49 protein-coding genes (2 of these 49 cut by a window edge) are annotated in these 56,356 nt (G+C 75.6%); 21 read left to right on the top strand and 28 right to left on the bottom strand.

Features of this window, described 5'->3' with window-relative positions; genetic code table 11:
- The 6 genes from ACHZ99_RS14040 to ACHZ99_RS14015 all read right to left on the bottom strand — a co-directional run.
- Positions 1-78, bottom strand: the 5' end (the start) of a protein-coding gene (locus ACHZ99_RS14040) for a response regulator (protein ID WP_420304868.1). Its footprint begins 606 nt before the window's first position; only the first 78 of its 684 coding nucleotides appear in the window; its start codon is at positions 76-78; its stop codon lies off the left edge, out of view.
- Between the two features lie 86 nt (positions 79-164).
- Positions 165-2,726: a DUF4118 domain-containing protein gene (locus ACHZ99_RS14035; protein ID WP_420304867.1), complete on the bottom strand. Its 2,562-nt coding sequence runs from the start codon at positions 2,724-2,726 to the stop codon at positions 165-167.
- A 186-nt stretch (positions 2,727-2,912) separates the two neighbouring features.
- On the bottom strand, positions 2,913-3,701 hold the full coding sequence (locus ACHZ99_RS14030; RefSeq protein WP_420304866.1) for an ABC transporter ATP-binding protein: 789 nt from the start codon (positions 3,699-3,701) through the stop codon (positions 2,913-2,915).
- Positions 3,698-4,675 (bottom strand): ABC transporter ATP-binding protein, encoded by a 978-nt coding sequence (locus tag ACHZ99_RS14025; protein WP_420304865.1) that lies wholly within the window; start codon positions 4,673-4,675, stop codon positions 3,698-3,700. Before ACHZ99_RS14025 ends, ACHZ99_RS14030 begins: the two co-directional genes overlap by 4 nt.
- Positions 4,676-5,013: 338 nt before the next feature.
- Complete coding sequence (locus tag ACHZ99_RS14020; RefSeq protein ID WP_420304864.1) at positions 5,014-7,992, bottom strand: hypothetical protein; 2,979 nt, start codon at positions 7,990-7,992, stop codon at positions 5,014-5,016.
- Between the two features lie 185 nt (positions 7,993-8,177).
- Positions 8,178-11,645 (bottom strand): FtsX-like permease family protein, encoded by a 3,468-nt coding sequence (locus ACHZ99_RS14015; RefSeq protein ID WP_420304863.1) that lies wholly within the window; start codon positions 11,643-11,645, stop codon positions 8,178-8,180.
- A gap of 268 nt (positions 11,646-11,913) precedes the next feature.
- Between ACHZ99_RS14015 and ACHZ99_RS14010 the strand changes: the two genes are divergently transcribed.
- Complete coding sequence (locus ACHZ99_RS14010; RefSeq protein ID WP_420304862.1) at positions 11,914-12,765, top strand: alpha/beta fold hydrolase; 852 nt, start codon at positions 11,914-11,916, stop codon at positions 12,763-12,765.
- A 148-nt stretch (positions 12,766-12,913) separates the two neighbouring features.
- The gene (locus tag ACHZ99_RS14005; protein ID WP_420304861.1) at positions 12,914-13,591 is read left to right on the top strand and encodes a hypothetical protein; all 678 of its coding nucleotides are present in this window, start codon (positions 12,914-12,916) and stop codon (positions 13,589-13,591) included.
- On the opposite strand, the gene ACHZ99_RS14000 is transcribed toward ACHZ99_RS14005, so the two are convergent.
- Positions 13,548-13,817: a hypothetical protein gene (locus ACHZ99_RS14000; RefSeq protein WP_420304860.1), complete on the bottom strand. Its 270-nt coding sequence runs from the start codon at positions 13,815-13,817 to the stop codon at positions 13,548-13,550. The two genes, ACHZ99_RS14005 and ACHZ99_RS14000, sit on opposite strands and share 44 nt — an antisense overlap.
- A gap of 145 nt (positions 13,818-13,962) precedes the next feature.
- Between ACHZ99_RS14000 and ACHZ99_RS13995 the strand changes: the two genes are divergently transcribed.
- Both ACHZ99_RS13995 and ACHZ99_RS13990 read left to right on the top strand, forming a co-directional pair.
- Positions 13,963-14,793 carry a helix-turn-helix domain-containing protein gene (locus ACHZ99_RS13995; protein WP_420304859.1) on the top strand — a complete coding sequence of 277 codons (831 nt, stop codon included), beginning with the start codon at positions 13,963-13,965 and terminating at the stop codon, positions 14,791-14,793.
- Positions 14,790-15,005 carry a DUF397 domain-containing protein gene (locus ACHZ99_RS13990; RefSeq protein ID WP_420304858.1) on the top strand — a complete coding sequence of 72 codons (216 nt, stop codon included), beginning with the start codon at positions 14,790-14,792 and terminating at the stop codon, positions 15,003-15,005. The genes ACHZ99_RS13995 and ACHZ99_RS13990 overlap by 4 nt, the downstream gene beginning before the upstream one ends.
- A 332-nt stretch (positions 15,006-15,337) precedes the next feature.
- Here ACHZ99_RS13990 and ACHZ99_RS13985 read toward each other — a convergent pair whose 3' ends face one another.
- Positions 15,338-16,087 carry an SDR family NAD(P)-dependent oxidoreductase gene (locus ACHZ99_RS13985; protein ID WP_420304857.1) on the bottom strand — a complete coding sequence of 250 codons (750 nt, stop codon included), beginning with the start codon at positions 16,085-16,087 and terminating at the stop codon, positions 15,338-15,340.
- Positions 16,088-16,215: 128 nt separating this feature from the next.
- On the opposite strand from ACHZ99_RS13985, the gene ACHZ99_RS13980 reads away from it, so the two are divergent.
- Both ACHZ99_RS13980 and ACHZ99_RS13975 read left to right on the top strand, forming a co-directional pair.
- Entirely contained in the window at positions 16,216-16,677 is a 462-nt protein-coding gene (locus tag ACHZ99_RS13980) for an Rrf2 family transcriptional regulator (RefSeq protein WP_420305206.1), read from the top strand.
- A gap of 121 nt (positions 16,678-16,798) precedes the next feature.
- Positions 16,799-17,326 carry a hypothetical protein gene (locus ACHZ99_RS13975; RefSeq protein ID WP_420304856.1) on the top strand — a complete coding sequence of 176 codons (528 nt, stop codon included), beginning with the start codon at positions 16,799-16,801 and terminating at the stop codon, positions 17,324-17,326.
- Positions 17,327-17,724: 398 nt separating this feature from the next.
- Here ACHZ99_RS13975 and ACHZ99_RS13970 read toward each other — a convergent pair whose 3' ends face one another.
- Genes ACHZ99_RS13970 through ACHZ99_RS13960 form a run of 3 tightly spaced genes read right to left on the bottom strand, consistent with a single transcriptional unit; the run spans position 17,725 to position 19,596 of the window.
- Positions 17,725-18,495: a DUF3710 domain-containing protein gene (locus ACHZ99_RS13970; protein WP_420304855.1), complete on the bottom strand. Its 771-nt coding sequence runs from the start codon at positions 18,493-18,495 to the stop codon at positions 17,725-17,727.
- Position 18,496: 1 nt separating this feature from the next.
- Complete coding sequence (dut, locus tag ACHZ99_RS13965; protein WP_420304854.1) at positions 18,497-19,018, bottom strand: dUTP diphosphatase; 522 nt, start codon at positions 19,016-19,018, stop codon at positions 18,497-18,499.
- Positions 19,015-19,596 (bottom strand): PaaI family thioesterase, encoded by a 582-nt coding sequence (locus ACHZ99_RS13960; protein ID WP_420304853.1) that lies wholly within the window; start codon positions 19,594-19,596, stop codon positions 19,015-19,017. Before ACHZ99_RS13960 ends, dut begins: the two co-directional genes overlap by 4 nt.
- Positions 19,597-19,683: 87 nt before the next feature.
- Between ACHZ99_RS13960 and ACHZ99_RS13955 the strand changes: the two genes are divergently transcribed.
- On the top strand, positions 19,684-20,136 hold the full coding sequence (locus tag ACHZ99_RS13955) for a DUF3093 domain-containing protein (protein WP_420304852.1): 453 nt from the start codon (positions 19,684-19,686) through the stop codon (positions 20,134-20,136).
- A 35-nt stretch (positions 20,137-20,171) separates the two neighbouring features.
- On the opposite strand, the gene ACHZ99_RS13950 is transcribed toward ACHZ99_RS13955, so the two are convergent.
- The 4 genes from ACHZ99_RS13950 to ACHZ99_RS13935 form a co-directional block, all read right to left on the bottom strand.
- Positions 20,172-21,014: a hypothetical protein gene (locus tag ACHZ99_RS13950; protein WP_420304850.1), complete on the bottom strand. Its 843-nt coding sequence runs from the start codon at positions 21,012-21,014 to the stop codon at positions 20,172-20,174.
- Positions 21,015-21,022: 8 nt separating this feature from the next.
- Positions 21,023-21,322 carry a DUF4193 domain-containing protein gene (locus ACHZ99_RS13945; protein WP_018838171.1) on the bottom strand — a complete coding sequence of 100 codons (300 nt, stop codon included), beginning with the start codon at positions 21,320-21,322 and terminating at the stop codon, positions 21,023-21,025.
- 316 nt (positions 21,323-21,638) lie between these two features.
- The gene (locus ACHZ99_RS13940; RefSeq protein WP_420304849.1) at positions 21,639-22,907 is read right to left on the bottom strand and encodes a sensor histidine kinase; all 1,269 of its coding nucleotides are present in this window, start codon (positions 22,905-22,907) and stop codon (positions 21,639-21,641) included.
- A 39-nt stretch (positions 22,908-22,946) separates the two neighbouring features.
- A complete protein-coding gene (locus ACHZ99_RS13935; RefSeq protein ID WP_420304848.1) occupies positions 22,947-23,600 on the bottom strand; it encodes a response regulator transcription factor in 654 nt (217 codons plus the stop codon).
- Between the two features lie 291 nt (positions 23,601-23,891).
- Between ACHZ99_RS13935 and ACHZ99_RS13930 the strand changes: the two genes are divergently transcribed.
- Positions 23,892-24,068 carry a hypothetical protein gene (locus ACHZ99_RS13930; protein WP_420304847.1) on the top strand — a complete coding sequence of 59 codons (177 nt, stop codon included), beginning with the start codon at positions 23,892-23,894 and terminating at the stop codon, positions 24,066-24,068.
- A gap of 93 nt (positions 24,069-24,161) precedes the next feature.
- Here ACHZ99_RS13930 and ACHZ99_RS13925 read toward each other — a convergent pair whose 3' ends face one another.
- Together ACHZ99_RS13925 and ACHZ99_RS13920 are read right to left on the bottom strand one after the other, a co-directional pair.
- Entirely contained in the window at positions 24,162-24,995 is an 834-nt protein-coding gene (locus tag ACHZ99_RS13925; RefSeq protein WP_420304846.1) for an inositol monophosphatase family protein, read from the bottom strand.
- A 124-nt stretch (positions 24,996-25,119) separates the two neighbouring features.
- On the bottom strand, positions 25,120-26,235 hold the full coding sequence (locus ACHZ99_RS13920) for a ferrochelatase (protein WP_420304845.1): 1,116 nt from the start codon (positions 26,233-26,235) through the stop codon (positions 25,120-25,122).
- Between the two features lie 163 nt (positions 26,236-26,398).
- Here ACHZ99_RS13920 and ACHZ99_RS13915 point away from each other — a divergent pair, with 163 nt between their 5' ends.
- Entirely contained in the window at positions 26,399-27,730 is a 1,332-nt protein-coding gene (locus tag ACHZ99_RS13915; protein ID WP_420304844.1) for a D-arabinono-1,4-lactone oxidase, read from the top strand.
- Between the two features lie 17 nt (positions 27,731-27,747).
- Here ACHZ99_RS13915 and ACHZ99_RS13910 read toward each other — a convergent pair whose 3' ends face one another.
- On the bottom strand, positions 27,748-28,713 hold the full coding sequence (locus ACHZ99_RS13910) for a hypothetical protein (protein WP_420304843.1): 966 nt from the start codon (positions 28,711-28,713) through the stop codon (positions 27,748-27,750).
- A 412-nt stretch (positions 28,714-29,125) separates the two neighbouring features.
- On the opposite strand from ACHZ99_RS13910, the gene sepH reads away from it, so the two are divergent.
- On the top strand, positions 29,126-30,217 hold the full coding sequence (gene sepH / locus ACHZ99_RS13905; protein ID WP_420304842.1) for a septation protein SepH: 1,092 nt from the start codon (positions 29,126-29,128) through the stop codon (positions 30,215-30,217).
- A 74-nt stretch (positions 30,218-30,291) separates the two neighbouring features.
- Here the strand turns inward: sepH and ACHZ99_RS13900 are convergent, their stop codons facing one another.
- Complete coding sequence (locus ACHZ99_RS13900; RefSeq protein WP_420304841.1) at positions 30,292-31,119, bottom strand: sulfurtransferase; 828 nt, start codon at positions 31,117-31,119, stop codon at positions 30,292-30,294.
- Positions 31,120-31,359: 240 nt separating this feature from the next.
- On the opposite strand from ACHZ99_RS13900, the gene ACHZ99_RS13895 reads away from it, so the two are divergent.
- Positions 31,360-32,076, top strand: coding sequence for a VOC family protein (locus ACHZ99_RS13895; RefSeq protein ID WP_420304840.1), 717 nt, complete (start codon positions 31,360-31,362; stop codon positions 32,074-32,076).
- A 133-nt stretch (positions 32,077-32,209) separates the two neighbouring features.
- On the opposite strand, the gene ACHZ99_RS13890 is transcribed toward ACHZ99_RS13895, so the two are convergent.
- From ACHZ99_RS13890 to ACHZ99_RS13880, 3 genes are all read right to left on the bottom strand, one after another.
- Positions 32,210-33,427 carry an alkaline phosphatase family protein gene (locus ACHZ99_RS13890; protein WP_420304839.1) on the bottom strand — a complete coding sequence of 406 codons (1,218 nt, stop codon included), beginning with the start codon at positions 33,425-33,427 and terminating at the stop codon, positions 32,210-32,212.
- Positions 33,427-34,017 carry a DUF5998 family protein gene (locus ACHZ99_RS13885; protein WP_420304838.1) on the bottom strand — a complete coding sequence of 197 codons (591 nt, stop codon included), beginning with the start codon at positions 34,015-34,017 and terminating at the stop codon, positions 33,427-33,429. Before ACHZ99_RS13885 ends, ACHZ99_RS13890 begins: the two co-directional genes overlap by 1 nt.
- Positions 34,018-34,111: 94 nt before the next feature.
- Entirely contained in the window at positions 34,112-37,024 is a 2,913-nt protein-coding gene (locus ACHZ99_RS13880; RefSeq protein ID WP_420304837.1) for a GNAT family N-acetyltransferase, read from the bottom strand.
- A 133-nt stretch (positions 37,025-37,157) separates the two neighbouring features.
- Here ACHZ99_RS13880 and ACHZ99_RS13875 point away from each other — a divergent pair, with 133 nt between their 5' ends.
- Positions 37,158-37,442, top strand: coding sequence for an HPr family phosphocarrier protein (locus ACHZ99_RS13875; protein WP_420304836.1), 285 nt, complete (start codon positions 37,158-37,160; stop codon positions 37,440-37,442).
- Positions 37,443-37,565: 123 nt separating this feature from the next.
- On the opposite strand, the gene ACHZ99_RS13870 is transcribed toward ACHZ99_RS13875, so the two are convergent.
- The 3 genes from ACHZ99_RS13870 to ACHZ99_RS13860 all read right to left on the bottom strand — a co-directional run bounded on the left by ACHZ99_RS13870 (position 37,566) and on the right by ACHZ99_RS13860 (position 41,182).
- Positions 37,566-38,258, bottom strand: coding sequence for a GntR family transcriptional regulator (locus tag ACHZ99_RS13870; protein WP_420305205.1), 693 nt, complete (start codon positions 38,256-38,258; stop codon positions 37,566-37,568).
- 162 nt (positions 38,259-38,420) lie between these two features.
- Positions 38,421-39,785 carry a M16 family metallopeptidase gene (locus ACHZ99_RS13865; RefSeq protein WP_420305204.1) on the bottom strand — a complete coding sequence of 455 codons (1,365 nt, stop codon included), beginning with the start codon at positions 39,783-39,785 and terminating at the stop codon, positions 38,421-38,423.
- A gap of 20 nt (positions 39,786-39,805) precedes the next feature.
- Complete coding sequence (locus ACHZ99_RS13860) at positions 39,806-41,182, bottom strand: M16 family metallopeptidase (protein WP_420304835.1); 1,377 nt, start codon at positions 41,180-41,182, stop codon at positions 39,806-39,808.
- Positions 41,183-41,362: 180 nt separating this feature from the next.
- On the opposite strand from ACHZ99_RS13860, the gene ACHZ99_RS13855 reads away from it, so the two are divergent.
- From ACHZ99_RS13855 to ACHZ99_RS13840, 4 genes are all read left to right on the top strand, one after another.
- Complete coding sequence (locus ACHZ99_RS13855) at positions 41,363-43,816, top strand: DNA gyrase/topoisomerase IV subunit A (RefSeq protein WP_420304834.1); 2,454 nt, start codon at positions 41,363-41,365, stop codon at positions 43,814-43,816.
- A 133-nt stretch (positions 43,817-43,949) separates the two neighbouring features.
- Positions 43,950-44,912 carry a threonine ammonia-lyase gene (locus ACHZ99_RS13850; RefSeq protein ID WP_420304833.1) on the top strand — a complete coding sequence of 321 codons (963 nt, stop codon included), beginning with the start codon at positions 43,950-43,952 and terminating at the stop codon, positions 44,910-44,912.
- Between the two features lie 84 nt (positions 44,913-44,996).
- Positions 44,997-45,455 carry a DUF485 domain-containing protein gene (locus ACHZ99_RS13845; protein ID WP_420304832.1) on the top strand — a complete coding sequence of 153 codons (459 nt, stop codon included), beginning with the start codon at positions 44,997-44,999 and terminating at the stop codon, positions 45,453-45,455.
- Positions 45,452-47,071 carry a cation acetate symporter gene (locus ACHZ99_RS13840; protein ID WP_420304831.1) on the top strand — a complete coding sequence of 540 codons (1,620 nt, stop codon included), beginning with the start codon at positions 45,452-45,454 and terminating at the stop codon, positions 47,069-47,071. The genes ACHZ99_RS13845 and ACHZ99_RS13840 overlap by 4 nt, the downstream gene beginning before the upstream one ends.
- A 22-nt stretch (positions 47,072-47,093) precedes the next feature.
- Here ACHZ99_RS13840 and ACHZ99_RS13835 read toward each other — a convergent pair whose 3' ends face one another.
- Both ACHZ99_RS13835 and ACHZ99_RS13830 read right to left on the bottom strand, forming a co-directional pair.
- Positions 47,094-48,761: an ATP-binding protein gene (locus tag ACHZ99_RS13835; RefSeq protein ID WP_420304830.1), complete on the bottom strand. Its 1,668-nt coding sequence runs from the start codon at positions 48,759-48,761 to the stop codon at positions 47,094-47,096.
- 131 nt (positions 48,762-48,892) lie between these two features.
- Complete coding sequence (locus ACHZ99_RS13830; protein WP_420304829.1) at positions 48,893-49,936, bottom strand: sucrase ferredoxin; 1,044 nt, start codon at positions 49,934-49,936, stop codon at positions 48,893-48,895.
- 197 nt (positions 49,937-50,133) lie between these two features.
- On the opposite strand from ACHZ99_RS13830, the gene ACHZ99_RS13825 reads away from it, so the two are divergent.
- The 5 genes from ACHZ99_RS13825 (at position 50,134) to ACHZ99_RS13805 (ending at position 56,207) form a co-directional block, all read left to right on the top strand.
- Positions 50,134-51,138, top strand: coding sequence for a LacI family DNA-binding transcriptional regulator (locus ACHZ99_RS13825; RefSeq protein ID WP_420304828.1), 1,005 nt, complete (start codon positions 50,134-50,136; stop codon positions 51,136-51,138).
- Between the two features lie 137 nt (positions 51,139-51,275).
- Positions 51,276-52,670: an ABC transporter substrate-binding protein gene (locus ACHZ99_RS13820; RefSeq protein ID WP_420304827.1), complete on the top strand. Its 1,395-nt coding sequence runs from the start codon at positions 51,276-51,278 to the stop codon at positions 52,668-52,670.
- 2 nt (positions 52,671-52,672) lie between these two features.
- Positions 52,673-53,623, top strand: coding sequence for a carbohydrate ABC transporter permease (locus tag ACHZ99_RS13815; RefSeq protein ID WP_420304826.1), 951 nt, complete (start codon positions 52,673-52,675; stop codon positions 53,621-53,623).
- A 16-nt stretch (positions 53,624-53,639) separates the two neighbouring features.
- Complete coding sequence (locus tag ACHZ99_RS13810) at positions 53,640-54,521, top strand: carbohydrate ABC transporter permease (protein ID WP_420304825.1); 882 nt, start codon at positions 53,640-53,642, stop codon at positions 54,519-54,521.
- A gap of 51 nt (positions 54,522-54,572) precedes the next feature.
- Positions 54,573-56,207 (top strand): glycoside hydrolase family 13 protein, encoded by a 1,635-nt coding sequence (locus tag ACHZ99_RS13805; protein WP_420304824.1) that lies wholly within the window; start codon positions 54,573-54,575, stop codon positions 56,205-56,207.
- Between the two features lie 88 nt (positions 56,208-56,295).
- Here ACHZ99_RS13805 and ACHZ99_RS13800 read toward each other — a convergent pair whose 3' ends face one another.
- A protein-coding gene (locus ACHZ99_RS13800; RefSeq protein WP_420304823.1) for a DNA gyrase/topoisomerase IV subunit B crosses the window boundary here: on the bottom strand, positions 56,296-56,356 show its end. The gene runs 2,054 nt beyond the window's last position; the window shows 61 of its 2,115 coding nt (coding positions 2,055-2,115); its start codon lies beyond the right edge, outside the window; its stop codon occupies positions 56,296-56,298.

Here is a 56,356-nt window from a genome sequence, read left to right as displayed (position 1 = left end):
GTACTGGCGCGCCTTGAGGTTGATGACGAGCGCGCGCACGATCTGCGGCTCGTCGTCGACCACGAGCACCCGGTGCATGGCTGCTGCCTTTCGTTCGGGCGGAGGCGGTGGATACGGCTGCGCGGGCGGGGACGCGGGCGGGGAGGGGGCGGGCGCCGGCGGTGTCACGTCGTCGCCCGGGCGGGCAGTTCGGCCGGCGCGGGCGCGCCGCGGCCGGGTGCCGCCCGCAGCGTCAGCACCATGGTCAGTCCGCCGCCGGGGGTGTCCTCGGCGACCAGGGTGCCGCCCAGCGCCTCGGCGAAGCCGCGGGCGACCGCGAGGCCGAGGCCCACGCCGGCGCCGCGGGGGGCGTCCCCGTAGCGCTGGAACGGCTCGAAGATGCGGTCCTTGCCGCTGTCGGGGACCCCGGGGCCGCGGTCGGCGACGCGCAGCTCGACCCGGTCCCCGAGGGCGCTGGCCTGCACCAGGACGGGGGTGCCGGGCGGGCTGTAGGTGACCGCGTTCTCGACGACGTTCGCCACCGAGCGCTCCAGCAGCCCGGCGTCCACCGCGACCATCGGCAGGCTCTCGGGGATCCGCAGCGTGACGCTGCCCTCGGGGACCCCGGCCAGCGCCCTGGGCACCACCTCGTCGAGGTCGATCTCGCGCAGCAGCGGGGTGACGGTGCCGGTCTGCAGCCGGGACATGTCGAGGAGGTTGCCGACGAGGGCGTCGAGCCGGTCGGCGCCCTCCTCGATGGCCGCGAGCAGCTCGGCCTCGTCCTCCTCCGACCACGCCACGTCGTCGGAGCGCAGCGAGGTGACGGCGGCCTTGATGGCGGCCAGGGGCGTACGGAGGTCGTGGCTGACGGCGGCGAGGAGGGCGGTGCGGATGCGGTTGCCCTCGGCCAGCTTGCGGGCGTCCACGGCCTCGGCGGACAGCCGCTCCCGCTCCAGGACGACGGCGGCCTGGGCGGCGAACGCGCCGAGGACCCGGCGGTCGTCGGCGGGCAGCTTGCGGCCGGTCAGCGCCAGCGCCATGTCGTCGCCGACGGGCATGTCGGCGTCGGCGTCGTCGGGGTTGGCCGGCCCGCAGGCATCGCTGCCGACGCGGCCGACGCACGTCCAGCCGTCCTCGCCGCGCTGCCGCTCGAACAGCGACACGGACTCCATGAAGAACGTCTCGCGCACCCGGTCCAGCAGCGATTCGAGCGACGTGTCGCCGCGCAGCACGCTGCCCGCGAGCAGCGACATCACCTCGGACTCGGCGCGCAGCCGGGCGGCCTGGGACGTGCGGCGGGCGGCGAGGTCGACGACGGACGCGACGGCGACGGCCACGGCGAAGAACACCGCGAGGGCGACGATGTTCCGCCCGTCGGCGATGGTCCAGGTGCGCACGGGCGGGGTGAAGTAGTAGTTCAGCAGCAGCGAGCCCACCGCGGCCGAGGCCAGCGCCGGCAGGGTGCCGCCGAGCAGCGCGGCCAGGACGGTGGCGAAGAGGAACAGCAGCACCTCGTTGGGCAGCCCGAGGGCCGGGTCGAGGACGAGCAGCAGCCAGGTCACCAGCGCCGGTCCCGCCAGGCCGGTGAGCCAGCCGGCGATGATGCGCCCGCGGCCGAGGCGGGCGCCGCGGGATATCGGCAGCCCGCGGCCCTTGGCGACCTCGTCGTGGGTGACGATGTGCACGTCGAGGTCGGGGCCGGAGTCGCGGGCGACGGTGGCGCCGACGCCGGGGCCGAAGACGTACTGCCACGCCTTGCGGCGGCTGGAGCCCAGCACGATCTGGGTGGCGTTGACGCCGCGCGCGAACTCCAGCAGGGCGTCCGGCACGTCGTCGCCGATGACGTGGTGGAACGTCCCGCCCAGGTCCTCGACCAGGGTGCGCTGGACGGCCAGCTCCTCGGGGGAGGCGGTGGTGAGGGGGGTCAGGCCGTCGCTGCGGGAGATGTAGACGGCCATGATCTCGCCGCCCGCGCCCTTGGTGGCCAGGCGCGCGCCGCGGCGGATGAGGGTACGGCCCTCGGGGCCGCCGGTGAGGCCGACGACGATGCGCTCGCGGGCCTGCCAGGTGTCGCGGATGCGGTGCTCGCTGCGGTACTCGCGCAGGTAGTCGTCGACGCGGTCGGCGACCCAGAGCAGCGCCAGCTCGCGCAGGGCGGTGAGGTTGCCGGGGCGGAAGTAGTTGGACAGCGCGGCGTCGACCTTGCCGGGGTCGTAGATGTTGCCGTGCGCCATGCGGCGGCGCAGCGCCTCGGGCGACATGTCGACAAGCTCGATCTGGTCGGCCCTGCGGACCACGGCGTCCGGTACGGTCTCCCGCTGCCGTACGCCGGTGATGTTCTCGACGACGTCCCCCAGCGACTCCAGGTGCTGAATGTTGACGGTCGATATGACGTCGACGCCGGCGTGCAGCAGTTCCTTGACGTCCTGCCAGCGCTTCTCGTTGCGGGAGCCGGGGACGTTGGAGTGCGCCAGCTCGTCGACGAGCGCGACGGCGGGGCGGCGGGCGAGGACGGCGTCCACGTCCATCTCGGCGAACCGCGCGCCGCGGTGGTCCAGCTCACGGCGCGGTATCTGCTCCAGGCCGTGCAGCAGCGCCGCGGTGCGCGGGCGGTCGTGGTGCTCGACGAAGCCCACGACGACGTCGGTGCCGCGCTCCAGCCGGCGGTGCGCCTCGGAGAGCATCGCGTAGGTCTTGCCGACGCCCGGCGCCGCCCCCAGGTAGATCCGCAGCTTGCCCCGTGTCATGAGTCGATTGTCCGTCCGATCCCGTGCGTGTCGCACCGTCGAGCGTACGGCCGCCGGGACGGCGCGGCGGGGTGGGCGGGGCGTGCGGGGCGGACCTTGACGCGACTCTGACGGGGCCGGTGGGGGCGCGGGCGCGGGACACGGGCGCGGGACGCCGTGCGGGCCCGGCCGGGTGGGGCGTACGGGTCAGGTGGCGGGGGCCTCCGGTCCGGTACGGGCCGCGTCCGCGTGGTCGGTGATCGTGCCGTCCCGCAGCTCCAGCACCCGGTCCGCGACGTCCAGCAGCGCCGCGTCGTGCGTGGCCACCAGCGCGGTGACGCCCTCGCCGCGCACCACCGCGCGCAGCAGCTCCATCACCGCGTGCCCCGTCTCCGCGTCCAGCTGCCCCGTCGGCTCGTCCGCGATGATCAGCGCCGGCCGGTTCGCCAGCGCCCGGGCGATCGCGACGCGCTGCTGCTGCCCGCCGGACAGCTCCCCGGGCCGCTGCGCGGCGTGGTCCGCCAGACCGACCAGCGCGAGCAGCAGCTCCACCCGCTCCTCCCGCTCCCGCGGCGGCACCTTGCGCAGCCGCATCGGCACCCCGACGTTCTCCGCGGCGGTCAGGATCGGGATCAGCCCGAAAGACTGGAAGACCAGCCCGATCCGGTCCCGCCGCAGTTCGAGCAGCTCCGCCTCGCCGAGCCCGGACAGCGCCACGCCGTCCAGCTCGATGCGCCCGGAGTCGGCGACGTCGAGCCCGGCGACGAGGTTGAGCAGGGTCGTCTTGCCGGAGCCCGAGCGGCCCTTCAGCGCGACCAGCTCGCCGCGCGGCACCCGCAGCGACACGCCGCGCAGGGCGTGGACGGCGGTGGCGCCGCCGCCGTACGTGCGGTGCAGGTCCTCGACGACGACCATGGGGCGGCCGTCGCCGGCGGTCCGCTCCCGCAGCGCGGCGGCGGTCTCTCCGCCGGTGTCTCCGCCGGTGTCCTCGCTCATGCGTCCTCCCCCTCGTCGTGCTGTCCGCCGTGCGGTGGCCCGCCGGGCTGCGGCCGTTCGGCGGCGCGCCACACGCCGACGTGGTCCCGCTCCGCGGTCAGCCGCACCCGCCGCCGCAGACCGTACCTCTCCACGTACTCCCGCGGCAGTTGCAGCCTGCCGACGCGGTCGAGCACCGCGTACTCGGCGGGGGCCAGCTCCTCGTCCCGCAGCGTCTCGGCGGCGGTGCGGCCGTCGCGGATCTGCACCGTGCGGCGGACCTGGCGGGAGACGAGCGGGTCGTGGGTGACGACGAGGACGGTGGCGGCCAGCTCCTCGTTGGCCCGGCGCAGCGCCGCGAAGACCTGCTCGCCGCCCGCGGTGTCCAGCTCCCCGGTCGGCTCGTCGGCGAGCAGCACCCGCGGCCGGTTGGCGGCGGCGACCGCGACGGCGACGCGCTGCTGCTCGCCGCCGGACAGCTCCGCGGGGCGGCGGTGCGCGCAGTCGCCGACGCCAAGGGCGTCGAGGAGGCCGGCGGCGCGGGCGGCGCGCTCGCGGCGGGGGGTCCGGGCGTACGCCATGGGCAGGGCGACGTTCTCCAGGGCGGTCAGATAGGGCAGGAGGTTGCGGGCGGTCTGCTGCCAGACGAAGCCGACGGTACGGCGCCGGTACGCGAGCCGCTCGCGGCGGCCCATGGCGAGCAGGTCGTGCCCGGCGACGCGGGCGCGGCCGGCGGTGGGCAGGTCGAGGCCGGAGAGGATGCCGAGGAGGGTGGACTTGCCGGAGCCGGAGGCGCCGACGAGGGCGGTCATCTCGCCCTCGGCGACGGTGAGGTCGAGGCCCTGGAGGGCCTGCACCTCGACGCCTTCGGCGTGGAAGATGCGGACGAGGTTGTCGCAGTCGACGACGGGCTCGCGGCGCGGCGCGGCGGGGGCGGCGCGGGCGGCGCGCTCCAGTTCGGCGAGGCCGGGGGGCGGGGTGCGGGGTTCGGTCACGCGGGCCTCCGGGGGCGGGCAGGGGTGCGGGGGTGCGGCGGCCGGGCGGGGACGTCGAGGCGTACGGCGGTACGGGGCCCGGTGGGGCAGCGGCGGTACGGCCCGGCCGCGAGCGGGGACCGCCGCTGCGCGTGCGGCCGTGTGCCCGGTCCCGGACCGCGGGAGCGGCCTGTGGACGCGCCCGGCGGAGCCGCGGCGGAACGTGCGGGCGTGCGCGGGCCCGGCGGCCGTCTCTCTCCCTGCCCCGGCCCTCTCCGGGCAGGACCGGGCGCCGGGGCCGCCCACCGCCGCGGGCCCGGGGTGCTCGTACGGGCGCGGGCCCGCCCGGCGGGGCCGCGTCACCGGTCCTCCCCCACGCGCAGGGCCGCAAGGCGGCGGCTGCGGCGCGACGCCGCCGCGTCGGCCGCCACGGCCGCCGCCACCAGCGCGAGCACGCCCGCGGTCAGCGCCGCGGTCAGGAGGAGGCCGGGGCGGTGGGGCGGGGGTGCCGGGCCGCCGGTGAGGGCCCGGAGGTCCAGGGCCGGGCCGAGGGCCGCGGGCAGCGCCAGGCCCAGGGCGAGGCCGCCGGCCGCGGCGGCGAGCGCGAGCGGGGCCAGTTGCAGCGCGCCGAGGGCGGTGGCGCCGCGGCGGCCGAGGCCGATCAGCCGCAGGTACGCGGTGGTGCGGGCGCGTTCCGGCGCCGAGCGCAGCAGCTCCGCGAGGAGCGTCAGCAGCGCCAGCGCCGCCGCCGGCGCCGCGCACGCGGCGTGCGCGCCCCGGATCGTGCCGAGCACGCCGTCGTCGCGGTCCGCGGCCCGCTCCTCGGCGGCGATCAGCAGCTCCCCGTACGGGCTGCCGGGCCCCGTGCCGGGCGCCGCGGCGCGCAGCGCGGCGGGGGTGGCCGGGCCGCCGTCGCCGCCGTAGTACAGGACGGCCGTGTGGCCCTCCGGCGCGTCCGCGCCGCGCTCCCGGGCCGCTGCGGCCAGCGCGGCGGTGTCGGCCAGCAGCACCGGCCGGTCCGCCCCCGGCGCCGCGGGCCGCCGCCGCTCCCCCGGCGCCGCGTCGCGCCCGGCGTACAGCGGGCCGAACGCCGGGTCGGCCGCCGCGTCGCCGGCCAGCCGCCCGGCGACGCGCAGCCGCACGCCGGGCCACCCCGTCTCGTACGTCTCGCCGGTACGGGCCGCCCGCTCCCCGCCGGCGAGCACCGGCAGCACCAGCCGCCCCGCGCCGTCCCGCCGCAGCGCCGCCAGCCCCGCGGCCGCCGCCGCGGCGGCGGAGCCGGGGTCGGCCCGCCGCAGGGCGGCGGCGTCGACGGCGAGCAGGTCGGCGCCGGGGCGGCCGAGGCCGGTGGCGGCGCTGGTCAGGTCGGTACGGACAAGCCGGACCGGCACGGCGTGCGCCACGCCGGGGACCCGGCGCAGCGCCTTGTCGCCGGCCGGGTTGGCAGCGTCGCTCAGCACCGCGTCGGCGCCGCCGGTGCGCCAGGCCAGCGCGGCGCGGCGGCCCTCCTCGACGGTGCCGGTGACGAGGCCGCCGAAGACCGCGGCACCCAGGGTGGTGACGAGCACCAGCAGCGCGAGCACGGCCGCGGGCGCGTCGCGGGCGGCGCGGGAGAGCGCCAGCAGCCCCAGCGGGCCGCGGCGGCGGGCCGCGAGCCGGGCCAGCAGGCGCAGCGGGGGCGGGTAGATCCGTATCAGCAGCACCACGACCGCCAGCCCGCACAGCACCGGCACCGCCGCGACCAGCGGGTCCGACGCGCTGCCGCCGGACGTGCCGCGTACCCGCAGCGCCACCGCGCCCGCCACGGCGAGCAGCACCACCGCGGCCTCCGCGGACAGCCGCCGGCCCGCGCCTCCGGACCGGCGGCCGGCCCGGTCCGGCCGGCGGTCGCGCACCGCCGCCCAGGTCAGCACCGGCGGCATCAGCCACGCCGCGGCCGCCACCGCGGCCGCCGCCGCCCACCCCGGCGGCGCCGCGCCGGCGGGCAGCACAGCCCGCGCCCCGGCGTGTCCCGCCACCAGCCCCGCGCCCGCCGCGGGCGCGTACCGCGCGGCGCGGGAGAGCGCGAGCCCGGTGGCGGACGCGCCGCGGGCGCGCTGGAGCCGGTGGTGGCCGAGCCGCCGCCGCACCGCGAGCCGGGCGGTGACGAAGGCGGCGGCCAGGCCGACGCCGACGACGGAGGCGAGCGCGAAGGAGACGACGAGGGCCGCCTGGTCCCACTCGGCGCCGAAGTCGCGGACGATCGGCTGGACCTGGTCGGTGCGGGTCGGGCGCCGGGCAGGGTGGGCGCCGTAGATGCAGCCGTGGCCGGTGCTGGAGCAGAAGTTCTCGGCGGAGGCGGTGTCGTACGCGGCGAGGGCGCGGGTCAGCCTGGCGCGGCCGGCGTCGCCGGTGAAGCGGGCGGCGGCCGTGGCGCGCTCGTCGCGCTCGTCGGCGCCGGCGCCCAGTTGCAGGCGGAGCCGCCACTCGACGGTGATCGACGGCAGCCCGCGGTCCAGGAGCGCGTCGAGCGCGCCGGGGGCGATCAGCGCCCGCGCCTCGGCGGGCCCGCGGCCGGCGGGGAGCGGGGCGGCGAGGAGGGGGTGGTCGCGCCAGAGGCCGCCCCGGGGGCCGGCGGGGCGGGGGCGGAGGAAGCCGGTGACGACGACGGGGGTGTCGAGCTCGGCGTGGTACGGGGACAGCCGCAGCCGGGCGCCGAGCCGCAGCCCCAGCGCGTCGCGGGTGCGGGTGGAGACGGCGATCTCCACGGGGCCGTCCGGGCCGGTGCCGCGGGGCGGGCGGCCGGCGGCGTAGCCGGCGGGGCCGGGGGCCCCGGTGGTGTGGAGCAGGGACAGGGCGGCGTCCCCGCGGGGGGCGTCGAGGGTGGCGGCGGGGACGAGGACCTGGTGCGCGGGCTCGTCGAAGAGGCCGTCGAGGGCGTCGGGCACGCCGCCGGTCACGTCCTGCCCGGCCCACGTCAGGTCCTCGACGACGCTGCTCCCGCCCTCCCCCGGCAGCCCGGTGACCGGCCGGCCGAAGGACACGGTGCGGGTGAGCAGCGGCCGTTCGTCCTGCGCCGCCGCGACGCGGTCCACGAGCGCCCGGCCGGCCGCCCGGTCGAGCAGCGGGGGCGCGGCGGCCGCGACGGCGGCGAGGAGCGCGACGACCGCGCCGAGGCAGACGAAGGCGGGCAGGTCGGCGCGCGCCTCGCGCCAGGCGCGGGCCCCGCGGGGGCGGCGGGGGCCGCCGGCAGCGCGGGACGGCAGGTCCGGGCCGGCGGCGCCGGATGGCGGCCCGGTACGAACCCGGCCGGGCCCCGGCACCGTACGCCCCGGGGGCGGCGCCTTCGCAGGGCCCACGCTCTCCGCGGCCGGCACGGGGCCCGCCCGGCCCGCGCCATCATCCCGGTCCGCCCGGTCCCGGTCCGCCTCCCGCTCGCCGCCGGGCCCGCGCCCTGCGGCGGACGCCCCGTCCGCCGGACCGCCCGGCCGCGCCTCCCCCTCCGCGCGCCCCCGGCGCCACCACGCTCCGCTCCCTCGCCCCCTCACTCGTCCCCCGCCCTCAGCACCCGCGCCAGGTCCGTGCGCGCCAGCGCCCGCGCCGTCGCCGCCACCGCCAGGCAGATCAGCAGGGTCACCACCGCCGCCACCGCCGCCACCCGCGGCCAGGGCACCGCCACCGCCAGCTCCGGGTGCACCGCCGCCCCCGTCTCGGTGACCGTGACCGCCGGCACCACCGCCGCCGCGAGCGCCACCCCCGTCGCCGTGCCCACCGCGGCGGCGAACGCCGCGAGGCACAGCTGCTCCGTCCACAGCAGCGCCGTCAGCTGCCGCGCCCGTACCCCCAGCGCCCGCAGCAGCGCGAACTCCCGGGCCCGGGACCGTACCGCCAGCACGCTGTGCAGCGCGAAGCCGACGACGGCGAACGCCGGCGCCAGCACCAGGCACAGCCGCAGCGCCCCGTCCGTCCCCTCGCGCAGCGGCGACGCCGCCAGCTCCGCCCGCTCCCCCGGCGCGTCGCGCGCCGTGCCCAGCTCCGGGCGGCGCTCGACGGCCGTGCGCGCGGCGGCGGCGTCGCCGTCGCGGGCGGCCAGCCACCAGCGCGTCTCCATCGGCGGGTCGACCCCGGCGCGTACGAGGTACGCGGCCAGCACCCGGGTGTCCGCAAGCAGCCGCCCCCGCCCCGGGTCGGTGCCGGGGACGGCGTCGACGCGGCCGACGACCTGGGCGCGCAGCTCGGTGCGGCCCGGCAGCCGGGCCCGCAGGGGCTCGCCCACCGCCGCCTGGCCGGAGTCGAGCAGCGCGTCGGTGGCGAGCACCGGCACCGGCCGCGGCCTGCCCTGCCCGGCCTGCCCGAGCCGGAGCCGCCAGCTCAGCAGCTCCTCGGACAGCGACGTGTCCGGGCCGCGCAGCACGCCGTCGAAGAGCGCGCCGGGCGTGTCGCGGATCTCGCAGAGGACGAAGCCGGTGGCGATCCGCGGCGGCATGCCCCGCGGCGGCGCCGGCCTGCGGCCCGGGCAGCCGGCGAGGCCGCGGTCGGGCCGCTCGCCGGGGACGAGGTCGCGCCAGCGGACGCCGCGCGGGGCGGCGGCGAAGTCGTCGATCGTCAGCCGGTACGTACGCTGCTCGGTCTCCTCCTCGGTGCGCAGCTGAAGTCCGGTGAGCCGCAGCGGGTGCTGGTACGCGCCGAGCGGAAGCGCCATCCGGTGCGCCCGGCCGTCGGCGGGCGGCAGGGTGCCGGAGACGGTGTGCGCGAGGCCGTCGGCGTCCTCCAGGGTGACGTCGAGCGTGAACGGCTCGGCGGTGCCGGGCCCGTCGGCGTCGAGGCGCACGCGCATGCGCAGGGCGTCGGGGCGGCCGGGCAGCGGCAGCCCGTGGGCCGCCGCCGGGTCGGTGCCGCCGAGCGCGGCGAGGGCGTCGTACGGCAGCCCGGCCCCGTCCCGTACCGCGGGCACCGGGCCGGCGGCGGCGCCCGTACGGAGCGTCGGCAGCACCTCCGCGGAGTCCAGCGCGGTCAGCCCCGCGGACGAGCTGCCGACGGTGACGTCCCAGTCCACCACCGGCGTGACCGCCTCGACGCCGGGCAGCGCGCCGTACCGCGCGTGGCGCTCCGCGCGCGGCACGAAGCCCGCGCCCTCGTGCCCGGCCTCGACGCCGAGGTCGGCGCCGACCGCGAAGGCGGCCTGGTCGCGGTCGCCGCGGTCGAGCACCGCGAGGGCGGTGGCGCCGAGCGCGGCGATGGCCAGCGCGAGGGCGACGAGCAGCGCGGGGCCGGCGTGCCCGGCCGCCCGGCGGCCGAGGTGCCAGCCGCCGAGCGGCACGACCAGGCCGGCGGAGCGGCGCGCGAGCCGGTCGGCGGCGCGGGCGGCGAGCGGCAGCAGCCGCAGCGCCAGGAGCACGGTCGCGGCGGTGAGGGCGACGGGGGCGAGCACGACGACGGGGTCGACGGCGCCGGAGTCGGCGACCGGCGTGCGGTAGGTGACCAACTGCACCCAGCCCACCGCGGCGACCCCGGCCAGCGCCAGGTCCGTACCCGCCCGCTGGTACGCCGCCAGCCGCGGCACCCGCCGCCGCAGCCGGGCCGCCGCGCGCCGGTCGCGGGCGGCGCGGGCGACGGGGGTGAGCGCGGCGGCGGCGTGCACAGCGAGCGCCAGCCCGGCGACCGTCCACCCCGCGCGGGTCGCGGCGCTCGCCGGGGCCGGCCCGTCGAGCAGCCCGGCCGCCGCCAGGCCGCGCAGCAGCGGGCCGGCCAGGTACGGCGCGGCCAGCGCGGCGGGCAGCGCCACCGCCGCCCACTGCGCCGCGGCCCCGCCGACGAGCCGCACGGGCCCGGCGCCGCGGGCGCCGAGCAGCACCTGCTCGGCGGCGCGGTGCCGGGCGAGCTGCCGGGCGGTCAGCACCAGCGCGGCCAGGGCCAGCGAGGCGAGCAGCGCCGCGGGCAGGTACGTGGCGGCGCGGGCGACGGCGACGGGCGCGTCCAGCTGCCGCAGCGCGTACGGCAGGCCCGCGTCGGCCTCCACGTCGGCGAGCGCGGCGGCGCCGTCGGCACCGCCGGGGCCGCCGGGGCCGCCGGGGCCGCCGGGGCCGAAGACGACGCGCTCCGCGTCGCCGGCGGCGAGCGCGGCGGCGCGGTCGCGCAGCGGGCCGACCTGGCCGAGCCGGAGCCGGCGGGCGTCGGGGACGGCGAGCCAGGTGGCGGTGGCGTCGTGGCGGAGTGCGGGCCGGGCGGCGAAGGCGCGGCGGGCGACGAGGCCGACGCTGTCGGGGGTGCCGAAGGTGCCGGTGAGGTCCTGCCAGAGGGGGGCGTCGGGGTCGCGGGGGGCGTAGAGCCCGCTGACGCGCATGCCGAGCGGCCCCGCGGAATCGGCGCCGGTTTCCGACCCGACGTCCCCGCCGCCCGGTCCGCGCCCGTTCTCCGCCGCCCCCGCCCCGGCCGCGCTCCCGCCGCCCGAGCCGTAGCCGCCGTCCGGGCCGCCGCTCCCCTCCCCCGCGCCCTCGTCGCCGCCCAGCGCGAAGGTGTCGCCCGTCGCCAGCCCCAGCCGTGCCGCGTACCGCTCGTCGAGCGCGACCTCCACCCGCCCACCGGCCCCGGATCCGCCCCCGGCGCCCGGCCACGCGCCCTCGGTCAGCCGCGCCTGGCGACCGGCGTCCTCGGCCCACAGCAGCGACAGCCCCACCGCGCCGCGCCCGCCGACGCCGCTCCCGGCCACCGGCAGCTGCAACTCCCGCGCCGCCGGCGCCCGCACCAGCCGCGTCGTACGGTGCGGCACCTCGCCGTACGTACGCGCCAGCGCCCCCCGCACCGGCCCGTCCGCGCGCGCCACGCCCTCCGGGTCGTACGCCCCGCTGATCCGCACCGCCGCGTCCGGATCCGCGGCGAGCCGCTCCCGCGCCCCGGCCTCCGCGGCCTGCTCGGCGACCGCGACAAGCGCGGCGAGGACGGTGACGGCGAGCAGGAGGCCGAGCGCGGCGGCGGCCAGCACGAGGCCGTGGTGTGCGCTCTGCCGCAGCACGGCCGGAAGCCGGCGCCCCGGCCGCCTCACGGTCGCGGTCAACGGTCCCCCCTGTCCCGGATGCCGGGAGAATAAGCGAGCCCCGACAGGCCGGGCAGGCCGAGAACGCGCCTTCACCGCTTCGTTACGCGCCGCTCCCGGTGAGAAACCGCTGAGCAGGCAGACGGCTGGTGCTGTGACCGCGACGGCGTCCAAGGTGGCGGGCTCGCGACATCAGTCGGCGGATTTTGCGTTCCGGACGCCGTTGGACCCGCTCTAGGTTCGGCTCATGACAGAGATCAGCTACCGGGCGGCCGACGACTGCGCCCTGCACGCCACCGTCGTCGGAGAAGGCCGGGCCCTCGTCCTCATGCATGCCGGCGGCCCCGACCACAGGAGCATGCTTCCCCTGGCCGAACGGCTCGCAGACCGCTGCACGGTCATCCTGCCCGACCTGCGAGGCTACGGCCGTTCGGTCTGCAGGGACCCGGCCCGCCACACCTGGGCCCGGTACACCGGGGATGTGATCCGGCTCCTGGACCACCTCGGCCTCCCCGACGCCGTACTCGCCGGAGCGGGCCTGGGCTCCACGATCACGCTCAGGACCGCGGCCGCGTACCCGGGCCGGGTGGGAGCCGCCGTGCTGATCGGGGTCGAGGACATCGAGGACGACGAGGCGAAGGACGCCGAGATCCGCTTCCTCGACGCGTTCGCCGCCCGTGTCGCGACCGAGGGCATCGAGGCCGGCTGGGAACCCATCCTCGCCGATTTCCCGCCCGTCGTCGGGGCCATGGTGCGCGACGCCATCCCCCGGTCGGATCCCGCCAGCATCGTGGCCGCAGCCGCCATCGGCCACGACCGCTCGTTCCGCAGCGTCGGCGAACTCACCGGGATCACCGCGCCGGCCCTCGTCTTCCCCGGCACCGACGCACGGCACCCCACCGCTCTGGCCGAAGAGGTGGCCGGCACCCTCCCCAACGGACAGCTGGCCATGGTCCCGATCGGCAACGACCTTCGGACGGCCGAGGACCTCGCCCGCGCCGTCGCTCCCGCCATTCGTGAGTTCCTCCGGTCAGCTGACCGGGCAGGCAGTCGCTCCTCCGACCGGTCGGGCCCGGAATCGACACGAGGTGACCGTTGACGAGCGTGAACCCGGCCGGTCACGGTGGCGGGCATCGGCGTTGCGCCGGTGCGGGTAGGTGTGAAGGGTCTTGGTCTGCCGGGAAACGCCCAGGAGACGTAGGCGGAGTGAAGCACGCTCGCCTTCCTCCCGCGGAACGTGGCACCCGGTGCGGGCGACCCGCGCGGCCCCGCCCGGGACGACGCGCTCGCCGCCTTCGACGCGGCGGCCGGACGTCACCCGCAGGCCATGGCCGACCCCGGCCCGGTGGGGGCTCGCCAAGTTCTGGGCGAGGACCGCCGCGCGGCACGGTGTGGACGTCGAGGACGGCGCCGGGATGCAGCGGTTCGTCGAGCGGGTCACCAGCGGCGAGGTGCCGTACGACCGCGACGCCCTCGACACCGTCATGGAGCGGCGGGCGAGCGGCGCGGCCCTGTCCCCGGCAACGCGCGCCGAGCCGCAGCTGCCCGTCGTACTGCGCCGGAGGCCGACCTGCGGGCGCGGGCCGCCGACTCCGTACTCCTCCCCCAGCTGCGCGGTCCCGCCGGGCACCGGGGACAGCGTCCGGGGCCTGCGCTCCTCGGCGGACCCCGAGCCGGCCGGCGGCCCGGACGGGACGGAGGCCGACCTGCGGGCTCAGGGCGACGAGGCGCGGGAGGCGGTCGCCGTCGCCCTGGAGTCGGCCACCCCGACCGTGCGGGCCTGGAGGAGCTACGGCAGGTGGCTGCCCGCGCCCTGCGCGCCCCCGCCGCGTACCTCGGCCGCGCGGGGCGGCCGGGCAAGGGAGGGGGCGGTCGTCACCGTCACTGATCGGCGGCGCCCGGGGCCCGGCTCGGCTGCGGAGTAAGCCCTTCCGCAGCCCCCACCGACCGGTGCAGCCCGTCCGCGATGCGGTAGGCCGTGTCGATGGTGCACCGGCCCAGGTCGATGAGCGGCGGGGCGAACGACCAGTAGGTGCTGGGCAGGTCGACCTTCAGCGACGGCAGGGTGACGTCCACGGCGGCGAGCGCCTTCTTGAGGAAGCGGACGGCCTCGTCGGGGTCGGCGAACTCGGGGTCACGGCGAACGGCCATGTGCGGGGCCTTTCTTGAGTCGAGGGCTTTCACCAATCGTGCACACATCGTCACGCTCCGCCGCTACGGTGTGCAGGGGGATCACCCCAGCAAGCGCCACTGCGGCAGCGGCACCGAAGCCACACAGCACCAAGGGGGCCAGGACGTGACCCAGCCCAAGCACCTCGACCCGTACACCTCACCCAGGTCGTTCTACGGGGCGGAACTGCGCCGCCTGCGGGAGGCCGCGGGGATGTCCCAGGAGAGGCTGGGCGAACTGGCCTTCTGCTCGGGGACGTACGTGGGGCAGTTCGAGGCCGCGACGCGGCGGCCGCAGGAGGACCTGTCGAGGCAGTTCGACGAGATCTTCGGCACGGGTGAGCACCTACGGCGGCTGGCGCGGCTGGCCCGGAAGTCGAAGCACGCGGACTACTTCGCGGATGCGGCGGAGCTGGAGACGCTGGCGACGACGATCTGCGAGTACTCGCCGATGCTGGTACCGGGGTTCCTCCAGACGGAGGGGTACGCACGGGCCCTGGTGCGGGCAACCCACCCTCACGTCAATGACGAGTTCATCGAGGGGAAGGTCGAAGCCCGCCTGGAAAGAGCGCGGTTGCTGAGTTCCCCAACAGGCCCGGTGTTGTGGCAGATCCTCCACGAGGCTGCTCTGGACATCACGGTCGGCGGCCCGGAGGACATGCGCGAGCAGCTGGATCACATCGCTGCGGCGGCGCGGACCCGGCGAACCGTAGTGCAGATCATGCCGTCGTCAGCGGGACTCCACCCCTTCATGATGGGCGTGGTGTCCTTGATGTCCTTTGCGGACGCTCCGCCGGTCGTCTATACGGAGAGTGCACACAGCGGGCAACTTGTCGAAGACCCGGGACTGTTGGTGCGGTACCAGCAAGCCTACGATTTCGCCAGGGCTGCCGCTTTGTCGCCGGCGGAGAGCCTCAGACGGATCGAATCGGCGGCCAAGGACTCTGGACACCGATGACCACTCCGTACGATCTCACCACCGCCGCGTGGCGCAAGTCGTCCTACACCAACGGTGACGGCGGCAACTGCGTCGAGGTCGCTGACGGCTTCCCCGGCGTGATGCCGGTCCGCGACAGCAAGAACCCGGACGGCCCGGCCCTCCTCTTCCCGATCGAGAGCTGGGCGTCCTTCGTCGCCGCCGTCAAGGACGGCGAGTTCCCCATCCTCTGATCGCCCACGGCCAGCCCACGCCTCGCCTCCACCTGGAAGGCGAGGCGTTGCCGCATCCGTGATGGAGCGGCCACGCGCCACGAAGCACCGCTTTGGACCCAACAAGCCCGGTGCGGCGGGCTGATTGATCGCACCCCGCGCACCCAACGCAGGGGGCGCTGCGGTGGGGTGGTGCCTGCGGCCGCAGGGACGGAGCAGGCGGCGCCAGGGGTGCACGTCGACCGCTCCGTCCCCATCGCCGGCCAAGCCCGCAGCTTCACGCACGTGCCCGTCGTCGGGGCCGCGTGCCCCGAGGTCGGGTTCCCTTCGGGGCGCGCTGCGGGGGCTCCGGTTCAGGCGTTGTAGCCGCCGTGGGCGTCCAGCACCGCGCCCGTGACGTACGAAGCGGCGGGGCTCGCCAGAAAGGCGATCGCCGCGGCGATTTCTTCGGGGTAACCCATGCGTTGCAGGGACAGGGAGCTGACCAGGGCCTTGAGGGTCTCGGGGTCCGGCGCTTCCATGCCGCCCACCATCAGTCCGGCTTCCACGACGTTGGCCGTGATGTCCCGGTGTCCGAGGTCCCGTGCGACCCCCATGGTGTACCTCTCGATCCCCGACTTGGTCGCCGAGTAGTCGGCAATTCCCGGGACACCGACGCGGGAGCCCAGTCCGGAACTGACCGTGATGATGCGGCCGGCCGGGCGCAGCACTCCGGAGGCGGCCCGGATGAGGGCGATCACACCGAGGTAGTTGGTGGCGTGCATCCGGTCCAGTGCGGCGGTGTCGGCGTCCGGGTCGTCCACCCTGCCGGCCGCGGAGATCGCCGCGTTGTTGACGAGGATGTCCAGGCCGCCGAAGTGGGCGACGACGTCGTCGATCAGCGCCGGCGCCTGACTCGTGTCCGCCTGGTCGGACCTGAAGGCGATGACCTTCGCTCCCTTGAGGCGCACGTCGTCGACGACGGCCTGCGCCTGCTTCTCGGAGCTGACGTAGGTGAAGGCGACGTCAGCGCCCTGCTCGGCCAGCAGTCGTACGGTCGCGGCTCCCAGTCCGCGCGACCCCCCGGTGACCAGGGCGACCTTGCCCGTGAGTGGCTTGCTCATTCTTCTCACCTCGTTGATTGATCCTTCACGACTGTCGCAACGTTAATTGTTACGACAACCTGTTGCAACCTTTGCTGTTACGACTGAACTGTCGTAACATGAAGCGTTGCGGCCGAGAGGAGGCGTTCATGAGCGCCAACAGCAGGTTGACCATCGCCGCCCACGCGCTGGCCTGGATCGGTCTCTACCAGCGCCAGGGCCATGAGGTCGCGACCTCCGAGCAGATCGCGACCAGCGCGAACACCAACCCCGTGGTGATCAGGCGGGTGCTCGGCGAGCTGCGCAGGGCCGGGCTCGTGGAGTCCCGGCGGGGTGTGGGTGCGGGCTGGTCGCTGGCGCGCGAGCTGAGGTCGATGACCCTGCTCGACGTGTACGAGGCGGTGGAACCCGGCCCGCTGTTCGCGATGCACCGCGCCACCCCGGACCAGGAATGCGTGGTGGGTTACGGCATCCAGCCGGCGATGCGGGGCATCTACGAGGGCATCGAGGAGACCTTGAGACACGAGCTGGCCCGCGTCACGCTCGAGAACGTACTCCGGGACGCACTCGCGGCACCTCGGGTGGGCGTTGCCGAGACGAACTCGCGGTAACCCGCCTGCCAAATCGGCCCAAATCGCCCAGGAAGCCCGGCTTTTGCGCACCGCCGCGCACCCGGTCGGCTCCCACACCCGCCACGGCCCGGCTCCACCGGACAGGCGACAGGAGTTCCGAGTGCTGGTCACCGAAGTGCTGCTCATCGGCGGCCGTTCCGGGGTGGGAAAGTCCTCGGTCGGCTTCGAGGTCTCGGCGCAGTTGCGCGCCGTGGACGTCGGCCACGCCCTGATCGAGGGCGACGTGCTGGACCACGTCCATCCCGCCCCGCCCGGCGACCCGGACCGGTCGCTGCTCACCGAGCGCAACCTCGCCGCGCTGTGGGGCAACTACGCGGCGCTGGGCTGCCGACGGCTGATCTACACCAACACCGCCAGTGTCATGGCCGGCGAGAGCGGCGTCTACGAGCGCGCCCTGGGGAGGGACACCCGCTTCGTACGGGTGCTGCTGACCGCCTCCGACGCCACCGCCCGCGGCCGCCTGGCCGCTCGCGAGCTCGGTTCGGAGCTGGAGCAGCAGGTGCGGCGCAGCGCGTTCATGGCCCGGCACCTGGAGGAGCGGGTGCCGGAGGGGACCGTCCGGGTGGCTACGGACGGGCGGACGGTGGCGGACGTCGCCCGGGACGTGGTGGCCGCTGCCGGCTGGTGACCGTCGGCGGCGGCCGGCTCGCACCTCGTGCACCCGCCTACTCGTGCACCCGCTGAGAAGCGTCGAGGTCGACGAAGACGCGGGCAACGGCTGAGCGGGGCGCCGGGTCCCCGTCCACCGGGCGGCGCGGCCCCTGACGGCTCTCAGGGGCCGCGACCGTACGCGATCGGGGTTGGCGGGGCCGGTCGCGGCCGTTCTCCCGCCACAGCGGCGCTCAGCGGGCTCCGCGCACCCCGGGTGATCTCCGGTCCGCATGGCCGCAACGGCGGACCGCGGCGCGGCGGCACGGATGCCCGGAGACCGCGGGAGGCGGGCACGACCAGCCCGCCCCAGGCAACGGCGGCGGGCCGGGTCACGTGACCCGGCCCGCCGCCGTACCTCGCGCTTCGCGCGGAGCGCTACCGGACCTCGGTGATCTCCGGGCCGCGCGCCAGCGAGTCGATGCCGCCCGCAAAGCGCGAGCCCTCGCTCGCCTCGTCCTGCTGCACCCCGTCCGGCACCATCTGCGCGTCCGTCGGCAGCTGGAGCACGATCGGGTCGCGCGGCGCCATCGGGCCGTCGCCGCGGACGATCACCGTCTCGCGGAAGATCTTCTCCAGCACGCCCGCCGCCTGCGGCTGCACCGCGGCCTGGCCGGAGATCACCCCGCGCAGGAACCACCGCGGCCCGTCGCAGCCGACGAACCGCACCACCTGCACGCCGCTCTTGCCGTCGGGCAGCTTCACCGGCACCTGCGCGCGCAGCTCCCAGCCCAGCGTGCCCTCCTGCTCGTCGATGATGCCGCCCTGCTTGGTGATGCCGGTGGCGATCTCCGCGCGGACCTCGCCCCAGATGCCCTCGTTCTTGGGCGCGGCGAAGCCCTGGAGCTGGATCGCGCTGTCCCGCAGCACCACGGTCGCGGCGACGATCGAGTCGCCCGCCACCTCGACGCGCAGCTCCATGCCCTCGACCCCGGGGACGAGCAGCCCGCCGAGGTCCACCCGGCCGCGGGGGGCGTCCTCGACCTCGCTGATGTCCCACGGCCCGTCGGGCCGGGGTCTGGGCGGCAGCACGGGCCTTTCCCCGTCCTCCGGCTGCTCGTCCGCCGACTCCTCGGCTTCCTCGGCGGTCACGCCGTCGGCGTTCTTGTCGACGGGCTCCTCGTGCCCCTTGCGACGACGTCCGAACACGTCACTGTCCTTCCCGGTCGGCAATGACCGAAGCGTATCCATGAACGGCCTTCCGGTCCCCGAGGGAGGCATGCCCTCCGGTTGACCCGTGCCCGCCCTCGCCCCTGGCGGAGCCGGGGAGTTCGGCCACCTCGTGGAACCGGGCCGTCTCCACTTGCTGGATCACCAGCTGGGCGATCCGGTCGAAACGCTCGAACCGCACCGGGCGGCGCGGGTCGAGGTTGACCACGTTCACCTTGATCTCCCCACGGTACCCGGCATCCACCGTCCCCGGGGCGTTCACGAGCGTCACGCCGCAGCGGGCGGCGAGCCCGGAGCGGGGCTGCACGAAGGCCGCGTAGCCGTCGGGCAGGGCGAGGCTGATGCCCGTGGGCAGGACGACGCGCTCGCCGGGGGGCAGCTCCGCGGGCCGGGTGGTGACGAGGTCGACGCCGGCGTCGCCGGGGTGCGCGTACGACGGGAGCGGCACCTCGGGGTCGACGCGGCGGATCAGCACGTCGACCGGTTCCCGCCGGGCCGTCACGGGTTCACCTCGAAGGCGCGGGCCCGCCGGACCTGGTCGGGGTCGGCCATCGCGGCCCGGATCTCGCGGTCCCGGCCGTTCTTGACGAAGTGTTCCACCTTGACCTCCACGAAGAGGGCGTCGGCCCGGACGGCCACCGGCCCGTCCGGGCCGCCGATGCGGCCGGCGGCGGTGGAGTAGATCTTGCGGCCGGCGACGGCGAGGGCGCGGGCGTCCAGGTGGAGGGTGGTGTCCACCGGGACCGGGCGCAGGAAGTCGGTCTCCAGCCGGCCGGTCACCGTGATGGTGTACAGCAGCCAGCTCAGCGCGCCCAGGGTCTCGTCGAGCGCGGAGGTGAGCACCCCGCCGTGGGCGAGGCCGGGGGCGCCCTGGTGGGCGGCCCTGACCGTGAACTCCGCGGTCACGTTCACGCCCTCGCCCGCCCGCGCGGCCAGGTGCAGGCCGTGCTCCTGGCCGCTGCCGCACCCGAAGCACTGGTCGTAGTGGGAGCCGAGGAGCTGCCCGGGCGCCGGGGCGTCCGGGTGCCGCACGGGTTCCGCGGCACCGGGCGGCGGGGTCAGCTTGTCACTTGCAGTCACGCGGCCAGAGCCTACCTGCGCGCCGGGCCCGGGGCCGAGCCGCGGGGGGAGCGGGCCGCGGGGGGAAGGCGTGGGAAGGTGGGGTGCATGCAGACGACGCAGAGCTACGACGAGCGGCTGAGCGCGCCCCGGTCCTGGTGGGGCCTGGCGGTGGGCACGGGGGTGTGTCTGGCGCTGGTGCTGACGCCGTTCGGGACGCTGCCGCTGCTGGCGGGGCTGGCCGGCGGGACGGCGCTGGCGGCGGTCGCGGTCAGCTCGTACGGCTCGGCGCGGATCCGGGTCATCGCCGGGCAGCTGGTCACCGACGACGCCCGGATCCCGCTCACGGCGCTGGGCGAGGCGCAGGCGCTCGACGCCGGGGAGGCGCAGGCGTGGCGTACGCACCGGGCGGACACGCGCGCGTACATGCTGCTGCGGGGGTACATCCCGACGGCGGTGCGGGTGGAGGTCACGGATCCGGAGGACCCGACGCCGTATCTCTACCTGTCCACGCGGGAGCCGGAGCGGCTGGTGGCGGCGCTGCGGTCGGCCTCGGACTGACGGGCGGCGGCGCGGGTGCGGGTGCGGGAGGGCGCTCAGCGCTCGCCCGGCGGCGGCGCGGCCGGCGGGAGGGCCCGCGGGTCGTCCTTCGGCGGTACGGGCGGTGCGGGCCGTGCAGGCGGTGCGGGCGGTACGGAGTCCGCGGCGCCCCCGGCGCCCGGGAGGCTGAGGCCGCCGGGGTTCCCGGACGGCGCGACCCCGGTGTCCGCCCCGGGCGGTGGGCCGTCCCACGGGACCTGGCGGCCGCGCAGGTCGTCGCGGATCCGGTCGGCGAGTCTGCGGGTGTCCCTGCGGTTCATCAGCGCGCCGGCGGCCGCGCCCATGAGGAACGGGGCGAGGGTCGGCAGGTTCCGCACGGTGCGCTTGAGGACCTGCTGCCGCAGCCGGCGGCGCATCGGGCCGCCGAGGACGACGTCGAAGCTCACCAGCTTGGCGGTGTCGATGCCGCGCTCGTCGGTCCAGGCGCCGAGGTATGCCATGGCACGCTGCGGCGCCGCGCCCGCCGCCCGTACCCCGTACACCTCGTGGAGCTCGGCGATCAGCTTCAGCTCTATCGAGGCCACCCCCACGATCTCGGCGGCGAGCTCGGCGGGCATGGCTGGCGGCGCGGGCATCATCGCCGCCGCTCCGATGCCCGCGCCGACCGTGGCGCTCCCCTTCACGGCTCCGGCGACCAGCCGGTCGGCCATCTCCTCCGGGCCGAGCCCGGGGAACTGCCGGCGCAGCGTGGCCAGGTCGCGGACCGGGACGCGCGGCGCGGTCTGGACGATGGCGTCCGCCACCCGCTCCAGCGCCGCCCGGACGCGCCGGTCGGGGCGCGTCCGCAGGATCATCCCGGTCTTCGGCCCGGCGGGACCGGAGCCGGCCGTGGGGGCCACGGCCGGCCTCAGGCCGCGCAGTCGCGGCAGATCGGCTGGCCGTTCTTCTCGGCGGCCAGCTGGCTGCGGTGGTGCACCAGGAAGCAGCTCATGCAGGTGAACTCGTCCTCCTGGCGGGGCAGGACCCGCACGGACAGCTCCTCGTTGGAGAGGTCCGCACCGGGCAGCTCCAGGCCCTCGTTCTGCTCGAACTCGTCGACGTCGACGGCTGCGGCCGACTTGTCGCTGCGCCGCGCCTTCAGCTCTTCGATGCTGTCTTCGTTGACATCGTCGTCTGTCTTGCGTGGGGTGTCGTAGTCCGTTGCCATTCTCGCTCTCCCCCTCCGGGTGGTCAGTGAGTCTCCAGCGCTCGTAACGCATGAGAGGCCGGTCTTGTGCCCGACCCGAAGCGGAGATTTTGCCTCACATCAAGGTCTGTTACTCGATCGACACCCGGCCGCACCCCGCAGGGGTGATCGCGGCCGGATGGCGAAAGGGACCATACGCGGTCCCGGGCGCTTCTCGTGCACGCCACCCCGTGTACTTCCCGTGACCGCATCCTGCGGAAACGCGGATCTTACGGGCTTTTCCCGGAATGCGGCGATGACACAGCGCACACGGGCGTCATGTACGGAATGTGACGTATCACACAGTCTGCATGGGCAGCGCCACCCGAATCACCAGCCCACCGCCCTCGCGCGGCTGTGCGGTGACCGCTCCGCCGTGCGCACGAATGACGGATCTCACAATGGACAGCCCCAGCCCTACCCCCTTGTCACTGCCCGTACGCTCCGTGCGCAGCCGCCGGAACGGCTCGAAAAGGTTGTCCACCTCGTACGCGGGGACGACCGGCCCGGTGTTGGAGACCGTCAGCACGGCCACGCCGGGCTGCGCCTCCGTCTGCACCTCGACCCAGCCGCCCTCGGCGACGTTGTACCGCACGGCGTTCTGCACCAGGTTCAGCCCCACCCGCTCCAGCAGCACGCCGTTGCCCTGGACGTACGCGGGCTTGCGCACCCCGCGCAGCTCGACGCCCCGGGACTGCGCCTCGCCGCGGGCCTGGTCCATCGCCTGGGAGGCGACCTCGGCGAGGTCGACGGGCTTTCGGTCGACGATCTCGTTCTCGCTGCGGGCGAGCAGCAGCAGGCCCTCCACCAGCAGCTCGCTGCGCTCGTTGGTGGCCAGCAGGGTCTTGCCGAGCTGCTGGAGCTCCGGCGAGGCGTCCGGGTCGGAGAGCTGGACCTCCAGCAGCGTGCGGTTGATCGCCAGCGGGGTGCGCAGCTCGTGCGAGGCGTTGGCGACGAAGCGCTGCTGGGAGTTGAAGGCCCGGTCGAGGCGGTCGAGCATGTCGTCGAAGGTGTCGGCCAGCTCCTTCAGCTCGTCGTCGGGGCCGTCCAGCTCGATGCGCTTGTGCAGGTCGGAGCCGGCGACGCTGCGGGCGGTACGGGTGATGCGGCCCAGCGGCGAGAGCACCCGGCCGGCGACGACGTAGCCGAAGGCGAAGGCGAGGACCGTCATGCCCAGCAGCGCGAGCAGCGACTTGCGCAGCAGGGAGTCGAGGGCGAGCTGGCGCCGCCGCTCGATGCAGGCGTCGAGGATGTCGTTGAACTGGCTGTAGGTCTTCGCGTCCGAGACCTCCGGGCACGGCCCGCTGTCCAGCTGCACCGTGCCGCTGCTCTCCAGCAGCCGGAACGGGGTGGCGAAGCTGTCCAGGGCGGTGGCGGCCAGCAGGTAGATGATGGCCAGCAGCACCATGCCGGCCATCAGGAACATGCCGCCGTAGATCAGCGTGAGGCGTATCCGGATGGTGGGGCGCAGCCAGTACGGCGCGGCCGCCTCCCGGGGGTCCCAGGTGGGCTTGGGCGGGGTGCCGGCGGGCAGCGCGTCCGACGCGGAGCGTCTGTTCTCGTCCATGGGGCCATCCGTCGGGTGCGTGGGGGGACGTGCGGAACGTCAGATGCGGTAGCCGGAGCCGGGGACCGTGATGATCACGGGCGGCTCGCCGAGCTTGCGGCGCAGCGTCATGACGGTGACGCGCACGACGTTGGTGAAGGGGTCGGTGTTCTCGTCCCACGCCTTCTCCAGCAGCTGCTCGGCCGAGACCACCGCACCCTCGGCCCGCATCAGCACCTCCAGCACCGCGAACTCCTTCGGCGCGAGCTGCACCAGCCGGTCGTCCCGGTAGACCTCCCGGCGGCCCGGGTCCAGCTTGATGCCGGAGCGCTCCAGCACCGGGGGCAGGGCCTGGGTGCTGCGCCGGCCGAGGGCGCGCACCCGCGCGGTGAGTTCGCTGAAGGCGAACGGCTTGGGCAGGTAGTCGTCGGCGCCGAGCTCCAGCCCCTCGACGCGGTCCCGGACGTCGCCGGCCGCGGTGAGCATCAGCACCCGGGTGGGCAGGCCCAGCTCGACGACCCGGCTGCACACGTCGTCGCCGTGGACGAGGGGCAGGTCGCGGTCGAGGACCACGACGTCGTAGTCGTTCAGCTCGATGCGGTCGATGGCCGCCGCGCCGTCGTAGACGACGTCCACGGCCATCGCCTCCCGGCGCAGGCCGGTGGCCACCGCGTCGGCGAGCAGTTGCTCGTCCTCGACGACGAGTACGCGCACGGCGGGGTCCCTTCTCGTAGTGCCCGCAGGGGGGATCGGGCCTGGTGAACAGCTCCATCCTGCCTGCAATGGGCGTAAACCGGTGGTAAGCAGCCGGGCACCCAAAGATTCTCCGGATCCGATGTTTCCACCCCCAATGCTGCGGGGAGGACGATTCCACACCCGCCGATCACGTTTCCCAGCCTCCTTTCCCGGCATGGCACACAGGCTGTAGCCGGAGGGACGTTCTCCGTGATCACACCCGTCGGCACATCCCCGGTGCCTCGACCCGACGACGAGGGGGCGTACACCATGGACGCATTCACCGCTGGCATTCTGCAGCGCATCAAGGCGGCCGAGTCCGAGCGGGACCGCGCCCGCGAGGAAGGCGACGAGTTCGGCGTCGAGGTCGAGCAGGAGGAGCTGGACGACCTGCGCCGGCTCGCCGCCGACCACGGCGTCGAGGTCGGCGCCGGCTCCGGCGTCTGACCCGCCCGCGCCCCGAGGACACCCCGCCCCGGCACCGCCACGGTGCCGGGGCTCTGTGCTGTCCGGGCAGGGTCCCGGCGCCGTGCCGGGCGGTCAGTCGTGCCAGGCGCCCAGCTCGTCCAGGAGCCGTTGCAGCGGCACGAAGAGGCCCGGCACCGCGGCGACGGTCAGGTCGCCGTCCGGCGGCAGGCCCGGCCGGGAGCCGGTGAGCGCGCCGGCCTCGCGGGCGATGAGGTCGCCGGCGGCCAGGTCCCACGGGTGCAGGCCGCGCTCGTAGTAGCCGTCGAGGCGGCCGCAGGCCAGGTCGCACAGGTCGATCGCCGCGGAGCCGCCGCGGCGGATGTCGCGCACCCGCGGGATCAGCCGCCGCGCCACCTCGGCCTGGTGGCTGCGCACCGCGTGGACGTAGTTGAAGCCGGTGGAGACCAGCGCCTGGTCCATCGGCGGGGCCGGGCGGCAGTGCGCCGGCTCGCCGTCGACGAAGGCGCCGCCGCCGCGCACGGCGTGGTACGTCTCGCCGCGCATGGGCGCCGCCACGACGCCGGCGACCACCTCGCCCGCGTACTCCGCGGCGATGCTGACCGACCAGTCGGGACGGCCGTAGAGATAGTTCACGGTGCCGTCGACGGGGTCGACGACCCAGCGCACGCCGCTGCTGCCGGGCGTGCTCGCGCCCTCCTCGCCGAGGATCCCGTCGGCGGGGCGGCGCTCGGTGAGGAAGCCGGTGATCAGCTTCTCGGCGGCGAGGTCCATCTCGGTGACGACGTCGATGGCGCTGGACTTCGTCGCGGCCACGCCGAGGTCGGCGGGCCGGTGGTCGCGCAGCAGTTCGCCGGCGCGGCGGGCGGCCTCCAGGGCCAGGTCCAGCAGCTCGTCGTACGGCGGGGCGGGCGGCTCGGCGGACTCGGGGCGGGGGGCGTCGGTCACGGTGCTCCTCGGTGCGCTGCTCGCGGGGCGGAGGCGGGTGCGGGTGCGGACGTACGACGGCGGTGGCGTACGGCGGGTCTGCGGGCGCCGCGGTCCTGCGGGGGCCGCGGGGTACGGCGGCGGCTCAGTCGGCGCCCGCGGCGGCGGGCTTCGGCGTACGGGCCGGGCAGCAGCCCGCCGGGCAGACGTCGTGGCTCGGCCCCAGCGCGCCCAGCGCGCAGCGCTCGGCCGGCTCCCCGCGCTCGGCCGCGGCCCGCTCCAGGACCAGCTCCCGCACCGCCGCGACGAACCGCGGGTCCGACCCGACCGTCGCCGACCGCACCGCGGGCAGGCCCAGCGCGGCGGCCTTCGCCGCCGCCTCGGTGTCGAGGTCGTACAGGACCTCCATGTGGTCCGAGACGAAGCCGATCGGCACCATCACGGCCGCGGGCGCGCCGGCGGCGTGCAGCTCCGCGAGGTGGTCGCAGATGTCCGGCTCCAGCCACGGGATGTGCGGCGCGCCGCTGCGCGACTGGTAGACGAGCCGCCAGGGCCGCTCGACGCCCGTGGCCTCGCGGACCGCGTCCGCGACCGCCCGGGCGGCGTCGAGGTGCTGCGCGACGTAGGCGCCGCCGTCGCCGTGGTCCGCCGGGGGCCCGGAGGTGTCCGCCGCGGCGTCGGGGATGGAGTGGGTGCAGAACGCCAGGTGGGCGCCGTCGCGTACGTCCGCGGGCAGCCGGTCCAGCGCGGCCAGCACCCCGTCGGCGACGGGGCGGAGGAAGCCGGGGTGGTTGAAGTAGTGCCGCAGCTTGTCGACGCGCGGCGGCGTCAGGCCCTCGGCGGCGAGCGCGGCCAGCGACTCGGCGAGGTTCTCGCGGTACTGCCGGCAGCCGGAGTACGAGGCGTACGCGCTGGTGACCAGCGTCAGCACCCGCCGGTGCCCGGCCCGCGCCACCTCCCGCAGGGTGTCGGTGAGGTACGGCGCCCAGTTGCGGTTCCCCCAGTAGACAGGGAGGTCGAGGCCGGCGTCCGCGAAGTCCTTGCGCAGCGCCTCCAGCAGCTCGCGGTTCTGGGCGTTGATGGGGCTCACGCCGCCGAAGAGGAAGTAGTGCTGCCCGACCTCCTCCAGCCGCTCGCGCGGGATGCCGCGGCCCCGGGTGACGTTCTCCAGGAACGGGACGACGTCGTCGGGGCCCTCGGGCCCGCCGAAGGACAGCAGGAGCAGGGCGTCGTACGGCTGGGGGGACTGCGCTTCCGGCATGGCTTCGATCCTGCCATGCGCGGGCCGCGCGGCCGAGTCGGACACCGGCGTCCGGCCGGTCCGTACGCGCGAGTATCATCCCTCTCCAACCGGGGGCGGAGAGCCGGCCGCGCGGGCCGGTACGGGTGCCGTACGACGGCCTGTTCAGCGGATGGGCGGCGGGATGCAGCAGGTGACCAGCAGAAGGGCCGCGGGCGGCTGGCGCAACTGGGCCGGCACCGTCGCCGCGCGCCCCGCGCGCACCGTCAGCCCGGCCACCACCGCCGAGGTCGCCGCCGCCGTGCACGCCGCCGCCGAGAACGGCCTGAAGGTCAAGGCCGTCGGTACGGGCCACTCCTTCACCGCCGCCGCGGCCACCGGCGGGCTCATGATCCGCCCGGAGCGGCTGGTCGGCATCCACGGGATCGACCGCGCGGCCGGCACCGTCACCGTCGCCGCCGGCACCCCGCTGCACCAGCTCAACCGGGCCCTCGCCGCCGCCGGCCTGTCGCTGACCAACATGGGCGACATCATGGCGCAGACCGTCTCCGGCGCCACCGCCACCGGCACCCACGGCACCGGCCGCTCCTCCGCCTCGCTGGCCGCCCAGATCACCGCGCTGGAGCTGGTCACGGCCGACGGCCGGGCGCGTACGTACACGGCGGCGGACACCGGCGCGGACGGGGAGGTCTTCGCCGCGGCCCGGCTGGGCGTCGGCGCGCTGGGCGTCGTCACGACGCTGACGTTCGCGGTGGAGCCGGTCTTCCTGCTCACCGCGCGGGAGGAGCCGATGGCGCTCGCGGACGTCCTCGCGTCCTTCGACGAACTGGCCGAGGGCAACGAGCACTTCGAGTTCTACTGGTTCCCGCACACCGGCCGGTGCAACACCAAGCGCAACAACCGCAGCGCGGGCCCCGCGGCGCCGCTCGGCCGGATCGGCGGCTGGATCGACGACGAGCTGCTGTCCAACGGCGTGTTCGCGGCGGCGTGCGCGGTGGGGCGGGCGGTGCCCGCGGCGATCCCGGGCATCGCGGCGGTCTCCAGCCGGGCGCTGTCGGCGCGTACGTACACGGACATCCCGTACAAGGTCTTCACCAGCCCGCGGCGGGTGCGGTTCGTGGAGATGGAGTACGCGGTGCCGCGGGAGGCGGCGGTCTCCGCGATCCGGGAGCTGACGGCGATGGTCGAGAGGTCGGGGCTGCGGATCAGCTTCCCGGTGGAGGTGCGGGTCGCGCCCGCGGACGACATACCGCTGTCGACGGCTTCGGGGCGGGACACGGCGTACATCGCGGTGCACCTGTACCGGGGGACGCCGCACCGGGAGTACTTCACGGCGGTGGAGCGGATCATGACGGCGCACGGGGGCCGGCCGCACTGGGGGAAGCTGCACGGCCGGGACGCGGAGTACCTGGCGGGCGTGTACCCGCGGTTCGGGGAGTTCACGGCGGTACGGGACCGGCTGGACCCCGGGCGCGTGTTCGGCAACGACTACCTGCGGCGGGTTCTGGGGGACTGACCGGCCCCGGGGGCGGGCTACTCCGCCGCCTCGGGCGCCGCCTCCCCGTCCGGCTCCGGGACCGCCGGGGACTCCCCGGTGCCGGGCGTCTCCTCGCCGCCCTCGCCGGGGTCCGGCCCGGTCGGGGTGGGGGTGGGCGTGGGGGCCGGCGCGGTGCCGCCGTCGCCGGGCTGCGGCGTGGGGGTGCCGGCGGGCTGCCGGTCGGTGCCGGGACCGGTGCGGCGGTCGCCGCCGGTGCCGTCGCCGCTGTCGTCGTCGGTGCCGCCGGTGTCGCCGGTGCCGTCGCTGCCGGGGCTGTTGCCGGGCCCGCCGGTCTCCCCGGCGCCCGGCTCCGGGGTGCCGTCGGTGGTGCGGCCGCCGCCGTCGTCCGCCGGCGGGGAATCCGACTTCTGTTCACCGGGGCTGAAAGATGTGCCCGTGCGGTCGTCGCCCCAGGCGTTGGCGAGCGGTCCGCCGGTCAGCTTCTCGATGCCGAAGACCACGGCCATCACGGCGAGGAACGTCCCGGCGGCGACCAGCGCGAGGCGCCGCAGGCCGCGGGCGCGGGCGGGGGTGCCGTGGGTGCTGACGGGGCCGTACCCGCCGGTGGGAGCGGGTGCGGCCGGCGCCACGGCCCCGAGCAACCGCGTCTCGTCGTCCGCCCGGTCGGGTACGGGCGCGCGCAGCGGCGCCGTCTGTCTGTGCAGCGCCTTCGGCGCCGCCCCGGCCGCGTCCTTCAACTGCTGGCCGGTGCGCCGGAAGACGTGCTGGAAGAACGCGCCGCCCGCGGTGGCGCCCACGCTGACCACGCCGGCGCCGATGATCGTGCCGTACACGCCCATGCTGGACGCGAGGAACGCGGCCACCATCGTGGCCGCCGCACCGCCCGCGACCTGGGCACCGCTCAGCTCGATCCGCCCCTTGCGCGGCTCCGCGCCGTCCTCCGCGCCCGGGTCCGCGCCGCCGTCCGCGGCCGTCCTGTCCCGCGTGCTCCGCATCTCCATCCCAAGATCGCTCCAATGGGCTCCTGCCCACCAGGACGACCCCGCGGACGGACCCGATAGTTCCGATTCCGGGGATTCTGTGAGGCATCGCACCTCTTGATCGAACCGGGGCGCAACAGGCAGACTCAACTGCCTTGCGACGTTCCGCGTTCGGTGGCGCGCCGGTCCACCCGCATGGCTCGAATGGAGTACTGTGGGCGAGCCAGTGCTCCGGTGTCCGTCCGACGGCGGCGATCACGGCCGCTGCGTTGCAAACGCGTAACCGTGTCATAACGGCGTATCGGGTTCCAAGACCCGACACGCCGGGCAACTCAGCAATGTTGTGGCAGGCTGCACCCGGGCAGGCCACACTCGACTAGCGGAAAGAGCAGCGACGCACCGAAACGTCGGCAGGCACCACCGGGAGGTTCCCATGCCCGAACTGCGTGTCGTGGCGGTCAGCAACGACGGCACACGGCTGGTGCTGAAGGCTGCGGACAGTACGGAGTACACCCTTCCGATTGACGAGCGGCTGCGCGCCGCGGTGCGCAACGACCGCGCGCGGCTCGGCCAGATCGAGATCGAGGTCGAGAACCACCTGCGCCCCCGCGACATCCAGGCCCGGATACGGGCCGGGGCGTCGGCGGAGGAGGTCGCCGCGCTCGCCGGGATCCCCGTCGACCGCGTACGGCGCTTCGAGGGCCCGGTGCTGGCCGAGCGGGCGTTCATGGCCGAGCGGGCCCGCAAGACGCCCCTCCGCCGCCCCGGCGAGAGCGCCGGTCCGGCGCTGGGCGAGGCGGTCGCCGAGCGGCTGCTGATGCGCGGCGCGGAGAAGGACTCGGCGCGGTGGGACTCGTGGCGGCGGGACGACGGCACCTGGGAGGTGCTCCTCGTCTACCGCGTCGCCGGCGAGCCGCACAACGCCGGCTGGACGTACGACCCGCCGCGGCGGCTCGTCCAGCCCGTCGACGACGAGGCGCGGGCGCTGATCGGCGAGGCCGACGCGTCGCCGGAGCCGAGCCTGCCGTTCGTGCCGAAGATCGCGCGGCTGCCGCGCGGTCCGGAGCGTACGGGCGACACCGGGCGCGGCGACCGCGACCGGGACCGGGACGCCGCCGGCGAGGACCGGGGGGACTCCCTGACCAGCCTGCTGGAGGCGGTGCCGAACTTCCGGGGCGACCTGGTGGTGCCGGAGCAGCCGGCGTCCGCGTCGGCGTCCGCGGCCCCGCCCGACGCGCCGGCCGGGCCCAAGTCCGGTCCGGTGCACGGGCCGGTGCCCGGCCCGCCGCCGGAGGAGGAGCCCGAGCCGCCCGCGGTGGAGGAGGAGCCGCCGGCGCCCGCGGCGAGCGCGGGGTCGGCGTACGCGGACGTGCTGATGCCGCGGAGCGTCTCGGCGCACCGGGAGCGGCTGACGGGTCAGACGGACCGGCAGGCGGAGGCCGACGGCGTGCGGCCGGGCCGCCGGGCCGCGGTGCCCAGCTGGGACGAGATCGTGTTCGGGAGCCGGCGCAAGAAGCCGGAGTAGCCGTCAGGGCCGGGCGCGGCGCGTGCGGAGTGGTCCGTACGCGCTCGTGCCCGGTTACCTCGTACGCGCCGCCGTCAGCCCGGCTCCTCGCCGGTCGCCACCTCCCGGGCCGGATCCGCCACCCACTCCGACCACGACCCCGGGTAGAGCGCCGCGGGGATGCCGGCGATCTCCAGCGCCAGGACCTCCTGCGCCGCGGAGACCCCCGAGCCGCAGTACACGCCGACCTCGGTGCCCGGCGCCGCCCCGAGCGCGCGGAAGCGCGCCGCCAGGTCGGCCGCGGGCCGGAAGGTCCGGCCGTCGGCGAGGTTCTCCGTGGTCGGCGCCGACACCGCGCCGGGGATGTGGCCCGCGACCGGGTCGATGGGCTCCGTCTCGCCCCGGTAGCGCTCCCCCGCGCGGGCGTCGAGGAGCACGCCGCGCCGGGCGAGCGCGGCGGCCCCGTCGGCGTCGAGCACCGGCAGCGCGCCCGGCACGGGCGCGAAGTCGCCGTCGCCGGCCGCGGGCGCGGTACGGGACAGTTCGCCGGGCCAGGCCGCCAGGCCGCCGTCGAGGACGCGGACGTCGGGGTGGCCGGTGTAGCGCAGCAGCCACCAGCAGCGCGCGGCGGACCAGCCCTGGCCGGCGTCGTACACGACGACCGGGCGGTCGGCGCGGACGCCGGCGCGGCGCATGGCGGCGCCGAACACGGCGGGGTCGGGGAGCGGGTGGCGGCCCCGGGGGCCGGGCGGGGCGGCCAGTTCGGCGTCCAGGTCGACGTAGGCGGCGCCGGGGATGTGGCCCGCGTCGTACTCGGGCCGGCCGGGCGGGCCGCCGAGCGTGTAGCGCACGTCGAGCACGACGGGCGGCCGGGGGCCCGCCAGGTCGCTCGCGAGTTCGGTTCCGGAGATGATGGCATCCATGGTGGCCATCTTGGCGCAGCGTCGCGCCGGCCTCCGGATCCCCCTGCGAAAACGAACATCTCCTGGCGATACGGACAATTCTTCAGACGGATCGGCGCAGAGGGGGCGCACTGCGGCAGAGGGGATGGAAACATCGGCACAGGCGTCACCGGAACGTCACCCACCGCCACCTTCCGATGGTCAGAGAGGGCTGCCATGTCCGAGGGAGCGATTCTCAGCGCGCCGGGCACACCGTGCTGGGTGAGCCTGCTGGTGCACCGGCTGGACACCACCGAGGACTTCTACCGGGGCCTGTTCGGCTGGATCTTCGAGGACGGCCCGCCCACGCTGGGCACGTACCGGCTGGCGCGGCTGGACGGCGGCCAGGTCGCCGGGATCGGGGCGATGGCGCCGGACCGCAGGCTGCCGGTCGCCTGGACCCCGTACCTCGCCACGGACGACGCCGACGCCGCCACCGAGCAGGTGCGCTGCTGCGGCGGGACGGTGGGGGTCGGGCCGCTGGACGCGGACCCGGCGGGGCGGAAGGCGATCTGCTCGGACCCGGCCGGGGCGGTGTTCGGGCTGTGGCAGCCGCGGCGGCACTCCGGGGTGGAGCGGCACGGCCGGCCGGGCACGCCGGTGTGGAACGACCTGCTGGTGGCGGAGCCGGCGGTGCTCGCGAAGTTCTACGAGCAGGTCTTCGGCTACGAGGTGCGCACGGCGGGCGACGTCGTGACGCTGTACGTCCAGGGCCGGGCCGTGGCGTCGGTCTGCGGCGCCGGCGAGGAGACGCTGCGCGAGACGGGGCCGCGCTGGACGACGCACTTCGAGGTCGCCGACGTGGACGCCGCGGTGGCGCGGGCGGAGGAGCTGGGCGGGCGGGGGGTGCGGGACCCGCACGGGACGCCGGCGGGGCGGCTGGCGGAGATCGCGGACCCGGAGGGCGCGCGGTTCACGGTGGTGCGCTCGGCGCGGTAGGCGGGCCCGGGGTGCGCGGGGAGCCCCGCGCGCGCAAGGGTGCGCACCGGGCGCGTGGGTGCGCGAGGCGGCACCGGCGGGCGGGCCGCGGTGCCGGGCGTACGGGCGCAGGGGGCGCAGCGGCGCGGGCGGCTCAGGAGCGTACGGAGAGCAGCGGGACCAGCTGTTCCGCCGGGGTCAGCGAGCCGTGCATGCCGGCGAGCGCGGACTCCTTGGGCTCGGTGCGGGTGGCGACGATCGCGATGTCGTCGGCCGCGGCGGCGATGACGTCCCCGAGCCGGTCCCGCACCCGCTCGTCGACCTTCGGGCCGAACCACCCCAGCTCGACGGCCTCGTCGCGGCCCGCCACCCAGGCGCGCTCGCCCAGCACCTCGCGCCAGACGGCGAGCACGTCGCCGGCGGCGCCGGGGACGGCGTACACGTGCCGGGCGCGGCCCTCGCCGCCGAGGAGCCGGACGCCGGCACGCAGCTCCCAGTCCTCGTCGACGTCGTAGCGGGCGTCCTCGGTGAAGGGGATGTCGACCATGCCGTGATCGGCGGTGACGTAGAGCGCGGCGCGCGGCGGCAGTTGCTCGGCGAGGCGGCGGGCGAGGCGGTCGGCGTAGCCGAGCTGGCCGCGCCAGGCGTCGGAGTCGACGCCGTGCCGGTGGCCGTTGCCGTCGACCTCGCTGTAGTACGTGTAGACCAGGGTGCGGTCGGCGGCGGCGAGCTGGCCCGCGGCGAGGTCCATGCGCTCCTCCCCCGACAGCCGGCCGTGGAAGGTGCCGCCGCTGAGCGCAACCGCCGTCAGCGGGGTGGTCTCGAAGGCGGGCGAGGAGACCTGCGCGGTGTGCACCCCCGCGTCGTGGGCGAGCTGGAAGACCGTGGGGTACGGCTGCCACCGGTGCGGATCCGTCCAGGGGTGCCAGCGCAGCTGGTTCATCAGCTCGCCGGTCCCGGGGTCGAGGACCGTGTAGCCGGACAGGCCGTGGGCGCCGGGGGGCAGGCCGGTGCCGACGGAGGCGAGGGAGGTCGCGGTGGTGGCGGGGAAGCCGGCGGTCAGCGGCTCGCCGGTGGCCAGGGAGTGCAGGAAGGGGGCGTCCTCGGGGTGGGCGAGCAGCTGCTCCCAGCCGAGGCCGTCGATGAGGAACACGCAGACGCGGTCGGCCGGCTCGACGCCGGCGAGGGTGGGTGCGAAGCCGGGGACGCCGAGGCCGGCGGCGGCGGTGGGGAGCAGGTCGGCGAGGGAGCCGGTGCCGTAGCGGGGGGCGGGGGCGGCGGCGGGGTCGAGCGGCGCGGGCCAGGCGGCGCCGGCGGCGGGGGTGCCGTCGCCCGGTGTCCCGTACCCCCGCGTCCCCCCCGTGGCCGCCATCAGGCTTCGGGGCCGGCGGCGGTGGCCTCGGAGAGCGCCTGGGCGAAGTCCAGGGCCTGCCGTACGGTCTCGGGGCCGTCGCCGGCCTCGCTGACGCGCAGGCTGAGGTCGTCGGCGGTGGCCGAGCCGGTGTACCCGTGGTCGGCGTCGCAGTTGGGGTCGCCGCAGGTGGCGGGCTCCATGTCGAGGCGGCTGACGGCGCCCCAGCCGACGGTCAGCACGACCTCGCGGGGCAGCGTGCCGGGGGTGTACGACTCGGGGTTGCCGACGACGCGGCTGAGGACGACGGAGGAGATGCGGGCGAGCTTGACGGACTCGGTGGAGGTGGTGGCGTAGGGCGTCGGGGAGGTGGTGTCGGCGGCCTGCTCGTCGGTGTGGCTGACGATGAAGCGGCTGTCGGTGAGCACGAGCACGGTGACGTGCCGCCGGACCTCGTTGGCGTCGAACGTCGTCTCCTGGTGGACCAGGTACGCGAATACCGGCTCCCCGCCTACGGCGGCCTCCACCGCCTCCGCCACGAGGGCGGGGTAGTAGCCGCTGCGCTCGATCGCCGCGCGCAGCCCCTTGGTAGCGGTCCCGGTCTTAGCCATGCGCCCATCCTACGGCCCGGAGACCCGCGCCCGGCCCGCGACGGCGAGCGCCGCGGCAGCCGCCCGCGGCCCCGCGCCCGGGCACCGGCCCGGGTCAGTAGCGGGGCATCCGGCGGGCGCCGAGGTCGACGCGGGGCGGGGGCGGGGCCAGGCGCAGGGCGGCGGACAGGACGCTGACGCCCCGCGGGGCCACCACGGCCGGGGACAGCTCGACCGAGACCACCTCGGGGTGCTCGTCGACGAAGAGCGACAGCCGCAGCAGCAGCTCCTCCAGCGCCGCCGTGTCCACCGGCTGCGCCCCGCGCCAGCCGAAGAGCACCGGGGCGCCCCGGACGGCGCGGATCAGCTCGGCGGCGTCCCGGTCGGTGGCCGGCACGAGGCGGTGCGCGAGGTCGCCGAGCAGCTCGGAGGGCGCGCCGGACAGCCCGAAGGACAGCACCGCGCCGACGCCGGGGTCGACGGTGGCCCGTACGACGGTGTCGACGCCGCGCGGCGCCATGGCCTGCACCACCGGTTGCAGCTCGGCCGCGTCGCCGAGGGTGCCGGTCAGCTCGGCGTGGGCGAGGCGCAGCTGCTCCTCGCCGGCCAGGTCGAGCCGGACGCCGCCGAGGTCGGGGCGGTGCCGCAGGTGGACGGCGGTGGTCTTGAGCGCGACGGGGTAGCCGAGCCGGGCGGCGGCGGCCGCGGCGGCGTCCGGGTCGGGGGCGGGCAGCACGGGCAGGACGGTGATGCCGTACCGGCCCAGCACGCGCGCCGCGTCCGGCTCCGGTACGTCGAGGGGGACGTCCTCCGCGTACGGGGCGGGCGGCCGGGCCGTACGCGCCTCCGCGGGCCCGGCGCCCGCGCCCGGTCCGCCCGCCGGTACCCGCCGCGCCCCGCCCGGCGCCCAGTCCGGCGGCACCCCGTCGTCGGCGACCGCCGCCGGGGTCCGCTCGCCGAGCAGCGCCGCGATGTCCGCCGCCGCCCCCGCCGGGTCCAGGTCGTCGTACTCCGGCACCCGCCCCGGGTCCGCCGCGCGGCGGCGCCACTGGGCGTGCCGTACCGCCTGGGCCAGCGCCCGGGCCGCGCGCTCCCCCGCCGGGTACGCCGGGATGCCGTCCGGCGGGGCCGCCAGGGCCTCCGGCAGGCCCTCGATCTCCAGGTGGACGACGGCCACCGGCTTCGTCGCGCCGTCCGCCGCCGCGCGCAGCGCGGCCGCGAGGGCGCCCGCGTCCTGGGGGCCCGGGACCGCCGCGAGCGCCGGCACGTCGGGGTCGGCGACCCACGGGATCGCCGTCACCAGCACCGCGTCGCAGCCCTCCTCCCCCAGCGCCGCCGCGACCGCCGCCCGGAAGTCCTCCGGCGCCGCCGCGGCGGTCAGGTCGCGCGGGGGCAGTGGGCGGAGCCCGGCCGCGCGGCAGGCGTCGTACGCGAGGAGGCCGAGGGAGTCGGAGTTGCCGACGATCGCGACGCGCGGGCCCGCGGGCAGCGGCTGGGCGGCGAGCAGCAGCCCGGTGTCGACGAGTTCGGTGACGGTGTCGACGGCGACGACGCCGGCCTGGCGCAGCAGCGCGCCGACCGTGTCGGCGGGCACCGACGTGCCGGGCACGGCGTGGCCGGGCGGCGTGCTGGCGCTGTGCCGGGCGCCCTTGACGACCACGACCGGCTTGTCGGCCGAGGTGCGGCGGGCGAGGCGGGTGAACTTGCGCGGGTTGCCGAGGGATTCGAGGTACATGAGGACGACGTCGGTGGCGGCGTCGTCGTGCCAGTACTGCAGGAGGTCGTTGCCGGAGACGTCCGCGCGGTTGCCCGCGGAGACGAACGTGGACACCCCGGCGAGCGCCCCGCCCGGCCGCCGGTGCAGCCCGGACAGCAGCGCGATGCCGATGGCGCCGGACTGGGTGAAGACCCCGACGCGGCCGGCGCCGGCGGGCTCGGGGGCGAGGGTGGCGTTCAGGCGTACGGGCGGGGCGGTGTTGAGGACGCCGAAGGCGTTGGGGCCGATGACGCGCATGCCGTGGCCGCGCGCCTGCCGTACCAGGTCGCGCTGGCGGGCGCGGCCTTCGGCGCCGGCCTCGGCGTAGCCCGAGGAGAGCACGACGAGCCCCTGCACGCCCTGCTCGCCGCAGTCGTCGACGACGTCGGGGACGCGGTCGGCGGGCACGGCGACGACGGCGAGGTCGACGGGCTCGTCGATGTCCCGGACGGAGCGGCGGGCGGGGACGTCCTCGGGCAGGAGCCGGTCCCGGTCCCCGGGGTACGCGTGGTTGACGGCGTAGACGCGGCCGGTGAAGCCGGCGGCGAGGAGGTTGGCGAGGACCGTACGGCCGACGCCGCCCGGGCGGCGGCCGACGCCGACGACGGCGACGGAGCGCGGGGCCAGCAGGCGGCGTACGGACCGGGCCTCGGCGCGCTGCTCGCGGGCGTGCATCACGGCCAGCGACCGCTCGGTGGGCTCCAGCTCGAACTCCAGCCGGACGACGCCGTCCTCGAAGCTGCGCTTCTGGGTGTAGCCGGCGTCGGTGAACACCTTCATCATGCGGCTGTTGGCGGGCAGCACGTCGGCGACGAAGCGGCGCACGCCGCGCTCGCGGGCGCAGGCGGCGATGTGCTCCAGCAGCGCGGAGGCGACGCCGCGGCCCTGCTGGTCGTCCTGGACGAGGAACGCCACCTCGGCCTGCGGCGAGCCGTCCCCTCGGCCCTGGCGGGCCTGGGGAGACCCCATCGCGGTTGGCTCGATGCGGTCGTAGCGCACGGTGGCGATGAAGGCGTCGCCGACGACGGCGGCCAGGCCCACCCGGTCGACGTAGTCGTGGTGGGTGAAGCGGTGCACGTCCCGGGCGGACAGCCGGGGGTGGGGGGCGAAGAAGCGCAGGTACTTGGACTCGTCGGAGACCCGGTCGAAGAACGCGACGAGGCGGTCGGCGTCGTCCGGGACGATGGGCCGGACCTCTGCGGTGCCGCCGTCGCGCAGGACGACGTCGGCCTCCCAGTGGGTGGGGTACTCGACTGCCGACGGGGTGCCCATGGGGCCCAGGTTACGGTCCGGGCAGGCTGGCGGGAGCGGGCGCGGCAGGGCAGTCTGAGGTGACCGCGGAGCCGGGCGGCTCGGCGCGCGTGCAAGAATGGTCTAGACAACTCACGCACGAAAGGGCACCACCATGGCTGAGCGCCGCGTCACCGTCGGCTGGAACGAAGGGCTGCACGCCCGCCCCGCGTCGATCTTCGTGCGGGCGGCCACCGCCGCCGGCGTCCCGGTGACGATCGCGAAGGCGGCCGACGGCAACGCCGTGAACGCCGCCTCGATGCTGGCCGTGCTGGGGCTGGGCGCCAAGGGCGGCGACGAGATCATCCTCGCCTCCGCGGACGACGCCTCCGACGTCGCGCTGGACCGGCTGGCGAAGCTGGTCCAGGAGGGCCTGGACGAGCTGCCCGAGACGGTCTGAGCCGGCCGCGCGGCTCCGGGCGGCCGGATCGCCCCGTCCGGCCGAAATGGCCGGTAACCGACGATCGCTTTTCCCCGGGACCGGCAATTCACCGGCCCGCCGGATTTCCGCGGCACGCAATTGTTACGGCTGATCGCCTCCCGTGTTTACGGCATGTTTCCGGGAACTCACGCGCCGCACGGTCCGGCGCAATTCGTACGCGCCCGTGGAGCGCTCGACGTGCGCCACGGCCAGCGCTCCGGCCCGCTCCGCGTCACCGCGCGCGACGGCGTCGGCGATCGCGCCGTGCTCGTCCCACGACTCCACCGACCGGGCCGCCGGGGAGGCGCCGTAGAGCCAGGACACCTTCCGCCGCAGCTGCACCAGCAGCGCGGCGAGGTTCCGGCTGCCGGTGGCCTGGGCCAGCGTCTCGTGGAACCACGTGCTCAGCGACGGCAGCTCCGCGACGTGCCCGCGCCGGGCCCGCTCCCGGCCGAGCCGGACGAGGCCGTGCAGCACCCGCAGATGGGCCTCCGTGCGCCGCTGGGCGGCGCGGGCGGCGCCCAGCGGCTCCAGCAGGGCGCGTATCTCCAGCAGGTCGGCGGCGTCCTGCGCGGTGGGCTCGGCGACGCAGGCGCCGACGTGCCGCTCGGTCGTGACGAAGCCCTCCGACTCCAGCGTGCGCAGCGCCTCGCGGACCGGCACCCGCGAGACCCCGTACCGGCGGGCGAGGTGCTCCTCGGCCAGGCGGTCGCCCTGCGCGAAGAAACCGGAGACGATGTCGTCGCGGATCGCCGTGCACACCGCCTGGGAAACACCGCCGCTCACCGCGCCCACCGCATCATCCACGCCCCTCAGCGCCGCCCGGGGAAACAGTATGACAGCGGTTGACGAATAACGGCAGGAACGGGAAAGGGCCCGGCCGCCGATCCGCCGGGCCCTTTCCACCGCGGGACACGGGAAAACCGGAAAACCCGGGAAACCCGGGAAATGCGGAAGTCAGCCGGAGACGACCCGCACCTCGCCGATGCCCAGCCCCCGCACCGGCTCGGCGATCTTCTCCGCGTCGCCGACGAGCACGGTGACGAGCCGGTCCGTGGGGAACGCGCTCAGCACCGCCGCCGTCGCCTCCACCGTGCCGGTGGCGGCGAGCCGGGCGTACTGCGTGGCCTGGTAGTCGTCGGGGAGCTGCTGCTCGACCTGGTCCGCCAGCGTGCCGGCGACCGCCGCCGACGTCTCGTACCGCAGCGGGGCCACGCCGACCAGGAAGTCGGCCGCCGCGTCCCGCTCGGCGTCGGTCAGCCCGTCGGCCAGCGAGCGCAGCACCTGCCAGGTGTCCGCCAGCGCCGGGCCGGTCACGTCGGTCTCCACCGAGCCGCCGATGGCCAGCAGCGCGGCGCCGGTGCCGTCGGCCGGCGAGCGCAGCGCCTGCGCGGAGGCGCGGACGCCGTAGGTGTAGCCCTTCTCCTCGCGCAGCACGACGTCCAGGCGCGAGGTGAGGGTGCCGCCGAGGCAGTACGTGCCGAGCAGCTGGGCGGGCCAGACGGCGTCGTGCCGGTCGGCGCCGACGCGGCCGATGAGCACCTGCGTCTGGACCGCCCCGGGGCGGTCGACGACCACGACCCGGCCGGTGTCGTCCGCGGTCACCGGCGGCAGCGCCGGGGCGGCCGCGACGGCGCCGGTCCAGCCGCCGAGGGTGCCGGCCAGCGCGTCGGAGACGTCGACGCCGGCCAGGTCGCCGACGACCACGACGGTGGCGGTGCCCGGCCGGACGTGGGCGGCGTAGAAGGCGCGTACGGAGGCGGCGTCGATCCGCGCGACGGACTCCTCGGTGCCCCAGCGGGGGCGGGAGAGGCGGTCGCCGGCGTCGAACAGCTCGGCGTACAGCGCCATCGCGGCCCGCCGGCCGGGGTTGGCCAGCTCGTGCGGGATCTCGTCCAGCCGGTTGGCGACCAGCCGCTCGATCTCGTCGTCCGGGAAGGCGGGCGCCCGCAGCGCGTCGGCGAGCAGCGTGAGGCCGCGGTGCAGCCGGGAGGCGGGCACCTCCAGGGAGACCCGGACGCCGGGGTGGTCGGCGTGCGCGTCCATGGTGGCGCCGCAGCGCTCCAGCTCGGCGGCGAACTCCTCGGCGGAGTGGTGGTCGGTGCCCTCGGAGAACGCCCGGGCCATGATCATGGCGACGCCGTCGAGGCCGGCGGGCTCGGCGGCCAGCGGCGCGGTGAGGCACACCTCGACGGCGACGACCTGCTGGCCGGGGCGGTGGCAGGTGAGCACGGTGAGCCCGTTGTCCAGGGTGCCGCGGTCCGGGGCCGGGAACGCCCACGGCCGGGCCTCGCCGCCCTGCGGCCGGGGGTGGAAGGTCATCGTGCTGGTCGTCTCGGCGGTCACGCCTGAACCTCGTCTTCCTCGGTGCTCGCGCTCTGGCCGGCGGCCGCTTCGCCGTCGGCTGCTTCATCGGTGGCCGGTGCGGTGGGCTCGTACACGAGGGCCGCCCGGTTCTCCGGGATCAGCCGCGCCTTGGCCACGGCCTGCACCTCCGCGGCGGTCACGCCGAGGATCCGCTCGACGGCCCCGAGCGCCAGCCGCGGGTCGCCGAAGAGCACGGCGTACCGGCAGAACTCGTCCGCCCGGCCGCCGACCGTGGCCAGCCGGTCCAGCCACTCCCGCTCCAGCTGCGCCTGCGCCCGCTCCATCTCCTCGGACGTCGGCCCCTGTTCGGCGAAGCGGGCCAGCTCCTCGTCGACGGCGGCCTCGATGGCGGGCACCTCGACGCCGCCGGACGCCTTGGCGTCCAGCCAGCCGAGCGACGGCGCGCCGGCGAGCCGCAGCATCCCGAACCCGGCCGCGACCGCGAGCCGGTCGCGGCGCACCAGGCGGTTGTAGAGCCGGGAGGACTCGCCGCCGCCGAGGATGGTCAGGGCCAGGTCCGCGGCGTCGGCCTCGCGGGTGCCGTCCTCGGGCAGCCGGTACGAGGCCATCAGCGCGCGCGACGGCACCTCTTCGGCGAGCGGCACCCGCTGCGCGCCGCCGAGGGTGTCGGGCAGCGAGCCGTCGCGCGGGGGCTGCTTGCCCTCGTGCGCGGGAATGGAGCCGAAGTACTTCTCCACCCAGGCGAGGGTCTGCGCGGGGTCGATGTCGCCGACGACGGAGAGGACGGCGTTCCCCGGCGCGTAGTACGTACGGAAGAACTCCTGGCAGTCCGCGAGGGAGGTGGCGTCCAGGTCGGCCATCGAGCCGATGGGCGTGTGGTGGTACGGGTGCCCCTCGGGGTACGTCATCGCGGCGAGCTTCTCGAACGCGGTGCCGTACGGGACGTTGTCGTACCGCTGCCGGCGCTCGTTCTTCACCACGTCGCGCTGGTTGTCCAGGCTCTCCTCGGTGAGCGCGGAGAGCAGCGAGCCCATGCGGTCGGCCTCCAGCCACAGCGCCAGCTCCAGCTGGTGCGCCGGCATGGTCTCGAAGTAGTTGGTGCGCTCGAAGCTGGTGGTGCCGTTGAGCGAGCCGCCGGCCGACTGCACCAGCTCGAAGTGCCCGTTCCCGGAGACCTGCGCCGAGCCCTGGAACATGAGGTGCTCGAAGAGGTGCGCGAGGCCGGTGCGGCCGGCGACCTCGTGGCGCGAGCCCACGTCGTACCAGATGCACACCGCGGCGACGGGCGTGAGAGGGTCCTCGGAGAGGATGACCCGCAGCCCGTTGTCCAAGCGGTGTTCCTCCAGTGTCAGTCCGCCGGAGTTGGCCTGCGGGGTGGCCGTCTGACCCATGGGCATGGAGTCCCTTCGATCGCTGCTGTACGCGGCACACCGGACCTGCCTCCGGTGCCGCGCCCCACTGTATGCCGGGGGCCGTGCGCCGGGTCGCGGTCGGCGATGTCGGCGCGTGGGTCCACAATGGGGGCGCACGCCGACCGCCCGTGAACGAGCCGACGAGGAGCAGCAGCCGAGATGGCCCCCCGCAGAAGCAGTGCCCCGCCGCCTGAGGAGTTCGAAGAGCGGATCCTCGACGTCGACGTCGTGGACGAGATGCAGGGCTCCTTCCTCGAATACGCGTACTCGGTCATCTACTCCCGCGCGCTCCCCGACGCCCGCGACGGCCTGAAGCCCGTACACCGGCGCATCCTGCACCAGATGAACGAGATGAACCTGCGCCCCGACCGGCCGTACGTGAAGTGCGCGCGCGTCGTCGGCGAGGTGATGGGCCGGCTGCACCCGCACGGCGACTCCGCCATCTACGACGCCCTGGTGCGCACGGCGCAGCCGTTCTCGATGCGGCTGCCGCTGGTCGACGGCCACGGAAACTTCGGCTCCCTCGGCAACGACGACCCGCCCGCGGCCATGCGCTACACCGAGTGCCGCCCCGCGCCCGCCGCGACGCTCATGGTCGAGTCGATCGACGAGGACACCGTCGACTTCACCGCGAACTACGACGGCAGCGAGCAGGAGCCCGTCGCCCTGCCGTCCGCGTTTCCGAACCTGCTGGTGAACGGCGCCTCGGGGATCGCGGTCGGGATGGCGACGAACATGCCGCCGCACAACCTCGGCGAGGTCATCGCCGCCGCCCGGCACCTCATCCGGCACCCGGGCGCCGACCTGGCCACCCTCATGCGGCACGTCCCGGGGCCCGACCTGCCCACCGGCGGCCGGATCGTCGGCCTGGACGGCGTGCGGGACGCGTATGAGACGGGCCGCGGCAGCTTCAAGATCCGCGCCACCGCGACGGTGGAGCAGGTCTCCGCGCGCCGCAAGGGCATCGTCGTCACCGAGCTGCCGTTCACCGTCGGCCCGGAGAAGATCAGGGCCAAGGTCAAGGACCTCATCGGGGCGAAGAAGCTCCAGGGCATCGCCGACCTGAAGGACCTCACCGACCGCGAGCACGGCCTGCGGCTGGTCTTCGAGATCAAGAACGGCTTCCACCCCGAGGCGGTGCTGGAGCAGCTCTACAAACTGACGCCGATGGAGGAGACCTTCGGCATCAACAACGTCGCGCTCGTCGACGGCCAGCCGCTCACGCTGGGCCTGAAGGAGCTGCTGGAGGTCTTCCTCGACCACCGCTTCACGGTGGTGCGGCGGCGCAGCGAGTTCCGGCGCACCAAGCGCCGCGACCGGCTGCACCTGGTGGAGGGCCTGCTCGTCGCGCTGCTCGACATCGACGAGGTGATCCGCATCATCCGGGCCAGCGAGAACGCCGCGCAGGCCAAGGAGCGGCTGATCGGGCACTTCGCGCTCTCCGAGATCCAGACGCAGTACATCCTGGACACGCCGCTGCGCCGGCTGACGAAGTTCGACCGGCTGGAGCTGGAGGCCGAACGGGACCGGCTGACCGCCGAGATCGCCGAGCTGACGCGGATCCTGGAGTCCGACGCCGAGCTGCGCAAGCTGGTGTCCGGCGAGCTGGCGGCGGTGGCGAAGAAGTACGGCAGCGCGCGCCGCACGGAGCTGCTGGAGGCCGGCGGGGAGCCGGCCGCGGCGGTGCCGCTGGAGATGTCGGACGACCCGTGCCGGGTGCTGCTGTCCTCCACGGGGCTGCTGGCCCGTACCGCCAACGGCGACCCCTTCGGGGAGCCGGCGCCCGCGAAGCGGGTCAAGCACGACGTGGTCGTCTCCGCCGTGCCGACGACGTCGCGGGCGCAGGTCGGGGCGGTGACGTCCGCCGGGCGGCTGCTGCGGGTGCCGGTGATCGACCTGCCGGTGCTGCCGGAGACGGCGGCCCGGCCGAGCCTGTCGGGCGGCGCGGCGGTCGCGGAGTTCCTGACGCTGGAGGACGGCGAGGAGGTCGTCTGCCTCACCACGCTCGACGAGTCCTCGCCGGGTCTCGCGCTGGGTACGGCGCAGGGCGTGGTGAAGCGGGTGGTCCCGGACTACCCGGCGAACAAGGAGGAGCTGGAGGTCGTCTCGCTCCGCGACGGCGACCGGATCGTCGGCGCGGCGGAGCTGCGCACGGGCGAGGAGGACCTGGTGTTCGTCACCAGCGACGCGCAGCTGCTCCGCTATCCGGCCGGCCAGGTGCGGCCGCAGGGGCGGCCGGCGGGCGGCATGGCGGGCGTGAAGCTGGCCGCGGGGGCGACGGTGGTCGCGTTCCACGTGGTCGACCCGGCGGTGGAGGCGGCGGTGCTGACGGTCGCGGGCTCCACCGGGGCGCTGGACGGGGCGTGGGTGCAGACGGCGAAGCTGACGCCGTTCGACCAGTTCCCGCGAAAGGGGCGGGCCACGGGCGGCGTGCGCTGCCAGCGGTTCCTGAAGGGCGAGGACTGTCTGACGTTCGCCTGGGCGGGTCCGGTGCCGGCCCGGGCGGCGGGGCGCACCGGCGCCCCGGTGGAGCTGCCGGAGGTGGATCCGCGCCGGGACGGGTCGGGGACGCCGCTGACGAAGGCGGTGTCGGCGGTGGCGGGCCCGGTGTAGGCCCGCGGGCGGTGCGGGGCGGCCCGGGCCGTCCCGGCTTCCCGGCTTCCCGGCTTCCCGGCTTCCCGGCTTCCCGGCTTCGCATGATCCGTACGCTGGACCCGCCGGTCTCCGGCTGCCAGCGTGGGGTGCCATGAGGATTCCGACCGTCACCGACGCCCTGCTCGCCCGCCGGCTGATCCGCGACGTGCTGCCGCCGACCCCGCTGTGGTCGTACCCCGCGCTGGACCGGGGGCCGGCCGCGGCCGTGTTCGTCAAGCACGAGAACACCCAGCCGACGGGCGCGTTCAAGGTACGCGGCGGCCTCGCCCTGCTCGCCTCGATGACCGACGCGGAGCGCGCCCGCGGCATCGTGGGCTACTCGACGGGCAACCACGCCCAGTCCCTCGCCTACGCCGCCGCCCGGCACGGCGCGCCGTGCACGATCGTGATGCCGGAGCGCCCCAACCCCGGCAAGGCGCGCGCCGTCACCGCCCTCGGCGCGGAGCTGGTCGAGCACGGCGCGACGTTCGACGAGGCCCGCCCGTACGCCGGGCGGCTGGCCGCCGAGCGCGGCGCCCGGCTGGTCAGCGCCGCGGACGAGCCGGAGATCGTCGCCGGGGTGGCCACGGCGTACCTGGAGCTGTTCGAGCAGGCGCCGGACCTGGACGCGGTGCTCGTCCCGGTCGGCGGGGGCAGCGGGGCCGCCGCCGCGTGCCTGGTGGCCGCGGCGGTCGCGCCGGACTGCCGGGTGGTCGCGGTGCAGTCCGCGGCCTCCCCGGCGGCGTACGAGTCGTGGCGCGCGGGCCGTCTGCTGGACCGCCCCAACCGCACCCGCGCCGAGGGGCTGGCCACCGGCACCGGCTTCGCCCTGCCGCAGGCGCTGATGCGCGTCGGGCTCGCGGACTTCCTCCTCGTCGACGACGAGGACATCACCCGCGCCCAGGGCAGCCTGATGCGCGACGCGCACACGCTGGCGGAGGGCGCGGGCGCGGCGGCGTACGCGGCGCTGCGCGTGCACGCGGACGCGTTCGCGGGGCAGCGGGTCGCGGTGGTCTGTACGGGAGGGAACGCCGGCGAAGCGGAGATTGCCGGGGCACTTCACCTGAAGGTGTGAAGGGTCGGGAATGACCCGTCCGTGATCTCCCCGTTCTGCCCATTCTGGGCGGGCGGCAACCCCGCCGAGCGAGGAGAGCACCCGGTGAACCACCCCCAGGGGCCCGAGGGCGCCCCGGCAGCACCGCCCCACGACCCGTGGCCGGACGACGGCGCGGACTCCGCGGGCCCCGAGTCCGACGACGACGTGTACCTCGCCGTCCACGACGCCCCCGAGTTCCGGCGCGTGCGCCGCCGGTACCGCCGCTTCGTGGTGCCGGCCGCGCTCGCGTTCCTCGCCTGGTACCTGTCGTACGTCGTCGCGGCCACCGTCGCCCCCGAGCTGATGGGCCGCCAGGTCGCCGGCCCGGTCAACGTCGCGCTGCTCGCCGGCCTCGGCCAGTTCGCGACCACCTTCCTGCTCACCTGGGCGTACGCCCGGCACGCCCGGCTGCGCCGCGACCCCGCCGCGCTCGACCTGCGCTGGGACATCGCCATGCGCACCCGCCGCGCCGACGGCTACGTCGCCGCCCGCCCCGTCCCGCCGCGGGAGCCGGGCCGGTGACCGGGGAGCACCAGAGGCTCGCGCTGCTGCTGTTCTGCGCGTTCGTGGCGCTGACGCTGGCCATCACGCTGTGGGCGGGCCGGCGGCGGCGCGGCTCGCCGGAGGAGTTCTACGCGGGCGGCCGGCTGTTCAGCCCCATGGAGAACGGTTTCGCCCTCTCCGGGGACTACCTGTCCGCCGCCTCCTTCCTCGGCATCTCCGGCCTCATCGCGCTCTACGGCTACGACGGCGTGCTGTACTGCGTCGGCTTCCTCGTCGCCTGGCTCGTCGTGCTGCTGCTCGTCGCCGAACTCGTACGCAACTGCGGCCGGTTCACCCTCGCCGACGTCGTCGCCTCCCGGCTGCGCCACCCGCCGGTGCGGTTCGCGGCGGGCGTGTCATCGGTGACGGTCTCCGTGCTGTACCTCGTCGCCCAGATGGTCGGGGCGGGCAGCCTGGTGGCGCTGCTGGCCGGCGGCAGCGGCACCGGCGCACGCACCGCGGCGGTCGCGGGCGTCGGCGCGCTGATGGTGACGTACGTCGTGGTCGGCGGGATGCGCGCGACGACCTGGATCCAGATCGTCAAGGCGGTGCTGCTGCTGGCCGGGGCGGCCACGCTCACCGCGCTGGTGCTGCTGCGCTTCCACGGCGACCCCGGCGCGCTGCTCGACGCCGCGGCCGAACGCAGCGGCCACGGCCCCGACTTCCTGGCGCCCGGCCTGGCGTACGGCGACGGGCTCGCCGACCGGCTGGACTTCCTCAGCCTCGGCGTCGCGCTCGTCCTCGGCACCGCGGGCCTGCCGCACATCCTGGCCCGCTTCTCCACCGTGCCCACGGCCACCTCCGCCCGCCGCTCGGTGGTCTGGTCGATCGGGCTGATCGGCGGCTTCTACCTGATGACGATCGTGCTCGGCTTCGGCGCCGCGGCGCTGGTCGGCGGCGCCGCGGTGCGCGCCGGCGACCCCTCGGGCAACACGGCGGTGCCGCTGCTGGCGCTCGACCTCGGGGGCGGCGCGGCCTCGACCGGCGGAACGGTTCTCTTCGCGGTGGTGGCGGCGGTGGCGTTCGCGACGATCCTGGCGGTGGTCGCGGGGATCACGCTGGCCTCGTCGGCGTCGGTGGCGCACGACCTGTACGCGACGGTGCGCCGCTCCCGCGCGGGCCGTACGGGGCGGAGCGGGGCCGCCGGCGGGCCGGGCGAGGTGGCGGTGGCGCGGGTGGCCGCGGCGGTCGTCGGGGCGCTCGCCATCGGCCTCGGGCTGCTGGCCCGGGACCTGAACGTGGCGTTCCTGGTGGGGCTCGCGTTCGCGGTCGCGGCCTCGGCGAACCTGCCGGTGCTCCTCTACGCCCTCTTCTGGCGCCGCTTCACCGCACGCGGCGCGCTGTGGGCGCTGTACGGCGGGCTCGGCCCGGCGGTGCTGCTGGTGGCGGTCTCCCCGGTGGTCTCGGGCACTCCGGACGCGCTCCTCCCCGGCGTGGACTTCCAGGTCTTCCCGCTGCGGAACCCGGGGCTGGTGTCGGTGCCGCTGGGCTTCCTGGCGGGCTGGCTGGGCACGGTCACGTCCCGGGAGCCCGCCGATCCCGTACGGCACGCGAAGACCCAGGTCCGGGCGCTGACCGGGGCGGGCGCGGCGTAAGGGCGGCTACGGGGCCGCAGGGCTACAGCGGCGACGGCCGCCGCGCCGGTACGGGCCCGGCGGCGGCCGGCGCCAGCGCCTCCGGCAGCACGACGGTGAACTCCGCGCCCCCGCCCGGCCCCTCGCCGACCTCCGCGCGGCCGCCCTGCCGCTCCGCGAGCCGCCGCACGAGCGCGAGGCCGATGCCCCGCTTGCCGTGCGCGGGGGGCTCCTTGGTGGTCCAGCCGTCGGCGAAGACCAGCTCCCGCCGCTCCGCCGGCACCCCGGGCCCGGAGTCGGCGACCCGCAGCCGCACCGTGTCGCCGTCGGCCCGCAGGTCCACCTCGACCCGCGGGGACGGCGAACCCGTCGCCGCGTCCAGCGCGTTGTCGACGAGGTTGCCGACGACGGTGACCAGCCCGCGCGGGTCGACCGCCCGGTCCGGCAGCTCCCCGGTCAGCGCCAGCGTCACGCCCCGCTCCGCGGCGACGGTCGCCTTGCCGACGAGCAGGGCGGCCAGCAGCGGGTCGCGGATCCGGCCGGTGACCTGCTCGGCGGTGGCCCGGTGCCCGCCGGCCGCCTCGGCGATGTACTCCACGGCCTCCTCGGTCATGCCCAGCTCCAGCAGCCCGAGGAGGATGTGCAGGTGGTTGGCGTGCTCGTGGTCCTGGGCGCGGAGCGCGTCGATGAGGCCGCGGGTGGAGTCGAGTTCGCGGCCGAGCTGCTCCAGCTCGGTGCGGTCGCGGAGCGTCGCGACGGCGCCGCCGTCGGCGGTGGGCATGCGGTTGGCGACGAGCACCCGCCCGTCGCTGACGGTCAGCAGGTCGGAGCCGGCGACCCGACCGGCGAGCACGTCCGCGGTGCGGCCCGGGCGCAGCACGTCGTCCAGCGGCCGGCCGGTGTGCCCGGGGTCGATGCCGAGCAGCCGGGCGGCCTCGTCGTTGACCAGCCGCAGCCGCCCGGCGCCGTCGAGCGCGACGACGCCCTCGCGGATGCCGTGCAGCATGGCCTCGCGCTCGTCGAGGAGGGCGGATATGTCGGAGAACGCGAGGTCGCGGGTGCGGCGCTGGAGCCGGCGGGAGTGCGCGAAGGCGACCAGCGCGCCGACGGCCAGCGCGCCGCCCGCGTACGCGAGCACGCCGGGCACGGCGGCGATGAGCCGGTCGCGCACGCCCTCGTACGGGATGCCGACGGAGACCGCGCCGACGATCCGGCCGTCCCGGTCGTGGAGCGGCACCTTGCCGCGGGCGGTGCGGCCCATGGTGCCGGTGTCGATGCCCATCCACTCGCGGCCGGCCAGGGCGACGGACGGGTCGGTGGAGACGTGGTGCCCGACGCGCCCGGGCCGGGTGTGGGACCAGCGCACGCCGCGGTTGTCGAGCACGACGACGTACTCGGCGCCGGTGGCCTTCCGGATCCGCTCGGCGCGGCGCTGCACGGGGCCGCCGGGGGTGGCGGGGGTGGTCAGCAGGGCCTCGGCGAGGCCGGGTTCGACGGCGGTGCTCTGCGCGATGGCCAGCGCGCGGCGCATCACCTGCCGGTCCAGCTCGGCGCTGTACGGCGCGAGGAACAGCGCGGCGGCGAGGAGCGTGACGCCGGTGGCGAGGGCCAGCTGCATGAGCAGGATCTGCGACGAGACCCGCCGCGGCCAGCCGAGCCGCCGGCCGGGGCCGCGGGGCTCGCGGCGGCGTGCGGTCGACGTTGCGCCCATGAGCGCGAACCGTAACGGACCCGGACGCGGCGGGCACCCCCCGAACCCGCTCTTCGAACCCAAGCTGTTCCCCGCACTCCCGCCCCAGGGTAGCCGCTCGGCCCGAGCGACGGACCGTGCCGCCGTCCCGCTCAGTGGGCCCGCGGCGCGCCCGCGGCCATGTGGGTCTGCGTCACCGGCGCGGCGCCGCAGCTCGCCGGCGTCGCCACCGCCGCGGCGCGGGCCGCGACGGGCACGTCCCAGCGGCGGCCGTCGCGGTGCGCGACGGTCACCCGCCAGCCGGCACCGTCCCCGGCCGGGTCCCCGTCCCCCGCACCGTCCCCGGCACCGTCCCCGGCGCCGTCTTCGGTGCGTACGACCCGCAGCACGTCGGCGCCGTAGTCGCCGGTCGCCCGGCGCACCGCCAGCTCCGCCGCCTGCCCGGGCCGGTCCCAGGTCGAGCGCCCGCGGCAGCCCCCGGGGACGACCAGCCCGGAGGCGAGCGACTCCACGACCTCCTTGACGCCGTGCGGGGTCATGCGGCCGTAGGCGTAGCCGTGCGGCAGGAGAAGCAGCGTGGGCGAGAAGCGGTGGCCCCCGATGTGGGTGATCTCCCAGGTCTCGGTGCCCCCGGCGGCGTGGAGGGCGGCGGCGAGGGGGCGGCCGAGGAGCGCGCAGCAGCGGTCGCGCCGGCCGTTGGTGCAGACGAAGACCGGAGGGTCGCCGCGGTACGTGCCGGCGCCGAGGGCGGCGTCGAAGCCGGCGTGCTCGCCGCGGCCGAGGGCGGCGAGGTCGAGTGCGGCGAGGTCCGCGGGGTCGCGGACCTCGGTGGCGCGGATCCAGGTGCCGCCGGGGGCGGTGTGGGCGGCGAGGACCCGGCGGCTGACCCGGCGGCTCACGCGCCGGCCGGTGTCGGCGGCGGACCGCTCGCCGTCGGCCGCGGACCGGCCGGCGCCGCCGGCGGGGCGGCGGACGTCGGCGTGCCGCCCGGGCCGGCGGATGAGGGCGACGCGCACGCCGGTACCCGCGGCCCGCTCCTCCAGCGCGCGGCCGACGTCGGGGTCGAGGTGGCTCTGGGGCAGCGCCTCGTTCCCCCACGGGCCGGGCTGCTCGACCAGCAGCCAGGTCACCGCTACGGCCGCGGTCCCGGCGAGCGGTTCGGCCAGCTCTCCGGAAGCGGTCGCGCACGTACTCACGAAGGTGAGCCTAACCGTTCTCCAACGCCCCGTCCCGCGCGGCCCGTCCGTCCCGGTGACCCCGGGCACCCCACCCGCGTTCCGCGCGGCCGCTTCCGTCCGGGCACGTCTGCTGTGAGACTCGTCGGCGACCGGCGACGGCGGGAATCTCCTCCCCGCCGCAAATAGCTTGCGCTTCTTGCGCTAATCTTGCAGTCATGACTCGACGACTTGCTGAGGTTGCCAAGAAGGTGGGGGTCTCCGAGGCCACCGTCAGCCGCGTGCTGAACGGCAAGCCCGGGGTGTCGGAGGCGACCCGGCAGGCCGTGCTGTCGGCCCTCGACGTGCTCGGCTACGAACGGCCCACGCAGCTGCGCGGCGAACGCGCCCGCCTGGTCGGGCTGGTGCTCCCCGAGCTGCAGAACCCGATCTTCCCCGCGCTCGGCGAGGTGGTCGGCGGCGCGCTGGCCCAGCTGGGCCTGACCCCGGTGCTCTGCACGCAGACGAAGAACGGCGTCTCCGAGGCCGCGTACGTGGACCTGCTGCTCCAGCAGCAGGTCTCCGGCGTGGTCTTCGCCGGCGGCCAGTACGCCCAGTCCGCCGCGCCGCACGAGCACTACCGCAGGCTCGCCGAGCGCCGCATCCCGGTGGTGCTGATCAACGCCGCCATCGAGGACCTGGGCTTCCCCCGCGTCTCCTGCGACGACGCCGTCGCCGTCGAGCAGGCGTGGCGCCACCTCGCCTCGCTCGGGCACCGCCGGATCGGCATGCTGCTGGGCCCCGGCGACCACGTGCCGTCGGCCCGCAAGCTGGCGGCCGGCGAGGAGCTGGCCCGGCAGACCGGGCTGGAGCTGCCGGCGTCCCGGGTGGCGCGGGCGCAGTACTCGCTGGAGAGCGGGCAGGCGGCCGCCACGCGGATGCTGGAGGACGGCGTCACGGGCTTCGTGTGCGCCAGCGACCCGCTCGCGCTCGGGGTGATCCGGGCGGTGCGGCGGCGCGGCATGGACGTGCCGGGGGACGTGTCGGTGGTGGGCTACGACGACTCGGCGTTCATGAACTGCACGTCGCCGCCGCTGACGACCGTGCGGCAGCCGATCGAGTCGATGGGCCGGGCGGCCGTCGAGCTGCTGTCGGCGCAGATCGGCGGCGCCCCGGTGGCCGCGGACGAGCTGCTGTTCGAGCCGGAGCTGGTGGTGCGCGGCTCCACCGGCCCGGCACGGTGACGGATCTTCAGTTTCCAGTCTCATTCTTGCAACTTCCGCGCGACATATTGCGGAGTCCTGTCGACGGTGATTGAGTGTGGCGCGCCACGGCAGCGTGCAGCCGTGGTTTCCCGCTCCTGCCCAGAGGGGTCACCGAGATGAGACAGACCGGGTTCCGCCGTACCAGCGCCGCCATCGCCCTCAGCGCCGCCCTGGCGCTGGTGGCCGCATGCGGCACCTCCAGCTCCGACGAGGGCGGGGAGGAGGCCGCCGATCCGGCCGACGCCGCCGCCCCGCTGGACCCGGAGACCGAGGTCACCCTGACGATCGACTGCATGCCGCCGGCGGCCGAGAAGGCCGAGCTGAAGGAGTGGAACGAGGACGTCGAAGCGTTCAACAAGAAGTACCCGAACGTCACGATCGAGGGGAAGCAGACCGACCCCTGCCTGGAGCCGCCGCGGTTCACGGCGATGCTCAAGGCCAAGTCGCAGCCGGACGTCTTCTACACGTACTTCACCGACCTCCAGCAGGTGCTGGACAACGACGGCGCCGCCGACATCAGCGCGTACGTCAACAACGAGACCGTACCGGCGCTGAAGGACATCGACCCGCAGGTCCTCGACGTGCTCAGGCAGGACGGCAAGCTCTACGGGCTGCCGACCAGCAACTACACCATGGGCCTGCTGATCAACCGCGAGCTGTTCGAGGAGGCCGGCCTCGACCCCGACAACCCGCCGACGACCTGGGACGAGGTCCGCGAGGCCGCCCAGGCCATCGCCGGCCTCGGCGACGGCATCAGCGGCTTCGGCGAGTACAGCGCCGGCAACAACGGCGGCTGGCACTTCACCGCGTCCGTGTACGGCCTCGGCGGCGACATCGTCTCCGAGGACCAGACCCGGGCCGCGTTCAACGACGAGACCGTCCGCGAATACGTCGAGAACCTCCACGCGATGCGCTGGGAGGACGACAGCATGGGCGAGACCCAGCTCCTCAAGTGGGGCGACCTGCAGAAGCAGATGGCGTCCGGCAAGCTCGGCATGTTCCTCGCCGCGCCCGACGACATCACGTACATGGTCCAGCAGCTCGGCGGCGACTACGCCGACTACGGCATGGGCCCGATGCCCGGCGGCGAGGCGACCCTCTTCGGCGGCAACGACTACCTGATCAAGAAGGGCAGCTCGCCCGACCAGATCAAGGCCGCGATCGCCTGGCTGAACTTCAAGTTCCTCACCCCCGGCCAGGGCCAGTTCGACTGGGGGCGGACGAAGGCCGACGGGCTGCCCGTCGGGCTGCCGCAGCCGGACTTCTGGAAGGGCGAGAGCAAGCGGCAGGACGACAAGCTGCGCGCCGAGCACTCCACCATGCCGGTCGAGAACTTCAAGCCGTTCCGCGACAACCCCGTCCCCGGCCGCGCCGAGCCGCCCAAGGCCCAGGAGATCTACAAGGTCCTCGACACGGTGATGTCGAGTGTGCTCACCAACGAGGACGCCGACCCCGCCGAGCTGCTCGACACCGCGGAGGACCAGGTCAACCAGGTCCTCGCGAACCAGTGACCATGGCGGCGCCCACGATCTCCCGGAAGGCCGCCCCGCCCGCGGGGCGGCCCGCCGGCCACCGGCGCGCCCGCGGCGGGGACTTCGGCCGCGCGCTGCGCCGCAACCTGACCGCCCACGGCTTCCTCATCGGCGCCGTGCTGTGCTTCTCGCTCTTCTCCTGGTATCCGATGGTCAGGGAGTTCATCCTGGCCTTCCAGAAGAACGAGGACGGCGAGACCGTCTGGGCGGGCTGGTCGAACCTCAGTTACATCTTCAACGACCCCGCCTTCTGGGAGGCGTGGCGCAACACGTTCCTCTTCACCGGGCTCGCGCTGCTCCTCGGCTTCGCCGTGCCGTTCGCGGTCGCGATCGTGCTGAACGAGTTCCGGCACGGCCGCGCGTACCTGCGGGTCCTGGTCTACCTGCCGGTGATGCTCCCGCCGGTCGCGTCCGTGCTGCTGTTCAAGTACTTCTACGACCCGGGCTACGGCCTCTTCAACCGCATCCTGGAGACCTTCGGCCTGCCCGCGCAGGACTGGCTCCAGTCCAGCGACACCGCGATGCTGTCCGTCGTCATCGCCGCCACGTGGATGAACATGGGCGCCGCCACGCTCATCTACCTGGCCGCGCTGCAAGGCATCCCGGGCGAGCTGTACGAGGCCGCCGAGCTGGACGGCGCCGGGCTGTTCCGCAAGATCTGGCACGTCACCATCCCGCAGACCCGGCTCATCCTGTCGCTGATGCTGCTGATGCAGATCATCGCCACGATGCAGGTCTTCGTGGAGCCGTTCCTGCTCACCGGCGGCGCCGGCCCGGAGAACTCGACGCTGACCGTCGTCCAGCTCATCTACCAGTACGCCTTCACCTTCAACAACTACGGCAGCGCGGCGGCCCTCGGGGTCGTCCTGATGCTGGTGCTCGCCGTCTTCTCCGCCGCGTTCGTCCGCCTCGACCGCGGCAGCGAAGACTGAAGCCGGGAGTTATCGGATGGCCGAATCACAAAGGACGCTGATCTCGCCGGCGGCGCTGGCCAGGCCGCGCGGAAAGGCCCTGTACTGGGGCGCGTTCACCCTGGTCATGGTGGTCTTCACGCTGGTGTTCATCGGGCCGCTGTACTGGATGGCGACCAGCGGGCTGAAGACCACCCAGGAGTTCGCGCAGACCCCGCCGACGCTCGTGCCGGGCGAGGTGCAGCCGGAGAACTACTCCGAGGCGTGGAGCGTGCTGGACCTCGCCCAGTTGCTCCTCAACACCTGCGTGTACGCCTTCGGGGCGCTGGCCTTCATGCTCGTCTTCGACGTGGCCGCGGCGTACTCGCTGTCCAAGCTCCGCCCGGTGCTGGGCAAGGTCATCCTCGGCGCGATGCTCGCGACGCTGATGATCCCGGCCACCGTCCTCGTCGTACCGCAGTACCTCACCGTGCTCGACGTGCCGCTGGTGGAGCGCAACCTCATCAACTCGCCGTGGGTGATCTGGCTGCCGGCGGTCACCAACGCCTTCAACATCTTCCTGCTCAAGCGCTTCTTCGACTCCATCCCCCGGGAGCTGATGGACGCCGCCGCCATGGACGGCGCGTCGCCGATGCGCACCCTGCGCTCCATCGTCCTGCCGATGTCCCGGCCGATCCTCGGCGTCGTCTCGATCTTCGCGGTCGTCGCCGTGTGGAAGGACTTCCTCTGGCCGATGCTCACCCTGCCCGACCCGTCGAAGCAGACGCTCAACGTCGGCATCTACTCGCTCGCCAAGAGCGTGCCGGAGAACCAGCTCATCGCCGCGCTGGCGATCGCTTCGGTGCCCACGTTGGTGATCTTCCTCGTCTTCCAGCGCAACATCATGCACGGCCTGACCAGCGGCAGCCTCAAGGGCTGACGGGACGGGCCCCTCTTCCTGAACCAGTAGGGATTTCCTGTGAGGGATTCAGTGTCGGATAGCAGCTGGTGGCGTGACGCCGCCATCTACCAGGTCTACGTACGCAGCTTCGCCGACGGCGACGGCGACGGCACCGGCGACCTCGCCGGGGTCCGCGGCCGGCTCCCGTACCTCGCCGAGCTGGGCGTGGACGCCATCTGGTTCACCCCGTGGTACGTCTCGCCGATGGCCGACGGCGGCTACGACGTCGCCGACTACCGGGCCATCGACCCGGCGTTCGGCACCCTCGACGAGGCCGAGAAGCTGATCGCCGAGGCCCGCGCCCTCGGCATCCGCACGATCGTCGACATCGTGCCCAACCACGTCTCCGACGCCCACCCCTGGTTCCGCGCCGCGCTGGCCGCCGGGCCCGGCAGCCCGGAGCGCGAGCTGTTCCACTTCCGCCCCGGCCGCGGCGAGAGCGGCGAGCTGCCGCCGAACGACTGGCCCTCGCAGTTCAACGGCGAGAGCTGGACCCGGCACGCCGACGGCGACTGGTACCTCCACCTGTTCTCCGAGCGGCAGCCGGACCTCAACTGGGCCCACCCGGCGGTGCGCCGCGAGCACGAGGAGGTGCTGCGCTTCTGGTTCGAGCGCGGCGCGGCGGGCGTACGCATCGACTCCGCCGCCCTGCTCGCCAAGGACCCCGCGCTGCCCGACTGGGACGAGAACGACCCGCGCGGCGAGCCGAACCCCTACGTCGACCGCGACGAACTCCACGAGATCTACCGCTCCTGGCGGGCCATCGCCGACGAGTACGACGGCGTGCTCATCGGCGAGCTGTGGGTGCCCGAGCCGGAGCGCTTCTCCCGCTACCTGCGCCCCGACGAGCTGCACACCGCCTTCAACTTCGACTTCCTCGCCCGCCCCTGGAACGCCGCCGCGCTGCGCGAGTCCATCGACACCACCCTCGAATACCACGCGCCGGTCGGCGCGCCCGCGACCTGGGTGCTGTGCAACCACGACGTGACCCGCACGGTCACCCGCTACGGCCGCGACGACGCCGGCCCGGGCACCGGCTTCGACTTCGCCGCCAAGCGCTTCGGCACCCCGACCGACCCCGTGCGCGGCACCCGCAGAGCGCGCGCCGCGGCGCTGCTCTCGCTCGCCCTGCCCGGCTCCGTCTACCTCTACCAGGGCGAGGAGCTGGGCCTGCCGGAGGCGGAGGTGCCGCGGGACCGCATCGTCGACCCGATGCACTTCCGCTCCGAGGGCCGCGACCCGGGCCGGGACGGCTGCCGGGTGCCGCTGCCCTGGCGCGCGGACGGCGGGGCGGCGTACGGCTTCAGCGAGACCGCGGACGGGGGCGGGGGCGCACCGGCGGCGGAGCCGTGGCTGCCGCAGCCGGCGGGCTGGGGCACGTACGCCGTCGAGCGCCAGGAGGACGACCCGGGCTCGATGCTGCGGCTGTACCGCGAGGCGCTGCGGCTGCGGCGCGCCGAGCCGGGGCTCGGCGACGGGCCGATGCGCTGGCTCGACGCGCCGGACGGCGTGCTGTCCTTCGCCCGGTCGGGCGACTTCGTCTGCGTCGTCAACCTGGCCGCGGAGCCGGCGCCGCTCCCGGCCCACCACGCCGTCCTGATCGGCAGCGGCCCTCTGGACGAGGGCCGGCTGCCGCAGGACACGGCGGTCTGGCTGCGTACCTAGCCCGCTGCGCCCCGCGCGGCCGGACCGCCGACCTCACCCCCCCACCCGAAGGAGCGCCTGCCCCGGCCCGATCCCGGGCCGGGGCGGCTCAGGTGTCGATCCGCGAACGGTCCAGGGTGGCCGCCGAGTTGGTGATGAACTCCTTGCGG

This window comes from Streptomyces sp. MAR4 CNX-425 (assembly GCF_048656465.1).
GTDB lineage: Bacteria > Actinomycetota > Actinomycetes > Streptomycetales > Streptomycetaceae > Streptomyces.
Note: the sequence above shows the minus strand (reverse complement) of the source record. Positions and strands in the feature narration are given on the sequence as shown.

Coding starts and splice junctions, on each gene's coding strand:
- ACHZ99_RS13940 (WP_420304849.1), bottom strand. CDS start 22,907: ATGGACGAGAACAGACGCTCCGCGTCGGACGCGCTGCCCGCCGGCACC.
- ACHZ99_RS13930 (WP_420304847.1), top strand. CDS start 23,892: ATGGACGCATTCACCGCTGGCATTCTGCAGCGCATCAAGGCGGCCGAG.
- ACHZ99_RS13855 (WP_420304834.1), top strand. CDS start 41,363: ATGGCCCCCCGCAGAAGCAGTGCCCCGCCGCCTGAGGAGTTCGAAGAG.
- ACHZ99_RS13955 (WP_420304852.1), top strand. CDS start 19,684: ATGCAGACGACGCAGAGCTACGACGAGCGGCTGAGCGCGCCCCGGTCC.
- ACHZ99_RS14035 (WP_420304867.1), bottom strand. CDS start 2,726: ATGACACGGGGCAAGCTGCGGATCTACCTGGGGGCGGCGCCGGGCGTC.
- ACHZ99_RS13820 (WP_420304827.1), top strand. CDS start 51,276: ATGAGACAGACCGGGTTCCGCCGTACCAGCGCCGCCATCGCCCTCAGC.
- ACHZ99_RS13900 (WP_420304841.1), bottom strand. CDS start 31,119: ATGGATGCCATCATCTCCGGAACCGAACTCGCGAGCGACCTGGCGGGC.
- ACHZ99_RS13890 (WP_420304839.1), bottom strand. CDS start 33,427: ATGGCGGCCACGGGGGGGACGCGGGGGTACGGGACACCGGGCGACGGC.
- ACHZ99_RS13990 (WP_420304858.1), top strand. CDS start 14,790: ATGACCACTCCGTACGATCTCACCACCGCCGCGTGGCGCAAGTCGTCC.
- ACHZ99_RS13875 (WP_420304836.1), top strand. CDS start 37,158: ATGGCTGAGCGCCGCGTCACCGTCGGCTGGAACGAAGGGCTGCACGCC.
- ACHZ99_RS14030 (WP_420304866.1), bottom strand. CDS start 3,701: ATGAGCGAGGACACCGGCGGAGACACCGGCGGAGAGACCGCCGCCGCG.
- ACHZ99_RS13880 (WP_420304837.1), bottom strand. CDS start 37,024: ATGGGCACCCCGTCGGCAGTCGAGTACCCCACCCACTGGGAGGCCGAC.
- ACHZ99_RS13850 (WP_420304833.1), top strand. CDS start 43,950: ATGAGGATTCCGACCGTCACCGACGCCCTGCTCGCCCGCCGGCTGATC.
- ACHZ99_RS13945 (WP_018838171.1), bottom strand. CDS start 21,322: ATGGCAACGGACTACGACACCCCACGCAAGACAGACGACGATGTCAAC.
- ACHZ99_RS13985 (WP_420304857.1), bottom strand. CDS start 16,087: ATGAGCAAGCCACTCACGGGCAAGGTCGCCCTGGTCACCGGGGGGTCG.
- ACHZ99_RS14000 (WP_420304860.1), bottom strand. CDS start 13,817: ATGGCCGTTCGCCGTGACCCCGAGTTCGCCGACCCCGACGAGGCCGTC.
- ACHZ99_RS13980 (WP_420305206.1), top strand. CDS start 16,216: ATGAGCGCCAACAGCAGGTTGACCATCGCCGCCCACGCGCTGGCCTGG.
- ACHZ99_RS13835 (WP_420304830.1), bottom strand. CDS start 48,761: ATGGGCGCAACGTCGACCGCACGCCGCCGCGAGCCCCGCGGCCCCGGC.
- ACHZ99_RS13810 (WP_420304825.1), top strand. CDS start 53,640: ATGGCCGAATCACAAAGGACGCTGATCTCGCCGGCGGCGCTGGCCAGG.
- ACHZ99_RS13815 (WP_420304826.1), top strand. CDS start 52,673: ATGGCGGCGCCCACGATCTCCCGGAAGGCCGCCCCGCCCGCGGGGCGG.
- ACHZ99_RS13920 (WP_420304845.1), bottom strand. CDS start 26,235: ATGCCGGAAGCGCAGTCCCCCCAGCCGTACGACGCCCTGCTCCTGCTG.
- ACHZ99_RS13885 (WP_420304838.1), bottom strand. CDS start 34,017: ATGGCTAAGACCGGGACCGCTACCAAGGGGCTGCGCGCGGCGATCGAG.
- ACHZ99_RS14010 (WP_420304862.1), top strand. CDS start 11,914: ATGACAGAGATCAGCTACCGGGCGGCCGACGACTGCGCCCTGCACGCC.
- ACHZ99_RS13910 (WP_420304843.1), bottom strand. CDS start 28,713: ATGGAGATGCGGAGCACGCGGGACAGGACGGCCGCGGACGGCGGCGCG.
- ACHZ99_RS13825 (WP_420304828.1), top strand. CDS start 50,134: ATGACTCGACGACTTGCTGAGGTTGCCAAGAAGGTGGGGGTCTCCGAG.
- sepH (WP_420304842.1), top strand. CDS start 29,126: ATGCCCGAACTGCGTGTCGTGGCGGTCAGCAACGACGGCACACGGCTG.
- ACHZ99_RS13860 (WP_420304835.1), bottom strand. CDS start 41,182: ATGGGTCAGACGGCCACCCCGCAGGCCAACTCCGGCGGACTGACACTG.
- ACHZ99_RS13865 (WP_420305204.1), bottom strand. CDS start 39,785: ATGACCTTCCACCCCCGGCCGCAGGGCGGCGAGGCCCGGCCGTGGGCG.
- ACHZ99_RS13915 (WP_420304844.1), top strand. CDS start 26,399: ATGCAGCAGGTGACCAGCAGAAGGGCCGCGGGCGGCTGGCGCAACTGG.